Here is a 57,671-nt window from a genome sequence, read left to right on the forward strand (position 1 = left end):
CATCACGGCAAGGAATAATATAAATTTTTGAGAACTCTACAGCACCAAGCTCACAAATCTGTTGATGTGCATAGCGAAAATGTTGCTGTGGATTAAAATTACTCGCCAGAGCTAGGGCGAAAATCGTTTCGGTGGCGTTCAATACGAATTCCTACAGAATTAGCTTCTGCAATAATGGCAGGCTTACGAATAATAATTTTAATCGATTCTATCGTAGGATAGGTAGTAAAAAGCGCATTCAGTACCAATTTTGCCGCATGTTCGATCAATTTTGGTTGGGCTTTTTGAATCACTTCAGCAGATATGCTGCAAATTTCAGCGTAGTTCAAGGTATCTTCTAACTCGTCTGAACTTGCTGCGGCTTCTAAACTGGTACGAATAGTCAGATCTAACATCAAAGGCTGAATAATTTGTCGCTCCCAGTTGAAACAACCGACAACGGTATTGACCTTAAGACCTTCAATGACAATCGCATCCATGATTTAACCCTTAAATTGCAGACCATCCATGACCGAATGCTTCGCACATCTGCCATGAATGGATTAATCGAAATTTGAATCTTAATGTTTCAACATCAAACTTGGATCGGTAGTTTGCACCATTTGCAAACGCTGGTCTGCATAAATATCGGTATACGGCGCTAGGACGCGCATAAATCGATCGAAATACAACATTTGTTTAAACAGCAATGCGAAATCACGCGGGAAGCGAATACCATGACGCTCACCTACAGCCACCATATCCATCATGATGTCATTTAAATCTGCTGGATTAGAGCTTAAGATTTCTTGCGGATCCGCCAACAACACACCACTAAATAAGCGCTCTAAATCTGCCGCCAACACTTGGGTATCGATGGCGACATCAGTCATGCCCATCTTCAGCATATTTTCAGCCATAAGCTTGTAGTCAGTTCGCTGTAATGCATCCATAAATGCCATACAAGCTGTCCAGACTTCAGGTTTTAATTGACCCACAATACCGAAGTCAATAAAACCAATACGCCCATCTTCCAGCAGCATTAAATTGCCTGCATGTAAATCTGCATGGAAGCTGTTACACATCATTAGACTGCCAAACCATGTATTCATTGCGGTAATGAGCACTTGGGAAGGATCTTTGGCGTATTTTTTGACCACTTCAAAGTCAGTCAAAGACACACCAAATAAACGCTGCATGGTCAAGACACGGCGAGTTGAATACTGGTGATAAACCTTTGGAGCAGTCGCGGCTTTGTTATTTGTGACATTCAGATAATTGACGAAATCATCAATATTTTGCGCTTCTTCGATAAAATCGACTTCACGCACCATCCGAGTTTTAATTTCATCAACAATATCCGCCAATGAAGCAAACTTTACCTTAGGTACCGCTTTTTCTAGAATTTTGGTTGCCCAATGCAACACATTCAAATCTGTGTAGAGAATGGTTTCTACGCCAGGTTTTTGAATTTTGAGAACCACATCTTCGCCTGTGACCAGTTTGGCTGCATGTACTTGCGCAATAGAAGCGGATGCGAGTGGCTTTTCATCAATTGACGCAAAAATTTTATCTAGGTTACGCCCAGCAAATTCAGATGCCAAAACCTGTTGCACATAGCTAAAAGGTAGTGACGGCGTTTGATCTAAACAGCCTTGAAATTCTTCAACAAATTCTCGCGGAAATAATGAAGGTGTGCTGGCAATAAACTGACCTAACTTGATATAAGTTGAACCTAAATCTTCAAAGGTTTCACGCATTAACTTGGCATTACTCGGCTTTTCAGTCGCGTATTTAAAGCCTGCTTTAGCCGCTACAACTGCGGTTTCCCCCATACGGGCAACGGAACGCAGTCCATCGAGCCAGATATTATTTTTCATCATATTTAAATGTGGTTAAAAGTGCATAACGCAGAGTTTAGCAAATATTTAAGTGTTTAAGGATGATCTTGCCTGACAGTCTGGACAATTTAAGTCTTTCTCAAATGCCAAAATACGTTGTTTCATACTCAAGCCATCCCATAACATCAGTTTTTGCAGGAGTGGCATACGATTTAAACCAAGATACAACAATGCATGGTGTGCTTGTAAACTTGCCATAACATTCGGTGTAGTCGAAAGCACTCCAGAATCTGCACAACGTAGGCTCTCATTGGCATGTTGTTCTTTAGGAAATAGGCAGTTATAGCACGCTGAATCGCCCTCAACCATAAACAGTTGACCTTGAAACCCGATGGCTGATGCACTGATTAAGGCAATATTCTGCTGTCTACAAATCTGGTTCACTAAATAGCGCGTACTAAAGTTATCACATCCATCCAGCACCAAGTCTTGCGAGCTGATCAAGGTCATGGCATTGTTTTGATCTAATTTGGAAACATGATACTCAACTCGAATATGCGGATTAATCTCAGCTAGGAGCTTGGCCAGAATTTCAGCCTTATAAAAACCAATATCCGTCTGTGTAAAGGCAATCTGTCGCTGCAAATTACTGATCTCGATATGATCTGGATCAATCAAGGTGATTTTACCGACACCAGCACGTGCCAATAACTCAGCTGTGGTACACCCAATTCCCCCACACCCCACAATCAGCACATTAGCAAGTTTCAGTTTTTCTTGTGCATCTAAATCCCAGCCATCTAATAAAATCTGACGGCTATATAAATGCATTTCCTCATCTGTTAATTCCAGATCATGTTCAGAGATCAAGTTCACTCTACTTCCACTGTGTATTGTTTGAGACTCTTGCACATTATAAAGGATAAGCATGCTAAAGCTGTTAGGTTTTAGATCACTTAGTTTCGCCTAAAATGATAGGGACATCATCATTTAGATAGAATATGAACAGTTGTAAAACGAAAGCTCGGGACGAATCTGCTTAAATCAGGTATGCTGAATTAAAATCCAATAATGTATAAACTTCGTACTTCATGAAATTATATTATTCTGCTTTTGTTGCCTGCACTTTAGCCGCTGCATCTGTCTATATTTATGCTGCGCAACAAGATTCAACTTCCTTTAATGTGAGCATTACCATTAAAGAGATGTGTAATGTCAGCACCATGCAAGGTTCAGACCTTGATTTTGGCACAGTCAATCGCGCCTCCAAAACCAACTTGCAGAACAGTCAGCTTGCTGTCACCTGCACCCAAGGGACACCGTATAATATTGCGCTACAAAGTCAGCGAAAAATGATTGCTGTGGACTCTAATAGCGCCAGTATTCCCTACAGCCTTTATCAGGATGCCAATCGTACAACCTCTTGGGGAACGGATAGTCTAAATGGTTATTACGGTACGGGCACTGGACGTGTTCAATCGGTACCCGTCTGGGGTGCCGTAGAGCGTGCAGATACAGATGTTCCCGCAGGTGTTTATAGTGACAAAGTCACTGCCGTTATTACTTATTAATAGGTTAATGTCACCGTAATGGTATCTTGATATTCCCCCGGTGGGATCACAGTTGCACTTTGTGGGACTTTGCCATAAATCTGGATCATTTGGGTGCCATTTGTACCTGTACCCTGCGACGGATTGGTGTTGCTCCAAGTTTGGTTATAGCTGGCATCTTGATACAACTCATATCCGATATAGTCAGTACCATTTCGCATTCTGCGTGTGGTGCCATCATAATTTAAACCTTGATCCAACCCGACTTTCCACGAAGTATTTAAAGGACAAGATAATCCAATTGTCGTAGAACTGGTAACAGCCTTAGATAAGTCATTGATTTGACCAAAATTCATATCTGATGTCGAAACAAGACTACAGCTATTCTCGTAATTACTCACTACTCTGAAACTATTTGTCGCTGGATTACTTTGAGAATAAGCGAGTACATCTTCTTCGGTTGGTTTTTTTTCATCATCGAAAGCATAAAGTAAAACAATTTGTGTATTACCACGATTATCAAAAAAACCTGCTGTTACATTCTGGGCTGCATAGACCAAGCCATAAATGGGAAGGTTAAAGGTTTTTTTATTTTCTTTGGCTTCAATTGTGGCATAGGTACACTTTAACGAAGATATATCTGCCTTCGTATCAATTCGCTGAGTCAAAGCGGGATCGTAAAATAAATTATAAGATAAGTAGCTTGGAGGCCAAGTTGATTCGTTAATCATCCGTCGGCGATTATTTACATCTCCCAAACTTCCTGTTGTCACATAAGGACACAGGGCTACATTCGCTGTTTGCTTGATGCCGCTTAAATGACACGTAACCTGCCAATTAATATAACTTGTTTTACCCTTAGTCGAGACTGAACCAAAATTCAAATCTGGACCCGATAAAGCACAGCTCCCATTTTTCAATGCGTGAGCTGCCTGACTCCCAAATAAGGCACTAAAAATGATGATTTGCGCTGCCATAAAATACAGCACCACTAAATACATAGATTTTTTTTTCAAACATATGACTAACGACACTGCACACTCCCCAAATCAAGAAAACCGTATTGATGACTAAAATCTGGCAATACTAGCTTACAAACAACACCTTCATGTTCAACAAAAAGCTGCTGCGTTAATGGATTTTCAATATAGATCATGCCATCACGACCGACGATGGTATGTTCTGTAGAGCTGATATCGGGTGTAGTCTCTTGCACCCAAACACGACTGCCCATTTTTAATGGAACACCTTGTGCATCTGTCGCACTCAATTGAACAGAACGCATTTTATAAATTGGAAAATGCAGTGACACCCCACTAGCACTATAGGGCACAGCATCTATACGTGTGGTTTCAATTTTATATTCTAAAGGTAAATCCAAAGTATCAATTGAAATATCATTATGTTGATATGGATTCAACGCATCGATCAGCAGCAAGCCTTTACGATTAGTTTTACCGACTACTCGATTTTCTAAACGAACTGGAATATCCGATACTCCTTGCGTTGAAACCACGGCAAAGGAGTTTAGGGACTGTTTCATTGGAAAAACAGAGTTTTCCATCACCACTAAACTGCCACGTGCTGAACCAACCACGGTAGTGTAGTCTTCCGCATTAATCTTCGCATTTTGTAAACCGACATCCCATTCCCCGATTTGGGTTTCACGCTGAATCTGACCTTGTACGCTATAGTTCTGGTTATCGCTATATTCAAGATTGGTTTGCCAACCCCAGTCATCTTCATTTTGCTTGGCTGTTTTACGCATGTTGGCTGAAATTTTATTGCTGTCTGTGTCTTGTTGAGCACTGACAGTGGCATTGGTCTGACGATCCAACGGGATATTTAAAGACAGAAAGAAGGTATTTTCTTGATCATTTAAATTACGGGTCATATTAAAGGTTAAGTACTGACGTGAAGGAAAATAATAAGACCAGTTAAAGACTAGATATTCATTCTCGCTGCTCTGATATTTTTGTGCCACATAACTGCCACCAAATTGACCAAAATCGGTATTAATCCCTAAAAAAACATGGTCCGACTGTTTAATATAGTCATAACCCAACGCACTCGCCAAATCCCCAAAATTGCCCTCTGTTTGCTGATGATGCAAGGAAAGATTGAGATAAGGATTATTCCACTCATAACCGAGCGCATAAGATTGCCCAGTTTTTTGATTCAACTCACTATAACTATAAGAGCCGTTTAGAACTCCCCAAGTCTTAGGTAGGCGATGCACAGCTCCTAATCCTGTGAGTGCAACATCTTTTGAATACTCAATATGACTTTCTAAAGTAGTGTCATTACTTAGACCATGCCTCAACGTTGCATTCGCTACAGGATCATCGCCATAACTGAATGATTTGACTGCATAATCGAGTTTATTTACCCCAAGATTCAGTTCCCAATCTGACAAACCTTTTTGCAGTAATTGAGTGGTTCCAAACAGCGAGAAATTTACGACCCGCTGCTGCCCATTTAAATCGGTAATTAATAACTGCGCATTACCTGCACCCGTGATTGAGGGCGATGCTTGGATATCAAATTGTCCAGGTAAAACTTCACTGGTGCTTTGTTGAATGCCATTAATGAGTAAATCTACCGTCGAAGGTACAAGTACCGAACCTTTAAAGGACTCCAGCGGCGAAGTCACTTGATAAGGCTGTAAGTTAAAATTTCTGGCGATTTTTATGCCTGAAATACGCGTTGAGCGCGTCCAATCTAAAGCACGCGACTGGCTATCGCCCACGGTCAAAGTAATGGCTTGGTCAGTAAAATCTTTTTGCCAATAGGTATCTAGAATTTGGCTAGAAAATTCATCCGTGCTTTGGGTTTTAGTGAACGCATGATTGGCAGAGATACTGAAAATATTGCCTGTACCCATGCCAAAAAATCGCAACTCATTCCATGCACTGAGTGACCATGCATCCTCTGTTGCTTGGGAATACACATCATAATTGAATAAAGCACCTGGCTTAACCTGATCAGGATTTACTTTTGCAGGCGGGATTTGTACATATCCAAAAGATGTATGTCCTTGTAAGGCATCTACAGGAACTGACAAGTCTATATGTTGCTCTGCCGCATTAAAGTTAAAGCTGAGTCCTTTTATCTGCGATAACGGAATAAAACCTGCTTGATTTGGCGCATCAGTAGCATCAACTTTGAGTTGTAATTCTTGTAATGTTTCTCGGGAAATTAACAAATCCTGTGGCGTTTGAATGAAATAGCCATAGACCGAGCTTGAGGCTTGATTCACGACCACACTTAAAAAGAGTTCTTGGTGCTCAACAGTATCCGAGCTCGGCATGACTGCATCACTGGCAAGCGCTAGCTGAGTATGTAAAGCATAGGTACTCAGTAGCAACTTAAAACAGATGCCACGATAAACAGAAGTGCTCATGGCAACTTATTGAATAGACAATGTCTGTGCTAGACCATCTGAATTGATGCGCGCCTCGAACTGTCCTTTAGGCTGCATTTGTGCATTTGCAGGAACATGCCATTGCATGGTTTGACCATTCAGCACATAACCTACCAGTCCATTAATTAATGGGATCTTTTCACCATTCGGATTGACGTAGGTCAATTCACTTAATCGAATGTGACGACTTCCATTATTCTTCACAAACAATTGCTGATTTTGATAATGGAATGACACTTGTGCCAATGAAGTCAAACCATTCTTAGCAGGCGTGATTTCATTTGCTTGCACAAATACGGGAATTGAATATTGCAACAGCAACTGTAAACCCGTTTGTTGGTTGGCTTGATTGGATTTAGGCAGTTCATCCACCAGTAAACGATAAGTTTGCTCTGTTCCTGCATTTTGCATATTCATGCGCAACACACGAATCAACTGACGATCACCAGCTTTGATTTCTGTTATGGATGGACTTGCAACCAAATCTCGGGATGGATTCAGTTGTTCTTTGCCTTCAACTTGAGTCCAATTTAACACTCGAGTTTGGGCACGGATCGGCTCATCACTGGTATTGGTTAACCAAATTTCTTTGGCTTTTTCACCCGTAGCGAAAGTGAGAGAAATTGGGGAAACCTGTAAGCTCGCGGCAGAAAGGTTAAATGAGCAAAGTGACACAATAGCTGCACAAATAGTTGGAATAAATTTGCTCATACATTGCATCACTCTGTCTCTTTAACAAACTTAGTAAGTTACTGTTGCAGTAACTGTATCTACATAGTTACCCGCTTCAACATTGGTATTACCATCTAATTTTGCATAAACAGGAATGGCTTGATCTTTACCATTACCAGTTTTTTTAAGCAAATTGGTATCATTCCATTCTGCAGTACGAGCAGCATCTCGATATAGTTTATATGGAACTTTACTTGTAGAAGAGAGATTCGTATTGCTCATCGCACCTGAACCAGCAAGTGCAATTTGATATGGGGTATTTTTAGTACAAGTCACATTCAATTGACCTTTAGCAGTGCTGCCAGCTTTGGTCGAACGATCGACTGCATTGAACTCCACATCTGATGTTGAAGTAAACTCACAAGACTCAAGTACTGTAATTTTAACTTTAAAGTCAGCAGAAATAGGTGTGTTAGCAGCATGGCTAGCAACAGAAGTAAGTGCAGAAGTAGCAATAATCGCAGAAAGAATGATTTTTTTCATAAACAACCCCAAAAAAGTGACTTATGACACATTTATATATCGAATGTGTCGCATTATATCGCTCAAAGTTCCGCTGTAAAGGCTTTTTACAAAAAATTAAATCACATGAAAAATAGAATTTTTGGGGTAAAATATTTCTACCCCCAATAAAAAAACACCCCGAAGGGTGTAAGAGCAAAACTTAGTTTAAACAGGCTTAACCCGCTTTCTGAATTTTCTGCAAAGCAATTTCCTGTTGTTTTAAAAGATTACGTTGAATTTTCCCGCTTGAAGTTTTCGGTAAACAATCCACAAATTCAATCTCTTTTGGATAAGCATGTTTCGAAAGTCTAGAACGGACATATTGCTGAAGTTTCTGATTCAGATTTTCATTCGCCTGATATTGTGGCTTCAACACCACAAAAGCTTTTACGATCTCTGTACGCTCTGGATCAGGCTTACCAATCACCGCAGACTCCAGTACTTCTTCACACTCCAACAATGTACTTTCCACATCAAAAGGTCCGACACGATAGCCTGACGTTGTAATGACATCGTCTGCACGTCCTACAAAGTCTATACCGCCCAACTCATTGAGCTGAACCGTATCACCCGTTAAATAATACTGCCCGACAAATGATTTACGGTTATGTCCTTCGTAACCTTTAAACCAGAACAACGGCGACTGTGAACAGTCAATCGCTAAGGTTCCGACTTCTCCTGTTGCTACTTCCTGATGTTGTTCATTCAGGACTGCGAAGCGATGCCCAGGGATAGCAAAGCCCGCAGAACCGACTTTTTTAGGGTGCTCCAATGCATGATGATTGGCTATCACCATCCCTAATTCTGTTTGACCATATTGGTCGTAAATATTAACGTCTAAATCGTGATTAAACCAATGAATCACTTCAGGTGTTAAGGGTTCACCCGCACTACTCACAGCACGCAAATGCTGTTTAATCGATGCATCAAATTTTTCTTTAAAGCCAAAGAACATGCGAAAAGCGGTTGGCGAACCTGTCAGATTTGAAACTTTATGTTTTTTAATGACTGCAATGGCTTGGTCTACATTAAATGCACGCTCATCCATGATGATGCTATGACCTAAACTGAGAGGACCTGTAATACCATAATACAAACCATACGCCCAACCAGGGTCGGCAAGATTCCAGAAAGAATCTTCATCACGCAAATCGACTGCATGCGTCATATAACCTTTAAAAGCCAAGATCGCACGTAATGGCACAGGTACAGACTTGGCTAGCCCTGTTGTACCTGAAGTAAACATCATCAAAAAGTCATCATCAAAATCACGCAGTACTGGCGCACATTCCGTTTGGTGTTCATCAAGTTCTTGCCAAAAGTCTGGATCTGTTTTTACACAGCTTTCACCAGAATGCACGGTCAGGATGTGCGAGATTTGAATTTGATTCAGCTTCACGCGTTGCTCTGCATTGGTCACAATCAATTGCGTATTTGCAACTTGAATACGATGCTCTATCGCTTTCGATTCAAATGCGGTAAACAGTGGCTGATAGATTGCACCGATCCGCCAAGTGGCGAGAACAGTAATCAGTAATTCAGGTGTCCGTGGTAATAAACCTGCGACACAATCACCCTCCTTGATACCGAGCTGTATAAAATAGTTTGCCAATTTCCCAGAAGCTTCAGCCAGTTGCTCAAAGCTCCAGCACTGCGACTCACCGTGCTTACCTTCCCAGAATAAAGCGGTCTTGTTTTGCCCCAAATAACGTTCGCAACATTCAACATAAGCATTTATGGCTTGAGGCGTACCCACCAAATGATTCTGGATCGCTTGTTCAACATCAAATTCTTGATTGGCTTCTACTAATGTCTTCATGACAACAACCTCTTTCCCTTGTGCAAAGCATCACGCCTTGTTCTTCATCTTTATTGTTTTCCACAATCAATTCTATGATTGGGTGATCTGTACTTAGATAATCATGTCTTGATGGCTACGACAATTTCCAAATCCATCAATCATCTTGCTGTTTTATGCACATTGAGAGCATGCCGTCTCAATGTGCTTATTATTAAGCTTGGGTAATTTCTCGTGCGATCAGCAGTCTTTGAATATCAGAGGCACCCTCATAAATCTGACTGACCCGCACATCACGGTAAATCCGCTCTACAGGAAAATCATTGACGTAACCATAGCCGCCATAAATCTGTATGGCATCTGAACAGACGCGTTCCGCCATGGTTGATGCAAACAATTTCGCCATGGAGGCTTCTTTCAAGCAAGGCTGTCCTGCATCTTTAAGACTTGCGGCATGAAAAATTAGTTGTCGTGCTGCCTCAATTTGCGTGGCCATGTCAGCTAATCGAAATGCGACTGCTTGATGCTGTACCAACTCCACCCCAAAGGTTTTGCGTTCATTGGCATATTCAATGGCAGCATCTAAAGCTGCACGCGCCATACCCACCGATTGCGCAGCAATCCCAATACGACCTGATTCCAAATTGGATAATGCAATCTTGTAGCCTTGCCCTTCTTCACCCAAAATATTTTCAGCAGGAATTCGGCAATTCTCAAACACGATGGTGGCCGTGTCCGAGCAGTTCTGCCCCATTTTTTCCTCAATCCGTGACACGATATAACCCAGCGTATCTGTAGGTACTAGGAAACAAGAAATGCCTTTTTTACCTGCGGATTTATCCGTCACGGCAAAGACGATGGCTAACTGTGCATGCTTGCCCGTGGTAATAAATTGCTTGGTGCCATTGAGTACCCATGTATCCCCGTCACGCTCTGCTCGACATTGTAGCGCTCCTGCATCTGAACCTGCTTGCGGTTCAGTCAAACAGAAACACCCTAACCACTCTCCTGTTGCCAGTTTCGCCAGATATTTTTGCTTTTGCTGTTCTGTACCATATTTATAGGTAATACCGCAGGGCAATGAATTTTGAACACTGACGATGGTCGAGATTGCACCATCTCCCGCGGCAATTTCTTCTAGCGCTAAAACCAAGGAAACATAATCGAGTCCTGCACCTCCCCATTCCAATGGAATGGTCATACCCAAGGCACCCAGCTCACCCAATTGCTTTAATTCTTCGGCAGGAAATTGTCCAGTCTTGTCCCGTTCAGCAGCCGTCGGTTTCAGTTGTGACTGCGAAAAATCGCGCAACATGTCCTGAATCATTTTTTGTTCATCATTTAAAATCATCTAGATCCTCTTACTTATTCTTTGCTTTTCGATCTGCACTTCCAAATTGTGCAATTGCATCATCAATTACAATATTTAGTTTTATTTTGGCGCCATACGAATTGCACCATCTAAACGAATCACTTCACCATTTAGATAAGTATTTTCAATGATGTGTCCAACTAGACTTGCAAATTCTTCAGGCTTGGCTAAACGCGGTGGGAACGGCACCATTTGCCCCAAAGCATCCTGTACATTTTGCGGCATGCCTTTAAGCATGGGTGTTTCCATAATACCCGGTGCAATGGTCATCACGCGAATCGCATTGCGCGCCAGTTCACGCGCTAGGGGTAAGGTCATCGCCACAATCGCACCTTTTGAAGCCGAATACGCTGCTTGTCCAATCTGACCATCATAGGCAGCCACCGAAGCGGTATTGATAATCACCCCACGCTCTTCTTCATCTTGTTGCAATTCATATTTCGCCATCAATTCGGCAGCGAAACGAATCATGTTAAAACTGCCTGTGACATTCACATCCAAGACTTTCTGGAACATGGCAAGATCATGCAAACCTTCACGACCGAGAACTTTGGCAGATGGTGCAATCCCTGCACAATTCACCAAACCATTCAGTTGACCAAAATCCTGCTCAACATTTAAAAAGAAAGACTTGACTGCTTGTTCATTGGTTACATCTAAGGGATAAAATTTCGAGTTATCTCCCAAATGCTGCTTTAAGGCGTAACCCAGTTCCTGATTCATATCGACAAAAGCAACTTTAGCACCCACATGCACTAAAAATTTAACGGTTGCTGCACCTAAACCTGACGCACCACCTGTAACGACAAATACTTTATTCTGAAGTTTCATTTTCCCTGTCCTATCTTTTTGAAAGTTCATACTCGACTTTAGCTGCAGAGTAAACAGTGTCAAGCTTGAGTACAATTTCCAAATATTGCATTCTTTATGATGGATTTGGACAGTGGAATGTCATGAAATTTGGGTTTATACATGCACGAACAACAATTAACGTATGACAAAGGCAGTATTTCGATGAATTTGGTGCAGGAAGCAATCCTTTCTGCTCATCATCAAGGACTCAACATTCAGGAAATTCTGCACAGCGCAGGTATTCCAGCAGAATTTATGCAATCCAATAAAGCCCGCGTATCCATTTCTCAATACGCCCAGCTCTGGATTGAACTTGCCAATCGCATGAATGATGAATTCTTCGGGATGGATCAGCATGCGTTACGGCGTGGTAGTTATCAATTTATTTCCAAAGCCGTCATTCAAGCTGAAACCTTAGAAAAAGCACTGAAAGATATTTTGAAATTCTTTAACCTAATTCTGGATGATTTCCAAAGTGAGTTAGTCCTAGAACAAAATATCGCGCGAATTATCATTCACGACAAGAAGCAACCTAAGCGCATGTTTAGTTATGCAACTTACCTGATGTTGATCCATACCTTAATGTGTTGGTTAGCCAGCCAACGTATTCCTTTAAATCAAATCCAGCTCAAATGTGAAAAACCCATTGCAGATGAAGATTACCGTATTCGCTTCTGTTCCAATATTTCCTATCTTGCTTCACAAAACAGTGTTGAGTTTGATCGTGACTTTTTAAACATTAAAATTAAGCAGGATAAAAAATCATGGTATGAGTTTATTTCACAAACGCCGCATAACCTTCTGGTTCGTTTCAAAAATCCGAATGCACTCAGTACGCAGGTGCGCAAATATTTATTACAAGTTCCACCTGCCGAATGGATCGAACTGAATGTATTGGCACAGCAACTCAATATGTCGGAAGCCACGGTTAGACGTCGCCTTAATAGTGAAGGTTGTAACTACCAACAGTTAAAAAATGATATTCGACGTGATACCGCCATTGAACTCTTGAGCAGAACTGACAAAGCCCTGCATGAAATTAGTGATGAACTGAATTTCCATGACCCAAGTGCTTTCCACCGCGCCTTTAAAAAATGGACAGGCGTCAGTCCAGGCGCTTATCGGCAATCCAAAGAATAAAAGCTCTGGCAAAAGATTGACGTTCATCCAGGCGTAAAAATTACTCATCAGTCATCCATTTTATTTGTATTGAACTGCTTTTTAGTTTATTTTTCACTCAATTTTAAAGCATTGCTTAATGCTTATTTCGGCTGTACTCCTCCTGTTTTATCACCTTAACTTAAAGGCATACGATATGTTTAAGATGATTGATGTACTAGATCAAACTCTGGTGCAGAATTTTACCCATTCTCTAAACTCCCCAACTGAATTAGATGATTTATTTCGTCAAAGCCTGTTAGATCTTTCTGAAATTGAGCTACAAAATGTGGTTGCTCATTTCTTTGCACAAGATAATGCACTCGCCAAAGCCAAAGCGCTTGAGCTAAGTGATGAAGCGATTCAAAACCTACAAACAGGTGAAAACCTGACTCAAGGTACTGCACTGACGCATACTTCAAAAATTGTGGCATTGTGCTTGGCAGAAGAAATTGATGCATTGTCTCAAGTTCAGATTTCTGAAATTTCTACAGACTATTTCGTGTAATCGAAGCAATTTTTTCCTTACCCGATCAAGAAAAGACGACACAACTGTCGTCTTTTCTTTTTAAATGACTGTACTGTTACTTGCGCTTCATGGTTTGTCTATGGAACACTGTGAATGTTCTTTAGATGGTGTAGATCGATGATTGTTCGGGATAAAAATAATAGTTTCAAATTACTTTTTGCTTGGTCTGGCACAATTTTACCTAAAGTACTCCCTGCACTATTCATTGTTGTCTTTATTTCAGCCGTTCTGGTTTATCTTTCTTCCCATCAATTTTTTAACATTCCTGCGGTACCAGCCATTGGTTTTACCATTTTTGGTATCATCCTTTCGATCTTTTTAAGTTTCCGAAACAATGCCTGTTATGACCGCTGGTGGGAAGGTCGAAAACTCTGGGGTGCGCTTATTGCCAATTCACGACATATCTCGCGTGATTCACATGTTCTCAATTCTGAACACCGCGACATACTCATGTACCGTGTCATGCTGTTTACCCATTTACTGCGTGACCGTTTAAGAGCGCAACCACAATCTTTCGAGTTTTATCACGATAAAGTTGGGTTTAGCAGCTTGCAACTACAACAACTTTCTAAAAAAATTAATGCCGCTCAGTTTGTACTGGAAGCCATTCAAAAGGATTTGGTACAGGCTTTACGTCACGGAGAAATTTCCGACATTATTTATCATAGTTTAAACCAGCACATTGTCGAACTAGGCAATATTCAGGCAGGCTGTGATCGTATTTTAAGTACACCCTTACCTTTTTCTTATTCGGTGCTGTTACACCGTACAGTTTATTGCTTCTGTTTTATTTTACCCTTTAGTCTTGAAGCAAGTTTAGGGATTTGGACCCCGATCTTGGTCGGCTTAATTGCCTACTTATTTTTGGGTTTGGATGCTTTAAGCTCCCAAATTGAAGAACCTTTTGGGCTGCAAGACAATGATTTACCCCTCAATTCGATTGTACGATTAATTGAGCGAGAAATGTCTGAGTCGCTTGATATCGAATTGCCTCCTGCCATTCAAGCTATTCAGAATAATTTAACTTAGTTGTTGTAGATTTTAGACAATTCAGCACTCTTTAACATCGACCTTATCTTGAATAAAAAAGCACAACCTTTTGGATGTGCTTTTTCATTTAATGAGTATCTCGCTAGATAATTATGGTAGTTGCCCTAAAGTCACACGGTCATTACCACCGTAGTCTTTAACAGTTTTTACTTCGATAAAACCTGCGGACTTAAAGATATTCCGTACGGACTCACCTTGATCATAGCCATGTTCAAGTACAATCCAACCTTGCGCGGCTAACCACTTTTTACCCTGCTGAACAATATGTTCGATATCAGCCAAACCTTGTTTGTCTGCGACTAAAGCCCGTTCAGGCTCAGAAGCCAAATGCAACATATGCTCATCAGTCGCATCAATATAAGGTGGATTCGACACAATCACATCAAAATATTGACGATTCAGCGCAGCAAACCAACTACCCAAAAAGAACTTCACCTGTGTCAGATCATGCTTTTCTGCATTATGCAAAGCAACTTCTAAAGTTGGTTCATAGATATCTGTTGCAACAACTGACCAGTTTGGACGCTCACTCGCCAATGATAAGGCGATTGCACCCGTACCTGTGCCTAAATCCACAACACGCGTATCTTCAGGCAAATCAAGGCGCAAAACAGTTTCAACTAGCACTTCGGTATCAGGACGTGGCACTAAAGTATCTTTAGTTACAGTCAGATCTAGTGTCCAGAAAGGTTGCGAGCCCGTGACATAAGCCAAAGGTTCACCTGCTGCAATACGCGCCAAACCATCTACATAAGCCTGTTCTTGCTCTGCTGTAAGTTCTTGTGCAGATTTAAGTGATAAATCAAAAGCATCAATTTTTAGAATATGCTCAAGTAACCAAGCATTTTCTTGACGCTCATAACTTTCCACTTCTCCACGTAAGGCTAAAGCCTGCGCAATATTCATTAGCCACCATTTTGCTGAGCAAGCATTGCCAATTGATCCGCTTGATATTCGCGATGTAAGCTATCCAGCAATTCATTCAAATCACCTTCCATCACTGAATCCAACTTATACAACGTTAAGTTAATGCGATGGTCAGTCATACGACCTTGCGGATAGTTATACGTACGAATACGTTCAGAGCGGTCACCTGAACCAACCAAATCACGACGCATTTCTGAAGTCGCCGCATCAGCCGCTGCACGCTTTGCATTTTCTAAGCGAGAAGCCAATAATGCCATCGCTTTGGCTTTATTCTTATGCTGCGAACGTTCTTCCTGACATTCCACGACTGTGCCTGTTGGAATATGAGTAATACGCACGGCTGAATCTGTTTTATTGACGTGCTGACCACCCGCACCTGATGCACGGTAAGTATCAATACGTAAATCGGATGGGTTAATGTCTACCGTGGTGTCTACATCAATTTCAGGCAAAATCGCGACTGTACATGCTGAGGTATGAACTCGACCTTGAGACTCCGTTGCAGGAACACGTTGTACACGATGTGCGCCACTTTCAAACTTTAAGCGACCATATACGCCTTCACCATTCACTAAGCAGATAACTTCTTTATAGCCGCCATGCTCACCTTCATTTTCAGAAAGCACTTCAATACGCCAACCACGAGATTCAGCATATTTACTATACATACGGAATAAATCGCCTGAGAAAATCGCAGCTTCATCACCCCCTGTCCCTGCACGAATTTCTAGATAGGCGGAGTTGGCATCATTTGGGTCTTTTGGAATCATCAGGATATTTAAATCAGCTTCAAGCTGTTCAATAATCGCTTTATTTTCCTTGATTTCTTCCTGAGCCATTTCTTTAAAGTCTGGATCAGACAACATTGTTTCAGCAGTTTCAATGTCTTTTTCTGCTTGTCTGTACTTAGACCAAACTTCAGTAATTTCCGTTAAATCATTATGTTCGCGCGATAATTGACGAAAACGCTTATTATCTGAAATAACTTCAGCGTCTGCTAATAATGCTGTTAATTCTTCGTGACGGTCAGAAAGTTGATCCAATCGCAAACGTAACGATTCTTTCATTGTTTAATCGATCTCAATAGCCAAAGCAGCCCAAATCAAGCTGCACAATTTCAAAATTGCGCATAGTTTACCGATTCTGCCCTTTAATTGACATATTTATATGTGGTGAAATCGGGTTTCTATTTTTTATGAAGATTGAATTTAAAAGGCACTTAATTCAGCACAATCAATTGATTTAAATTTAATCAATCAGCATAAAACAAGCCATAAAATAGACGATTTTAATCAAACTTATACAAAGCACTCACTTAACAGTACAACATTAAGCCCCGCTCTCCATATTTGCACAGATGCCTTTTGTTACATTTGCCGCATCAAAAATATATTACGTCCGTAGTTTGGACATGGAGAACACCATGAAACTGAATGTTGTTTTATTAAGTACTGCATTGGCAGCTTCTTCACTCATGACAATCAACGCTCATGCAGACAGCACAACGCGTGTTGCCGCAGCAAGTGCACTCGGTAGCGTAGCTGGCACAGCAGTTGGTAAAAGCATGGGTGGCAATACAGGTGCAACCATTGGTGCTGCACTCGGTGGCGCTGGTGGTGCTGCTGTAGCAAGTGACCGTCGTAACCGTACTGAATCTGCAATTGGTGGTGCAATCGGTGGTGGTACAGGCTATACCGTTGGTAAAAGCATGGGCGGCACCAGCGGTGGTTATGTCGGCTCAGCTTTAGGTGCTGCAGGTGGTGCTGCGTTAGGTAATAAGATTTCGAAAGATAAGGCTGAAGAAAAAGCGAAATCATCACGTAAATACAAAAAACGTCACCGCCACTACCGTTAATTTTATTACGCCATAGCCAACAAGCACCTTCGGGTGCTTGTTTTGCGCCAATACTCAAGTTTTTGATTTTTGAAATGACAGACTCAGCAGAAGTGTAATTGTGAATATGTTGTGTAGAGAACTCACAGAGTCATGACAAAACCCTCATTCACACATACAAAGCCCTTCATTTTAAACCATCAGCATTGTTTTAAATTGGACTTAAGCGTAAAGCACTATTAAAAATGGAGTTTGTAATGAAACTTAATCACTTAATCTATGCCTCTTTAATTGCAACCACCATGATTGGTACTGCTCATGCCGACAATGGTACTCGTGTTGCAGCGACGTCTGCATTAGGCAGTGTTGCAGGCACAGCGATTGGCAAGCAGCTCGGTGGTACAACTGGTGCAACCATTGGTGCTGCACTCGGTGGTGCAGGTGGCGCTGCAGTAGCAAGTGATCGTCGCAACCGTACTTCTGCTGCCATCGGTGGTGGACTAGGTGGTGCGGGTGGTTATACCGTCGGTAAAAATGTCGCTGGTACCAATGGTGGCTATGTGGGTGCTGCATTAGGGGCTGCGGGTGGTTCTGCCTTGGGCCGTAAAGTATCGGAAGATCGTCGTGATGATGACCGTTACGACAATCGTGGCTACCGTTCAGACCGTAATTACCGCTATAACAATGATCGCTACTATCGCCATGACAATGGTCGCCATTTGGGTCATTACAAGAAAAAACGTTGGGATGACTAATCCTTAGCGCTATATATAAAGCATCTTCGGATGCTTTTCTTTTGGCGCAAATCTTCATATCGAAAACAAACGATATACAAAGCTACACTTATATCGTACTATTTCGATATGAAATTCTCGAGTCTGGATATGCAAACACTTCAAAACACCAAATTTTCAATTCTAGAACTTGCGCCCGTCCGCGATGATAAGTCGATTGCCTTTTCTTTACATCATGCACTAGAACTGGCACAACATGCTGAAAAACTGGGTTTTGAACGTTTCTGGTTGGCAGAACATCATAATATGGATGGTATTGCCAGCTCAGCAACAGCAGTATTACTGGGCTATATTCTTGCCAATACCCAATCCCTAAAAGTTGGTTCTGGCGGCATTATGTTGCCTAACCATGCGCCGCTTGTGGTAGCTGAGCAATTTGGCACTTTAGCGACCTTGTACCCAAATCGGATTGAACTCGGCTTAGGGCGTGCACCTGGTACAGACCAAGTCACCATGCGGGCGTTACGTCGCGGACGTCAAGAAACTGAAGACCAATTCCCACAAGATGTCGCGGAAATTTTGCAATACTTCAATGACCCTACAGATAATCAGAAAATCGTTGCCACGCCTGGTCAATCTACCCATGTACCAGTTTGGTTATTGGGTTCTAGTCTGTTCAGTGCTCAATTAGCCGCACGTTTGGGACTTCCCTACTCTTTTGCCTCGCACTTTGCACCTCGAATGCTCGGGCAAGCCATTCAACTCTACCGCGATAACTTTCAGCCTTCTGCATATCTGGATCAGCCATATGTGTCGATGGGTGTGCCAACTGTAATTGCAGAGACTGATGATGAAGCGCAATATCTGGCAACGAGCGCGTTTCAACGTGTACTGGCATTAATGCGTGGTCACAGTCTTAAACTCAAACCTCCTGTACAAAGCATGCAGGACTTATGGTCACCTGTTGAAAAAATGTCGGTGAATAATTTCTTTGCCTTGGCACAAATTGGATCTGTACAAACCGTGAAAGAAGGTCTTGAAGATTTACTCAAAACCTATGAAGTAGATGAGTTTATTTTCACTTGTGATATTTACGATACTGAAAAGCGTTTACAGAACTTTAGCTATCTGATGGAGCTTAAAAATAGCTAACAGTAATTTACTCGTCTTTTGTTTAACTCAAGCCCAAGCATAACTCTTGGGCTTTTTTGATTCAGTATGTCTGAGAAAGAAAATGACTCCCGAGTAGCTGAATCAGCTTTACCCCGTGCATGAATTGCTGTTCAATTTCAATCAATAAAAAACCTGACAATAAAAATGATGAAGGAATAATCATGCAACAGCAAAGCAAACTCAATATTTCCAGTCATATCTTCCAACATCGCCCCCAAGATTTTGCAGCTTTTACAGGGCAATTATTTAGCTCTATACAATTCAGCTTTGAGCATATTCAGGACAAACACATTGCAATTATTGGGATGGACCAGAAAATTGTCACTTCTCTGGAAAAACTGAGAAAAATGGCGAAATCTATTCAAGTTTTTCAAATTCAACCTGCGTTTATCCTGCCACAGAGTGAAATTAAATATAGTCGTGCAGTACAACATCCACTATTAATGAAAAATAAACGTCTGCTCAACACTCGTATTAAAAGCATCTTGGCACTAAGATTCTTAGACAATCAAATTCAGGACCACTGGCTCAAACGACAATTAACACCCAATCTTGCGCAGGAAAACAAAGTATTTCTAAAATCAGATGATTACTATCATGCTTTGCAACAAACGAATTGCCAATTAATCACATGGCCAATCAAGAGAATTACTACTGATACTATCGAATGTGTGGATGGATCGATCTTCCCTGTAGACATGATCATCACAACAACAATGCACGCAACTTAATAAAAACTTTCCACTATTATTCATTATTTATAGTCAGAATACTGAGCATTAAAAAACCCAATCGAATTGCAGATTGGGTTTTTTAAGTTTGAACATTTAAGTCATTTATACTTTATGGCTTAGCCAATGCGACGTTTTAAACCTGTCATTTGTAAAACACGAGTTGAAATCTCTTCAATCGACATTTCTGACACATTCAGATATTTAATCCCTTCTGAGATATAAATGCCTTCAATCGCACGCAGTTCCATTTGACACTGACTGAAACTTGCATAACGACTATTGGCTTTACGTTCAGAACGAATCGCGACTAGACGTTCTGCATCAATCATCAAACCGAACAATTTATGCTTATGCGCTTTTAGCACGGAAGGAAGACGATTGTCATCTAAATCTTCTTCAGTCAATGGATAGTTCGCAACACGAATTCCAAATTGTAATGACAAATAAATTGACGTTGGCGTCTTTCCAGAACGCGATACACCAATCAAGATTAAATCTGCTTTGTCATAATGTCGGGTACGCGCACCATCGTCATTGTCCAGTGCAAAATGAACTGCATCAATACGCGCTTTATAAGATTCAGAATCGGTTACCGCATGCGTCTGACCGACAAGGGTTGTTGGCGGTGTGCCCAGCTCTTCTGACAGCTTACTAATCAACCCCTCAAACACATCCAAGTTCACCGCATTGGCTGTATTAATGATGTCACGCACGTAAGGATCGACCAATGTATCAAACACCAATGGCTGTTGACCATCGCGTTCAGCTCGTTGATTAATTTCAGAAACTACATTCATTGCAGCTTCTTCAGAAGAAATATACGGGATAATATGAATGTCAAAATCTACATTTGGAAACTGTGCCAACAAAGAGTGTCCAAGCGTTTCTGCGGTAATTGCAGTTCCATCCGAGATAAAAAACACACTTCGCTTTATTTGTTTACCTTCTGACATTAAAATTCCCCTCAAATATTTGTCTAAGTACTATATAATCATTATAGTAAACTGATCTTACATGACTGTCGCTTAGTAAAATTAAAAAGCTGAGCAGATTTGTCTTAAATTCATGCCAAGATAGTGATTAATACTGCAAAAGTGGAGTAACAACTTTGGAAGCGCGCGTAATTGGTCTAGAAAAATTAGGGAAACACGACGTAGAGCTCGTGGGTGGTAAAAACTCATCTCTTGGCGAGATGATTAGCCACCTAGCAAATGCAGGTGTATCAGTACCTGGGGGCTTTGCTACTACAGCTGCTGCGTATCGTGAATTTCTCGAGCAAAGTGGACTCAACGCTAAAATTAACGCGGAACTTGCAGCATTAAATGTTGATGATGTAATTGCACTTGCTGAAACTGGTGCAAAAATCCGTAAATGGATTGTAGATACCCCGCTCACAGCGGAATTAGAAAAGGAAGTTCGCGACGCTTTCGCTACTCTTTCAAACGGCAACCCTGATATCGCGGTTGCCGTTCGCTCATCTGCGACAGCAGAAGATTTACCAGATGCTTCATTTGCAGGCCAACAAGAAACCTTCTTGAACATTCGTGGTATCGACAACGTTCTGATCGCAATCAAAGAAGTATTTGCTTCACTTTATAATGACCGCGCTATTGCTTACCGTGTTCACCAAAACTTCGCTCACGACATCGTTGCCCTCTCTGCAGGTATCCAACGTATGGTTCGTTCTGAAACTGGTGCTGCTGGTGTAATGTTTACACTTGATACAGAATCTGGCTTCCGTGACGCTGTATTTATTACTGCGTCTTATGGTTTGGGTGAAATGGTCGTACAAGGTGCAGTAAACCCTGACGAATTCTATATTTCTAAGCCATTACTTAAAGCAGGAAAACACGCGATCTTGCGTCGTAACCTTGGCTCTAAACACCAAAAAATGATTTATGGTGAAGAAGGTGCTGCGGGTAAATCTGTTGTCGTGGTTGATGTTGAAAAAACTGAACGCCAACAATTTGCACTGAATGACCATGAGCTTCAAGAACTTGCTAAACAAGCATTGATTATTGAAGAACATTATCAAGCGCCTATGGACATTGAATGGGCGAAAGATGGTGATGACGGTTTAATTTACATCGTGCAAGCCCGTCCAGAAACTGTAAAAAGCCGTGAAAATGTCGGCACCATGGAACGCTACCTGCTTAAACAAAAAGGTACCGTGGTTTGTGAAGGTCGTTCAATTGGTCAACGTATCGGTTCTGGTAAAGTGCGTATTGTCACTTCCATTAAAGAAATGGACAAAGTTCAAGAAGGTGACGTACTTGTTTCTGACATGACTGACCCAGACTGGGAACCAGTCATGAAACGTGCTGCGGCAATTGTGACGAACCGTGGTGGTCGTACATGTCACGCTGCAATTATCGCACGTGAACTTGGTGTTCCAGCAATTGTAGGCTGTGGTAACGCAACTGAAGTTTTAACTGATGGTCAAGAAGTAACAGTTTCTTGTGCTGAAGGTGATACAGGCTTCATCTATGAAGGTGCGTTAGATTTCGAAATTCAACGCAACTCCATTAATTCAATGCCAAAACTTCCGTTCAAAATCATGATGAACGTAGGTAACCCTGACCGCGCATTTGACTTTGCTCAAATTCCAAACGAAGGTATTGGTCTTGCTCGTCTAGAATTCATCATCAACCGTATGATTGGTGTGCATCCTAAAGCACTGTTAAACATTGACAGCTTACCGCGTGAAACACGTGCTGCTGTTCTTGCTCGTACTTCTGGCTACGCTTCTCCTATCGAGTTCTACGTTGAAAAGTTAGTAGAAGGAATTTCAACACTTGCTGCTGCATTTGCTGACAAACCAGTCATTGTGCGTATGTCTGACTTCAAATCAAACGAATATGCAAACTTGATTGGCGGTAAACTTTACGAGCCAGAAGAAGAAAACCCGATGTTAGGTTTCCGTGGTGCAAGCCGCTACGTTTCTGAAAACTTCCGTGACTGCTTTGAATTAGAATGCCGCGCATTGAAAAAAGTTCGTGATGAAATGGGCTTAACCAATGTTCAAATCATGATTCCTTTTGTACGTACAGTACATGAAGCAAAACGCGTAATTGAACTATTAGGACAAAATGGTCTTAAACGTGGTGAGAACGGTCTTAAAGTCATCATGATGTGTGAATTACCAACCAATGCATTATTGGCTGAACAATTCCTTGAGCATTTTGATGGCTTCTCAATCGGTTCAAATGACTTAACTCAGTTGACGCTTGGTCTTGACCGTGACTCAGGTATTGTTTCTCACCTATTTGACGAACGTGATGCAGCAGTAAAAGCATTACTTTCAATGGCTATTCATGCATGCCGTAAAGCTGGCAAATATGTCGGTATTTGTGGTCAAGGTCCTTCTGACCATCCAGACCTCGCAAAATGGTTGATGGAACAAGGAATTGAGTCAGTTTCCCTGAATCCAGACTCAGTTTTAGACACTTGGTTCTTCCTTGCAGAAGAAAAAGCTCAACAAGCTTAAAAAAACATGTTAAAAAAAGACCCATTAGTGGGTCTTTTTTTCTCTTTTCATTTTTGAGATTTTATTTTTATGCAAATTTACTTGGCACGTAATAATCAACAAGCTGGTCCATATACTTTAGAACAGTTGAATCAAATGCTTGCCAGCCAACAAGTACTCCTTACTGATTTGGCTTGGCATGAAGGTATGACCGAATGGAAAGCTTTAGGTGAATTAACCCAAGGGAAACTTGTTTATACACCAACAGGTTATGTACCACTCGTACATGCACCTCTACAAAATCCGACCATTAGCCAAATTAAAGTTGAAAACAAAACTCAGACTCAAGAGCTTGCTTCAATTAATATTCGTGCTTTAGCCAAAATTATTGATCTATTGCTTTGGCTCCCTGCTGCTGCCATTCCTTCTTTCTTCTTGAATGCCGATCAGGTCAATGAACTATCCAGTATTCAACAAAAGATGCAAAGCGCAGATACATCGACTCAAGCCATGCACCTTCAGCAACAGCTTTTCGCACTCATTCCAGTTGAAGCTTGGCAAACCATGTTTGCATACATCATTATTATGCTTGCAATTCAGGCATTCTTTTTAGCCAAGTCAGGTCAGAGTATTGGTAAAAAATTGACCCGCATTAAAATTGTAGATGCAGAAAATGGTGAAAAAGTAAATTTAACTCGAATTTTCCTGCTTCGCAGTATCGTATTTATCATCCTAAACATGTTGTTTATGCCATTTATCACCATTGCTGATTATTTATTCGCTTTAGGAAAAAATAGACAGACATTGCACGATAAACTAGCAAAAACCATAGTGATAAAACAATAACTGACCAGAAAACCAAGGGATGACATGTTCATCCCTTTTTTAATTCATTAGATTGATATTTCAATAAAAAAAATTAACCAAGCGCTAATTCCGACCCCAAAAATCAGGTTTTATAACAGTCATTTAAAGCGACTTTATATATAGCTTAGTTGAGCGATATCAGGCATAATGCCCTACAACGTAGCGGTGCCACATGATTGAGAAGTTTTTTTAAGCAAAAAATCAAAATTCTCAATCATGCGACACTTTAATCGCTATCCCATATTATTTAGGGAATGGGACTCTTCACCGAGGTTGTAAAATGAGACAAACGATTTTAGCTGTATTGTCTTTATCAACGATTGCTGCGCTCTTAACTGGGTGCGGTGGTGATATGGTACTTCTAAACTCTAAAGGTCCAGTTGCTCAAGGTCAAAGTGACTTGATGATGACTGCGATCTATTTAATGCTATTGGTGGTAATTCCATCAATCTTAATGGCATTATGGTTTGGTTGGAAATATCGCTCGTCTAATAAAGATGCAGACTATAAACCTACTTGGGCACACTCAACTGCTATTGAAATTGTAGTTTGGGGTGTTCCAGTTATTATTATTGGTATTTTAGCTTGGTTAACTTGGTGGGGTTCACACAAGTATGACCCATACCGTCCGATCGATTCAGATAAAGCTCCTTTAACTGTTCAGGTTATTGCTGAACAATTCAAATGGGTATTTATCTATCCTGAACAAGAAATTGCGACAGTTAACGAAATTCGCTTCCCAGAGAAAACTCCTGTGAGCTTGCGTTTAACGTCTAACTTCACAATGAACTCGTTCTTCATTCCTGCACTTTCTGGCCAGATTTATACTATGGCTGGTATGCAAACACACCTGCACTTGTTAGCAAATGAAACTAGCCCAGCTGAAGGCTACCGCGGTTTCTCTTCTAACTACTCAGGTTACGGCTTCTCGCAAATGCGTTTCCGTGCGCATTCGGTGACTGAAGCTCAGTTTGCTGAATGGGTAGCAGCGGTGAAAGCAGGCAACGGTACTTCAATTAACCCTGAAGCAATTCAGAAAGGTATTTTAGACCAAGCTGAATTCGCAACCTTGCGTGATGGCAACCGTTCGCATCATCAGATCGAAGTTCTTATCGCTAAAGCGACTACTCCTGAAGAAAAGGCTGCTGCTGAAGCAATGAAGCCTTATCCAACTAAGCCACATCCAGTGACTTACTACTCTTCTGTTGAGAAAGGCTTATTTGAATCAGTGATCAACAAATACATGAGTAACTATCACGGTGCTGATCATTCAGCTACTGCGGGTGCTCACGGGGCTGCTGCTGATGCACATGCCGCAGTTGAACCTGCTTCATCGGCTGTAGGGGAATAAGACATGAGCTTCTTAGGTAAGTTAGGTCCAGACTCGATTCCACATGATCCTATCGTGTTGGTAACGGTTGCATTAATGGTTTTAGGTGGTATTGCTGCAGTTGCAGGTATTACCTACTTCAAAAAATGGAACTACTTGTGGACTGAATGGTTCACATCTGTAGACCATAAAAAAATTGGTATCATGTATATTTTGGTATCTGTAGTCATGTTACTTCGTGGCTTCGCAGATGCGATCATGATGCGTTTACAACTTTTCCTCGCTCGTGGTGGCGGTGAAGGTTATTTACACCCAGAACACTATGACCAGATCTTCACCGCTCACGGTGTAATCATGATCTTCTTCGTAGCGATGGGTCTTGTTGTAGGCTTAATGAACATCTCTGTACCTTTACAGATTGGTGCTCGTGACGTTGCCTTCCCATTATTAAACTCTGTAAGTTTCTGGTTGTTTGCTGGTGCTGCAGGCTTAATGATGGTTTCACTTGCTTTAGGTGAATTCGCTGCTACTGGTTGGATGGCTTACCCTCCTCTTTCTGGCATTGAATACTCTCCTGGTGTTGGTGTTGACTACTATATCTGGGCGCTACAGGTTTCTGGTCTAGGTACGCTTTTAACTGGTGTTAACTTCTTTGTTACCATCATCAAGATGCGTGCACCTGGCATGAAACTTATGGATATGCCAATTTTCACTTGGACTGCACTTTGTACAGCAGTTCTGATTATTGCTGCATTCCCAGTGTTAACTGCAACAATTGCAATGTTATCTCTAGATCGTTACTTCGGTTTCCACTTCTTTACCAATGAGCTTGGCGGTAGCCCAATGCTTTACGTAAACTTGATTTGGACTTGGGGTCACCCAGAAGTATATATCTTGGTATTACCAGCATTTGGTATTTACTCAGAAGTTGTATCAACTTTTGCTCGCAAAACGTTGTTCGGCTACAAATCAATGGTGTATGCAACAGTCGCAATTACAGTATTGTCATTCGTTGTATGGCTTCACCACTTCTTTACCATGGGTGCAGGTGCCAACGTTAACGCGTTCTTCGGTATCATGACTATGGTTATTGCGATCCCGACTGGTGTGAAAATCTTCTCTTGGTTATTCACCATGTACAAAGGTCGCATTACGTACACAACTCCAATGCTATGGACACTTGGCTTCCTTGTGACTTTCGGTATCGGTGGTTTGACTGGTGTATTAATGGCTGTTCCACCTGCGGACTTCCTAGTACACAACTCTTTATTCCTTATCGCTCACTTCCATAACGTAATTATTGGTGGTGTTGTATTCGCAATGTTTGCGGGTATCATTTTCTACTGGCCAAAAATGTTTGGTTGGAAGCTTAATGAAGCTTGGGGTAAAGCAGCATTCTGGTTCTGGTTCTTCGGTTTCTACTTTGCATTCATGCCACTTTATATCCTTGGTTTCATGGGTATGACTCGTCGTTTGAATACATATGACAACCCTGAATGGGATCCGTACATCACAATCGCATTGTTTGGTGCTGTATTAATTGCGATCGGTATTGCATGTTTCTTAATGCAAATCATCGTTGGTTTCTTACAACGCCACGACAACATGGACCTTACAGGCGATCCATGGGATGGTCGTGTACTTGAATGGTCTACGTCTTCACCTGCTCCGTTCTATAACTTTGCTCACCTTCCAAAAATCAGCGGTATCGATACTTTCTGGAATGACAAAGAGAATGGTGTTGCTTATGCACGTCCAGCGTCTTATGAAGATATTCATATGCCGACAAACCGTGCTGCTGGTTTTGTAATCGCAATGTTCATCACAGTTATGGGCTTCGGTTTAATCTGGCACATTTGGTGGTTAGTTGTCGTTACCTTTGTTGCTGCAATCATCAGCTTCATCGTAAGCTCTTTCACTAAGAAAGTTGATTACTATGTTCCTGCTGCTGAAGTTGAGCGCATTGAAAACGAACGCTATGCGATTCTTGAAAAACACTTGAAGAAGGACTAAGACAATGGCTGAAGTACTTCATCACGACAACCACGGACACGATGAGCATCATCACCACGATGATACTGACATCACTGTCTTTGGTTTCTGGTCATACTTGATGAGTGACTTGATCCTATTCGGTACACTCTTCATTGCTTTCGTTGTATTAAGTGGTCACGTTCCACCGGGCACACCAAGTGCAAAAGATCTTTTCGGTGAGTCTTTAGGTTTCGTATTAGTTGAAACCTTTGCTCTCTTAATTTCTTCTGTAACATTTGGTTTTGCTGTACTTGCATCTTACAAAAAGAATGTTAGCCAAGTTTTAATGTGGTTAGCTATTACTTGGGTATTTGGTGCATCGTTCATTGGCATGGAACTGTACGAGTTTAATCATCTTGTACACGCTGGTCATGGTCCAAGCACAAGTGCGTTCTTATCTGCGTTCTTTACTTTGGTTGGTACGCACGGTATTCACGTAACTTCTGGTTTGGTATGGATGATCGTGTTAATGGTTCAAATCAAGAAATATGGTTTGACATTACCGAATACACGTCGTCTTGCTTGCTTGAGCTTGTTCTGGCACTTCCTTGACATCGTATGGATCTGTGTATTCAGCGTAGTTTACTTGAGGGGAGTTCTCTAATGGGTCATGATAATCATGCATCTGATGCAGCTCACGGTACCGTGAAGCAATATACCATCGGTTTTATTGTCTCTGTGTTGTTAACCATTGTTCCATTCTATATGGCAATGAACCCAGAGAACTTTGGCCGTGGTGCAACGCTTGCAGTAATTGGTATTACTGCTGTTGCTCAGGTTCTTGTACAGTTGATTTTCTTCTTGCACATGAACTCTTCTGCAGAGCAACGTTGGAACGTAATTGCATTCATTTATACAATTCTTACAATTGCCGTTCTTTTGATCGGTTCTGTTTGGGTTATGAATTACCTCCACTTCAACATGATGCTCTAAACTGGTTGTCATGTTGAAAAAGTATTTATTCCTGACTAAGCCAGGAATTCTCTTTGGTAACTTCGTTACCACTTTGGGCGGCTTCTTTTTAGCCGCCCAAGGTTCTGTAGATTTCCTTTTACTTCTGATTACCCTTCTGGCTACAACCTTGGTTGTTGCATCAGGATGTGTAGTAAACAATGTCATCGATCAAGACATTGACCAGAAGATGCAACGTACTCAAAACCGTGCACTTGTTAAAAAAACCATTAGTCCAACTGTTGCACTGATCTTTGCAACTGTCTTGGGTCTTTTAGGTTTTGGCATGTTATGGTTTTTTGTCAACGCTTATGCTTTTGGTTTTGCTGTTCTTGGTTTTGTTGTTTATGTTGGGTTTTATAGTCTTTGGAGCAAACGTACCACCATTCACCAAACCGTGATTGGCAGTATTTCAGGAGCAAGCCCTCCTGTGATTGGGTACACGGCTGTTTCTAACGAATTCGATGTAGCTGCATTACTAATTTTCTTAGCATATGCACTATGGCAAATGCCTCATTCTTGGGGAATTGCGATTTATCGTTTCGATGACTATAAAAATGCAGGTATTCCAATTTTACCTGTTGCACGTTCAATTTTACGTACCAAGGTCGAAAGCCTGATTTACGTGATCTTGTTTGCAGCAGTACTCAACGGTTTATATTGTTTTGGTTACACAAACTTATTCTTCCTAATTACTTTTAATGGTTTATGTGCCTATTGGGTATATTTATCAATTATTGGTTTTAAAGCTGAAAATGATCAAGTTTGGGCTAAACGTTATTTCTTATATTCTGTAATTCTGATTACAGCATTAAGTTTTAGCTTCAGTTTTAGCTATGTAAGCCCTGCCCCACATTTACCCCTGTTTTAAAAGATAGAGACCTCCTCTCTATCTTTTAGAGCTGGTCTAAATCTCTTTCCTTCATATAATTACTATTTGTAAGCTTCTATCTCCTCCGCATTTAGATAAATCCCCTATTTTCTTTTTCAAAACATAAATTTAATATTGCTTGAATTTTATTGTTAAACCTTCTAAAATTCACCCCTCGCATCTAATGCGACACAACCTTGGTTGTGACTCCTTGCTTCTAATAATTACGTTAGGGGCTGTATAATCCGTAAGGAGCTGACAATGCGTCACTACGAAATCGTACTTCTGGTACACCCAGATCAAAGCGATCAAGTTGTGGGTATGGTAGAACGTTACCTAACTCACATCAAAGAAGCTGAAGGTCAAATCCACCGTCTTGAAGACTGGGGTCGTCGTCAATTGGCTTACCCAATCAACAAGATCCACAAAGCTCACTACATTCTTATGAATGTTGAGTGTGGTCAAACTACTCTTGATGAGTTAGAAGAATTGTTCCGTTACAACGACGCGATCCTTCGTAACTTAATCATCCGTCGTGAAAACGCAATCACTGAAGAGTCTTTGTTGGCTAAGAGTGCTGAAGAAAAGCGTGCGCGTAAAGCACAACGTGAAGAAGCACAACTTGCTGCTCAAGACTCTGCTGAAGCATAAGGAGAACATCAATGGCACGTTTTTACCGTCGTCGCAAGTTCTGCCGCTTTACAGCTGAGAACGTTACGTACATCGACTACAAAGATATCGACACTTTAAAACAGTACATCACTGAAAACGGCAAGATTGTTCCTAGCCGTATTACAGGTACTAAAGCTCGTTACCAACGTCAATTAGCGCTTGCTATTAAACAAGCTCGCTACTTGTCTTTGATCCCTTACACTGACAATCATAAGTGAGGTTGAGCTGTGGATATTATCTTATTACAACGCATTAAAAACCTTGGTAAATTAGGCGACAAAGTATCAGTTAAAGCTGGTTATGGTCGTAACTTCTTGATCCCTCAAGGTAAAGCTGTAGCTGCAACTGAAGCAAACACTGCTGCTTTTGAAGCTCGTCGTGCTGAACTTGAGAAACAAGAAGCTGAAGTATTAGGTGCTGCTACTGCACGTGCTGATCAATTGAACGAAGTTAACATCGTTATCACTGCTAAAGCTGGTGACGAAGGTAAACTTTTCGGTTCTATCGGTACTCGTGACATCGCTGACGCTTTAACGAATGCTGGTCTTGTTGTTGACCGTGCAGAAGTTCGTTTACCAAACGGTGCACTTCGTCACACTGGCGAATTCAACATCGCAATCCAATTGCATCATGATGTTGTTGCTGAAGTTCTCGTTACTATCGTATCTGAGTAATTTCTTGCAAGAAAAAGGGCATGCTCACGCATGCTCTTTTTTTATCTCTAAATTTTCTATCTCGTAAAATTCAAGCTCAAAATGGGCTTAAATTTTGATACTATTCTATATCAGAGTGCGTATTATGGATGAAATCATCATGATGCTATGCACTGCTCTCTGCATTATTCATTCATGCTTTTATCTTTAGGTTTTTGATATATGTCTCAGGCGAATGCCACTGCTACAGCAAACTCAACCAAAGCAGACAACAAAATCAATGAGTCGAATCAACTCAAAGAGTTTCGTACACCACCACATAATTTAGCCCTTGAACAGGCCGTACTTGCTGCGCTGATGACTGTTGCTGAGTCATTCGAACAAGTAAGTGATGTTCTAAATGAACAAGATTTTTATGCGACACGTCATAAGTATATTTACCGTGCCATCGAAAAGCTCGCCCAAGATAACTCCCCTTATGATGCCGTCTTGGTTAACGACTGGCTGATCAAGCAAAATCTACTAGAAGCCATTGGTGGTGAAGAATATTTAATGCAGCTGATGGCGGATTCACCATCAAGTTTCTATAACCTAGAAACCTATGCCAATAAAATTAAAGAATTCTCGACTTTACGTAATATGATCAAGGTCAGTTCTGAAATTTTACAGAATGCTTATGACACCAAAGGTCGTAGCGTGAGTGAGATTCTAGACTTGGCTGAAACCAACATTTTCTCGATTGCCGAACAGCACAATAACAATAAGAAAAATGCAGGTCCTAAAGCCATTAATACTGTTGTTGCGGATGTTTTCGATAAATTAAACGAACTTTCGCAGTTAGATGGCAACATTACAGGTTTAACCACAGGCTTTCTTGAGTTAGACAATAAAACTTCAGGTATGCAAGCTGGAGATATGATTATTGTCGCGGCACGTCCATCCATGGGTAAAACCACGTTTGCCATGAACTTGGTGGAAAGTGTGTTGTTTAACTGTGACTTGCCTGCACTTGTATTCTCCATGGAGATGCCAGCAGATTCGATCGCCATGCGTTTAATTTCTGCCTACGGTAAAGTGCATCAAGGACATTTACGTTCGGGGAAACTGGATGGTGATGAATGGTCTAAAGTCACAGGTACCATTCTACAACTTCAAGAAAAGCACCTGTATATTGATGATTCTTCAGCCCTACCGCCAACAGAAGTTCGTGCACGTGCGCGCCGAATTGCCAAACAGCATGGTGGTAAGCTGGGCTGTATCATGGTCGACTATTTACAGTTGATGAAAGTACCTGGTATGGGCGATAACCGTGTCGGTGAGATTGGTGAAATTTCACGAAGCTTAAAAGCGTTGGCAAAAGAAATGCAGTGCCCTGTGATTGCCTTATCTCAGCTTAACCGCTCGCTCGAAAACCGACCAAACAAGCGTCCTGTAATGTCTGACTTACGTGAATCGGGTGCGATCGAGCAGGATGCCGACTTAATTATGTTTATTTACCGAGATGAGGTATATAACAAAGAATCCAAAGAAGCGGGTACTGCTGAAATTATCATTGGTAAACAGCGTAACGGTCCTATTGGTACTGTTCGACTGGCTTTTGAAGGTCAATATACGCGTTTTAGTAACTTATCCCCTGAGTTTTATGCTCAGTACGATGATGAAGAATAAGAAAATGGGCTTTATGCCCATTTTTTTCATTTAAAGATCTTAAATTTCCAATAAGAACGAAAATATACGCGCTTTAATCGAACAATCCCTGCAAGCCTCACATTTATATGGAATAAAGCCATGAAATTAGATGGGTATTTGTATTTTATAGGTCTACAATAACGGGCGTATTTTGTGGTTTTGCTTCATAAACAGCACAAAATCATCATCTTCTCATTCTATGACTTGAAATAAAGCAATCGTTTTAATCTAGCCATTCCCTGTTCCCAAGGAGTAATTCGGGTGCGCCAAGCTACAGTTTGTATTGATCATTCAGCACTTCAATATAATTTAAACCGTGTGAAACAACTTGCCCCAACAGCAAAAATCGTCAGTATGGTCAAAGCCAATGCCTACGGACACGGTGTCAAAGACTGTCTCGCAGCCTTAAAAGAAACAGATGCCTTTGGTGTCGCTTGTTTACAAGAAGCCCTTGAAATTCGTGCTTTAGGCTACCAACAACCAATCACCTTGATTGAAGGTATTTTTACGGCAGATGAAATGCAGGCTGTGATTGAGCACAAATTAGAATGTATTGTGCATCATCAACAACAAGTCGATTGGTTACTCGAACACAAAGAACAGTACAACGCACTTGGGCTGAAAGTCTGGGTTAAACTCAACAGTGGTATGAACCGCTTAGGTTTTAAAGTCACTGAAATTATTGATGTTCTTCATTTACTCAAAGCTGAAGGTTTTAGCTGTGTATTGGCTATGCATTTCGCCAATGCTGATGCTGATCACCCTTTAAACGAACAACAGATCCAACAATTTTTGCAGGTCAAAGAAAGTTGCTCCCCTATTCTCGCATCTTGCTGTAATTCTGCTGCCATCTATCGTTGGCCTGAACTGCATTTCGATTATGTACGTCCAGGCATTATGTTGTATGGCGCTACGCCTTTTTCAGATCGTGATGTTCACGCTTTAGATTTACAACCCGTGATGACCTTTAGTGCGGAAGTAATTGCACTCAACCACATTCAAGCGGGTGAACAAGTCGGCTATGGTTCAACCTTTACAGCACAACAGAATATGGATTTAGCCATTGTTTCAATTGGCTATGGGGATGGTTATCCACGTGCTTACATCAAACAAAACTATGTTGTGATTCATGGCAAGACCGTGCCTGTGGTTGGTCGCGTGGCAATGGACATGATTGCCATTGATGTGACAGGACTCAACATTAGCATTGGTACACCAGTTGAACTATGGGGCAAACAACGCTTAGTAGATGATGTTGCAGATGCCAATGGCACTATTGGCTATGAACTTCTATGCCGCTTAAGCCAACGACCACTGCGCACGCTTAAATAGAAGCTTATGACACATTAGATCTAGATACTGCTATCTTATGAGAACAAGCAGTATCTATGTTCTAGTTATAAGATATTCAGCCTTTATAAAGGTTGTTCTGGAAGATGATAAAGTAATTCGAGAAAATTCTGGAGTGACTGCTGCTGCAGCAAGAGAGGATTAAACTGCTGTAATCCGAGTTGTTCGAAATACTGATAAATTTCAGAATGCCGACCAATATATTTCATACTCCAATCTTGAAAATGTGCATCTGAATCCGTTTCTCGCGTCGACAATATATTGACTGCATGATGACGCTGGTCAAATCTGATTTTATCCAACAAGCCCAATACAGTATCCTGCTCACCTTCTAAACACTGAAAAAAGACACCATCTGCATAGCACAGCACCCCTTTAATCTGATGGCGCACATTAAAATCTCGCGCTTCTGACAAAATATCGCGTAAATCTTGCAATAAGTGTTCTGCATTGGATTTTGCCTGACTCGCATAGCAGAGTTGATACATAATCTTTCATCCTGAGCTTGTTGTTATTGGTATGTTGTACTGATAAAAGAATAGCGCGATTAATCGCGCTATTCATAGAAGATTCTAAGTAAAAATCTTATTTAAAATAGTCTTCGGAAGGATTAGGCAGTTCTTGTAAGCCATTACGTAAGGTATCTGACCATTGCTTACTGATCCGCTGGAAATAAGGGTCTTCGTCTGTAATACGTTTACCATCAGGGATGTGCAAGCTGTTCTTGGTATAGATTAACGCATCTAAAGGCATTCCCACTGAAACATTTGAACGTAAAGTCGAATCAAATGAAATTAAGCTACAACGCAATGCCTCGCTTAATGGCATGTCATAGGTCAATGCGCGGTCAAGAATCGGCTTGCCATACTTGCTTTCACCAATCTGGAAATAAGGCGTATCACTGGTTGCACAGATAAAATTACCCTGCGGGTAAATATTATACAGTTGCATTTCATTCTCACCAATTTGCCCACCGACCAATAAGCTACAATAGTAATTACTTTGCTCATGGGTATTTTCAGTGACATCCGAGATCACTTTCTGCAAAGTATGCCCAACCAATTCTGCAACTTCAAACATGGAATCGACACTGAGTAAATTCGGTTCACGCTTTAAATCAATCTGATTCTGCAAATAGCCAATGACAGCTTGTGTTGTGGCTAAATTCCCCGATGTTTGAATGGTAATGAAACGTTCGCCCTCGATCCCGAAAGTATACAATTTTCGAAATACAGAAATATGATCCACGCCTGCATTGGTTCGCGTGTCACTAATAAAGACAAGTCCATCCTTTAATCGTAGCGCACAACAATAAGTCATCTCTTCCCCTTAATACACTCACATTAACATGCAAGTACCTGAACAATTGAGTGCATTGATTCAATACCACCCTTTTCGCGCACTCCACGAATTGGGGCAACATCCCAGTAATCACGCCCCACTGCAACATAGACATGCGCTTCAGGGCTGAAAAGCTGGTTACTGGTATCAAAACAATACCATGTGTTATCTAGAAATACCTCAGCCCAAGCGTGACTGGCAAGGTGTGATGTATTTGGCACAAATAAATAACCCGAAACATAGCGCGCTGGCAAGCCCAAAGCCTTGCACATGGCAATAAATACATGACTATGGTCCTGACAAACTCCTTGACGATCTTGAAATGCGTCAATGGATGAGGTTTTGACTGAGGTTTGATTCGGTAAATACGGAATATGCTGCAAAATCGCTTCTGAAAGTTTCATCAAATTGAGACGGTTAATTTCAGGCACTAAACGATGTGCAAACTCCTTCATTTCAGCATTACACAACGTGGTCGGCGTTGGTTGCAAAAAAAGATAAGGATTCAGATGATCCGTCATGTTTAAAGCAAAAGGCTTAGGAGACAATTCAATAATGCCCTGCGCCATAATGGTCATCTGCTCATAGGCAAAACGTTGTGAGCTGGTAATCCAGATATTTTTAAAGGCATCCTGCTTCACACAACGCTCACCCGGCACACTGACATCCCAGTAATGCACTTTTTGATGTGTATTATTAAAAGGTGTCATTTTAATATACTGAATGCTATTACACGCTTGTTCAGTATATTGATAATGCGTTTGATGATTAATCATGAGTTTCATGCATTCACCTCAAACAGATATTGCACCTGATCACTAAAATTATAGAAACTCATTTGATCTGGCTGAGTTTTGAGTTGTTGCCAAGCCTCATCTAAACTCTCCCATCCCATCTGTTCTAGAACTTCAATAAATCCAGCGATATGCTGTAAGGTTTGGGTCTGATCCTGCTTTAAACGTAGCTGGCGATCCAATTGTTCTAGCGTTTGCCCCAAAGAGAAAAACAAGAAGATTTCCTCAGGTTCAGCTTCAAGTACTTCTCGACAATCTGCAATTACATCACAAATGCAGGTGGAGTTTTCACAGGCATTGCGAATGTATTGGTTCAATTCAGCATAGGTTTTCGCTGAAAATACCCCTCTTAACTCCTGAATATTGTCTTTTGCATATTGAAACTGCTGGATAAAGGAATAAGGCTGTTCAGGATCTAACACCAATTCATTTAGTGAACTGGCATCAAACGCGGGTAAACAAAAAGCATGCGCAAAGGTCACTGCCTTTTGGTCATCTGTAAATGGAAATTGGGTACATAAATATTCAATACGGGTTAAATAGCGACCTAACCAAAAAATATGTTGTGCATTGGTATTCAGTAAAATCATGAAATTGCTCCTCAATCTTTGTGGTTATTGTTTATGAATGGAGATGGTCTACAACCCAAGTGTCTTTAATTCCACCACCCTGTGAGGAATTCACGACCAAAGAGCCTTCCTGCATCGCCATACGGGTTAAACCACCAGGCACAATTTCTGTGCGGTAAGGTGAACTCAGCACGAATGGACGTAAATCGATATGACGCTCTGAAAGACCAGTATCTGTCAGCATTGGACAGACGGATAAATCCAAAGTTGGCTGTGCGATATATAGATGTGGTGTCGCTAAAATTTTATCTTTGAACGTTGCAATTTGTTGTGCAGAAGCATGTGGTCCGATCAGCATGCCGTAACCACCTGAACCTTGAGCTTCTTTAACAACCAGTTGAGATAGATTATCCAACACATATTCAAGATCATGACTTTCACGACATTGATAGGTAGGAACATTCTTTAAAACTGGCTGTTCGCCCAAATAAAATTGAATCATTTTATCGACATAAGGATAAATGGATTTGTCATCCGCCACACCTGTACCCGGAGCATTTGCGATGACCACATTTTTTTGCAAATAGGCAGACATTAAGCCCGCAACCCCTAGCGTACTATCCGGCATAAAACACAATGGATCGAGATAATCATCATCAATACGACGATAAATTACATCAACCTGTTGTTTGCCCCGCACGGTTTTGACATAAACCTTATCGTTTTCGACGTAAAGATCACGCGATGTTACTAAAGGCACACCCATTTCCCTTGCCAAGAAGGAGTGTTCATAATAAGCACTGTTGAAACGACCTGGCGTTAAAATGACAATAAAGGGGTTATCGACTAAGGCATTTTCAGCCAAGATGTCTTTAAGCAATAATGGGTAATGTTCAATGCCTTGTAAGTTATTTTGCTGACAAAGTTCTGGCATTAATTTTTGACTGATTTTACGACTTTCAAGCATGTATGACACGCCTGATGGTGTTCTTAAATTATCTTCCAATACATAGAACTCACCATGACGATCACGGACAATATCAATCCCGCTAATTTGGCTATAGATTTTGCCTTTTAAACTGTGATTGCACATGTGCGGTTGATAGGCTTCATGTTTCAGTACCTGTAATTCAGGTACGATGCCAGCCTTGAGAATATCTTGTTGATGATAAATATCATGTAGAAAAAGGTTTAAGGCTTTGGCACGTTGCCCACAACCGAGTGATATTTTGTTCCACTGTTTCCTTGCGATCACACGTGGAATCACATCATAAGGAATGGTTCGCTCAGTCCCCTCTGCTTCGCCATATACGGTAAAAGTAATGCCCTCATATAAAAAATGTTCTTTAGCACGCTGATTTAAAGCTTGTAAATCATCTAATGTATATTGTGAAAGCCATTGTTCTATTTTTGCGCATGCAGTTTCAGAAACTGTATGATCATCTAACATTTCATTAAAAAAAACGGAATTGGTTCTCTCAAAAAGTAACTGTGTTTTCTCCTGTTGTTTTGCTATACCCTCCACTTTTCCTGTCAATTGCTTAGTATCCACATCTCGTGATAAACCGTTTATCTCTGCAATCTCATTCTCTTTAAGCATATGACCCTCTTTATATTTATAGCACTACATTTTTATATCTAGCAATAAGGATGCCATTCCTTGCATCTCCTTTGCTGTAACGCTATTTATTCATGTATTCCTGCTGCACTCAATGTCATTTCTGCTTGATGTTGTGTCTAAAATTATTGGACTTTCTTTGCCCTATTGTTTGAGAAATACTTGCCAAGCGGGTCGGGTTTTTTTATTGTGTTGGACATAGTCTTGTAAATTCCAACTGATCTATTTTTTAATTATGTCTGCACAAGAAAAAGAAACTTCGAATAGTCTTTATCGACAATGGCAAATCCTGTCTCGCCTTTCTACGGGTAAATGGATGGGTACGCGAGAATTACAAGAACTCTTACAAAGAGAAGGCATTGATATCAGTTTGCGCACCATTCAGCGTGATTTAAATCAAATTTCGCAGCGATTTCCTATCGAAAGTAACAAAACTGTACCGCAAGGCTGGCGTTGGCGCTCTGATGCACCCATTCAAAGTTTGCCGCATATGACCAGTTCACAAGCGGTTACCTTTATGATGGTCGAAGAACATTTAAAGCACCTGTTACCGCCAAGTTTGCTCGAAGAAATGAACCCTTGGTTTGATTTGGCTCGACGCAGTTTATCGACCCAAAACAACGTACGTCAGTGGATTAATCGGGTTCGTATTGTGCCAGCCAATCAACCATTAATTCCGCCTGTCGTAGATCGTGCAGCTCAACAAGCGATTTATGAAGGCTTATTACAAGACAAACAATTAGAGTGTATTTATCAGAAACGACCACAGGCGGAAGAAAGCGTTTATACGCTTAATCCATTGGCTTTGGTGCAAAAAGGTGCAACGATTTATTTAATCTGCACTCGTTTTGATAAAACTGACATTCAGACCTTTGCCCTGCACCGTTTTAAATCAGCCAAAGTGCTCGAATCACGCGCACTGCATCCAGTAAACTTCGATATTGATGCATATATTGAATCTGGCGCACTCGGTTTTAGAGTGGATTACACCAAACCGACCGATAATGTTGCATTAAAACTTACGATTCCAGAATGTGAAGCGCACTATTTCGAAGAAAGCCAACTGAGCAAAGATCAAGTGGTGACGCCTTTAGCAGACAATCTTGTTCAAATTTCAGCTACTGTGCCTTTCACCTCACAACTGACTTGGTGGTTACGCAGCTTTGGTAATAAGATTCAGAAAATTGAACCGGAAGAAGTCGAACGCGCTGTACAACAGCGTGACTGAAATAGCTGTTTCATACATTAAATAGCAAAAAAAAGTCCCAACAATTGGGACTTTATAATTTTATTGTCTTTGTCTGTTTGAATTTATCATGTTGCGTGTTGATGGATTTAGACCTTATGCCTTTGCACCCCATTTCATATGATCTAAGTGTTTTGCACATTGCACTGCACATGGGAGGGTTCAGCAAGCGAGTTCTCCACGGTTGTAACGGATCGATTTAATGGTCATAGCTTAATGCTCCAAGTTGATTTCAGTTCAATCAATATACTCAATCTTTCACTTCAGCTGAAATAAGCAATTGTTCCAACCAAATCATATTTTTGACTTAAATGAATTTCTGCAAAGCACCTGCAACATGACTTGATAAAGACTAAAACCTTCTAAGCCATTAAAGATTTTATTTAGGAATAGGTATTGATCTGCTTTTCAATCCAAAGCTCTAGCCCTTGCATAGTCTTAAAATCATCGACTGCTCTGACCGCACAACTTGGGTGTCGCTCCAATAACATTTTGCTTAATGCAGTGCCCGGTCCAATCTCGAGGACGATATCAGGTTGATTTTCTTGAATGGCGGTTAAGCAAGAATCCCAATCTATGGCATGGTTCATTTGCTCAATGAGCGCATCGACCGCTTCACTGGATTTAAAGTATTTTTGTCCACCTGAACCACTAATCATTGGAATACTTAGGCGATTCAACGTCTGTTGCTGCAAAACTTGCTGATACGGGGCTACAGCGCTATTCATTAAGGGGGTGTGAGAAGGAATCGTAACATTCAGTCGTTTCACCGAACGTACGCCCTGCTGTTCAAGTTGTAGCGTCAATTGTTTTAGGTTTTCATCATCACCACCGACAATAAAACTGCTGTCACTGATTTTGATTGAAACCTCGGTAGCTGTCTTTGTTAAAAGTGGTTCAAGGGCTTTCAAGTTAATTCCTTGCACTGACATTAAGCCACTTGAACTTTGTGCAGCAGCCGTCATCAATAATGCACGTTGCTGTGCCAGATATAGCCCCTGCTCAAAACTAATGTCTGTTGAACAACTTAGGGCACTAAGTTCTCCCAGTGAATAACCTGAAAAGCTGATAATTTCATCTAATAGCGGTTTTAACTTTTGCCAACGACACCATTGCAGTGCAAAAATAAAAGGCTGGGCAAAATCATTCGGATATAAATCCGCTTCGCTTAAATCTGGATCAAATAATTTCGGTAAATACTGTTGCAGTTGCTGAGTAACATTTAACTCGAGGGCTAAGTCTTTGAGTTGCTGTACATGAGATAAATTCTGTAAACCTTGCCCACTAAATATAATTGCGAAATTCATGTTCCACCTTCAGCAAAAATAAAGTCACGCCTAATAGGTCGGCACTACCACCTGGGCTTAGACGATGTTGCACAAAATAATCTTCAATTTTCTGCACATCTTCGACCCAGTGTTGTTGTAATACACCACCACGCGCCAAAAACTGTTTTGCCATGTCTTGCACAATATATAAAGCGGATAAACCACCACGCCAAACGATATTAGTGTCTTGCAGATGTGCCATTAAAGCAAACAAAGTTTGAATCGAGGCTTTGTTTTGATCCGCAGTTCTGTCATAGATGGCTGAATAATGTGGAAGCGCGACATCCATAACAGTTTTAAAACCAGAAGCCACCTCTTCAATTGCCCCCGTAATGCCATATTGACTGCGCATACGCTGCCCATGACTATTCGGGTTGCGTTCTAAATGATGCAGTAATTCGTCTTGCCATGTTTGCTTGAGCATTTTACTAACGGCATCTGCATGTATAGGCGTATCGGCGGCGAGACATTTTCCTACGGCTGCACTGGCGAAACCTAAATTAAAAATCGCCCCTTTATGGGTATTCACCTGCTTGGTGGCTGCCATCATATCCTGTTCAGCTTGAATCCCGCATTGTCGAATGCTGTCAAAACTGATTTCATGATAGCCATTTAAACATTGTTCTTGAAAATAATAAGTTAGGGACTGGATGCTACGCTCAAACAAGGCAAAATCCATATCTTGATGGCTACCTTGCGTGGTTGGGCAAACCAAACCGGGTTTATGCGCCAAACTTACTTCATCATAAAGCGCTGTTCGCGCCAGAAGATCTAAGCGCATCGCATGCTGCGAAATATCTAAGAATAGATGGTCATGCTTCTGTACAGTTTGCATCTTCAAGATTCCATTCTAATAGTTGTTCTAATTTCAGCATGTCCACACGCTGCAAACCTTTGCCGATAATGCTCTGCTTAACGTCAGGATAAATCATCAGCAATTCATTAAATGAAACATGCCAGACTGGATGGATTTTAAGTTCACCATCTAAACGGACTGCACTTAAAGTTTGTGTTTTTTGAATCAGTTGTAAAATGTCTGCTAATCTTGACATGTCTTGCGGATATAAAACCAAATCTAAATCCGAGGTAGCACGTACATAGGCTTCTTGGGTCAGATATTCGTAGGCATAGGAGCCATAAACATAAACTTCACAGTTGAGTGTGATTAAAGCTTTAGCAAAATCATGCAGTGCTGCATCTTGAAAAGTCCGAGGACGTTCAATTAATAAGGTATGTAAGGAAAGTGGTCGGGTAATGAGCTGAATTTCATCCGCTTCGACCAAGCAAGCCACACGATATTTACACCCATCAACCAAGCAATTGATCGCCAGCTTAACCTGAGTTACATCGTCATTGTCCTGCCGACAAATGGTCATCGGCACGGACTGTTGCAGCAACTGGTACACTTTTTGTCTAGCAGGTTCAGGTAAGGAACTATCCAAAAAATGTAGGTCTGCTGCGGGATGCAAATAAGCCAAGTCATGACGATCCATATACTTCCTCCTTAAGCGTTGGCAACTTTCTCGATCACTGGGTTACACAACTGACGACCTTGGCGTTGCTGACCGACAACACGGCGCTGGTCAGTAATATAACTTTCGAGCTGTTGCTGCTGATTTAACAGGGCTTGGCTAATCCAGTCGGACTCTAAATCAGGCCAAATGGCATTAATCGCGCCCATTTTGTAGAAATTCTCCACACCCGGTGCAAAGATGGCTGAACTTTGTGACAGGTCTTTCAATTTCTCCACAGGGATTTTAGTGACACGCGCCATCGCATTCAGATCCATCACTTTGACTTGTGAATCACTGAGTGCATAGACTTCATTTGCCATTAATCCATAAGACAGGAATCCACCACTGACTGCTTGTCCAAAAATAATGGCTAAATTGGCATGTCCACTACGACGCAGCAAATCTACACAAGATGCCAAATGCGCAAAGGTACGGTTTAAGCACAACAGTTCATCGGCACGTGACAGGTCTTGTCCTTGGGTATCGACAATAAACACCACTGGGGTTTTGTTTTGCTGTTGGATCAATTGCAGAATTTCGCCTGCAAGCTCAATCGCAATTTCCTGATTAATTGGTGCAGCATTGACCGTACCTAAAATGCGTACAGGACCCGCTTCTGTTTCAGCATTGCCTTTAATCACATAACCATTAATCTGGTAGTCCAACTGCTTTGGAAATAATTGTTTTAAGAGTAATTCTGTATTCATCTGCTTATCCTTGCTTTAACAACTTCACTTCATGCGCAGAGAGCATCGGGATTTGTTCTGGATGAGCAATGCCCATTTCATGCCAGATTTGCAATCCATCATTTTTGCCAAACCAGCGCTGCTGTTGCTGTTCCAGTTGTTGTTGCTGTTGTAGCAATTGTTCCAAATCCAGACGTGGAGCAACTTGATTCAATTGTGCCGAAATGGCATCGCGGATATCGGTTATGTCATCTTCAACCAAAACTTGGGCATGATTGAGCAAGTAACGATGCTTACCGCCAGTCACGCGCCAGACTAAAGCACGGTCTTTCGAGTCAAATTCCTCAACACCTTTGACCGTTTCAATCACTTCTGGACCCGATAAAGCCAAACGCCCTTCTTCAGTCATAATGATGGTACTGCTTAAGCAAGCACTGATACCCATGCCACCAAATGCGCCACAGGTCCCGCCAATTACCGTGATAATTGGAATACCTGCATGTCGTACTTGCAGCATGGCACGCATAATTTCTGAAATTGCAATCAGACCCGCATTGGCTTCATGTAAACGCACACCACCTGAATCTACAAAGAACACTACGGCTTGCGATTGATCCTGAATGGCTTTATGTAACAGCCCGACAATCTTTGCCCCGTGGATTTCCCCCACGGCACCGCCCATGAACTGTCCTTCTTGGGCAATAATATGGATTGCGGTTTGATTGATGGCTGCTGTCCCAATAATCACGCCATCATCAAAACTGCCTGGAATATCCAAAGCAGACAAGTGCGGGCTAACTTCAATTTCGGTCGGCTTCAAAATTTCTTTAAAGCTGTTTTCATCGACCACAGCTTGAATACGTGCACGTGCCGTTTTTTCATAGAAACTGTTTTTCAACATCACTAAATCCATGTTTTATTCTCCCTTAAACATAGAAATGGCTTGGCTTAGGCGCAAATTCACCACTGCAGGAGTCGCCCCCATATCATTCAACTGAAGTTTCAGCCCTGCCACCGCATGACGCTGTGCAAATTCATTTAAAACGGATTGCCATACATGCTGGAAACCTACCGCAGATGTAGTCACTTCCACTTGGCATACATCGGCTTGATCATGCTGTGAAACCAGAACCTCTAAGTTTCCAGAACCGACCACACCACAAATCACAGGAGCTTTTTCTAGCGTTAACGGCACTGACTGTATTTCGAATTTTAACTTTTCCATGTAAATCACCAATTTCTGAAGCGACTTGGAGGACTGTATAAACCGCCCGACCATTTAACTAAATCTTTGACCGATTTGGCTGCAAGCAAATCACGACTCACCTGAGTCGGGTCAATGCCTAAATCTTCTGGACGTTGAATAATGCCGCGTTGGCGTAATTCTTCGACTTTGGCTGCATCACGCTTCAAGCCAACTGGGGTATAACCAGCTACACCACGAATGGCTTGCTCACGTTCTTCATCGGTACGGCAAAGCAGTAAATTGGCAATGCCTTCTTCCGTCACAATATGGGTGACATCTTCGCCATAAATCATGATTGGCGGCAGATCACTGTCCATTTTGTCTTGGAGTTGCCAAGCATCTAGCTCTTCGACAAATACTGGGTGCATGTGTTCACGGTAAGTTTCCACCGTTTGTACCACCAATTTCCGTCCTTTAATCAGCTTACCATCCGTCGCTTCACGACCTGCTTTGGTATAAGCATAGCTGGCATGACGGCGACCATGCGGGTCTGACCCCATATTTGGCGCTCCACCAAAACCAGAAATACGATCGACCGTTGCGGTTGAACTGTTACCTTGCAAATCAATCTGTAAAGTCGAACCAATAAACAAGTCACACGCATAGAGACCTGCAGTTTGGCTAAAGGCACGATTCGAACGCATGCTGCCATCACTGCCTGTAAAGAACACATCTGGACGTTCTTTAATATAGTCTTCCATCCCCACTTCCGAACCGAAGCTATGTACAGAATCGACAAAGCCACTTTCAATCGCTGGAATCAGGGTTGGATGCGGGTTCAATGCCCAATTGGTACAAATCTGCCCCTTTAGCCCTAAGGATGCCGCATAGGTTGGGAGCAATAATTCAATGGCTGCGGTGTCAAAACCAATCCCATGATTTAAGCGCTGAACTTGATACGGCGCATAAATGCCTTTAATGACCATCATCGCCATTAAAATCTGCACTTCAGTAATTTGTGCTGGATCACGGGTAAATAACGGTTCTATATAGTTGTGCTTGGGACTTTCGATATAAAAGTCAACCCAATCCGCAGGTACATCCACGCGTGGCAGCTTATCGACAATTTCATTGACCTGCGCAATCACAATGCCGCTCTTGAAGGCTGTCGCTTCAACAATCGCAGGCGTATCTTCCGTATTGGCACCCGTATATAAATTGCCTTCACGGTCTGCCGCATGTGCAGTAATCAAACATACATTTGGTGTCAGGTCGATAAAGTAGCGACCATACAACTCTAAGTAAGTATGAATGGAGCCAATACTAATTTTTTGCTGCTGAACCAACTGTGCCAAGCGTAAACTTTGTGGACCTGCAAAAGAGAAATCTACTTTAGAGGCAATACCTTTCTCAAATACATCAATATGACTTGGCAATGCCAAAACAGATTGCACAATGTGTAAGTCATTCACCGCATCTGGATTACATTGACTTAAGCATTTTGAAAGGAAATCGGCTTGTTTCTGGTTATTGCCTTCTAAACAGACGCGATCGCCACTGGCTATGACCGTTTCTAAAAGTTCAATTGCACGCGCATGTTCAACTTGTTTGCTAAAACCTTTTTGTTGTGCAAGATCAAGCTTCTGTTGTCTGCGTGTGCGCTGCTTATCCCATAAGCGCTTCTTAACCATTTGGTTCATGTTGACACCTTTATACTTTGATTAACCGAAAATGGCATTGACCGTAAGGAAAAATACCGATGGTCCAAGTAAACAACCCAAACCTGTGTAGAATGTAGCGACAAGTGCACCATAAGGAACTAGACGCACATCTGTACCTGCTAAACCTGCTGCTGTACCACTGGTTGTACCCGCCAAGCCACCAAAAACCATGGCAGAACGCGGACTTTTCAAATACATGAATTTTGCAAGTAAAGGTGTTCCCACCATAAAGAACACGGCTTTAATTAAACCAATGGCAATTGAGAGTGCAATCACTTCTGAAGTTGCACCAATTGCAGTACCCGTCACTGGACCCACAATATAGGTCATTGCGCCCGCACCAATTGTGGTCATTGAAACTGGGTCTCTATAACCCATGACCCAAGCCACCATTGCACCAACTACAAATGGAATGACGCAGCCTAAAAGCAATGCAATCATGCCGACCTTGCCAGCTTTTTTGACTTCTTTGACATCGACTTCAAATGCCGTAGAAGCAATTGCTAAGTCACGCAGCATGGCACCACCGAGCAAAGCAAAACCGCCAAAAATTTCGATATCTGAAATACCCTTTTCACCTTGGGTATATACACCTGCAAAGTAAGCCAATACTAAACCCATGGTGATTGCAAATGCTGAACTTTGTAATTTACCTTTAGTAAGATATTTAGACAGCAGATGGGAGATATACATCATCAAGCCTGTAACGGCTAAGGCTGTGACTAATGCATTCTTTGTTAAAACCGTGACTATTTCTTCCATTACGTTTCTTCCTTGTAACCCGACTAACCGTTTTTTATTCTGTGTACTTGAAACTCTTACAGTTAAACTGCCTTTTCTGCAGTTTCTACTGTCCATTCATAAGATTCATAATCACCGCTAGATTTGTTTAACCAGCGAATCACTAGAACCGTTGCAATGAGAGATGCTACAGATACGATCAGTCCTAACATTCCACCAGATAATGCGGCAACCACGTTTTGACCTGCTGACATAGCGACTACGATTGGAATGTACATCCCTGACCAGTACAACACACCGAACTGTGTGGTTTGTGGCAGATGACCACGTTTTGCTAAAAGCTCCTTTGAGATAATGAGTAAAATCATGGCAATTGCGACACCACCAACATTGGCTTTAACGCCAAGTGCCATACCTAGAATATTGCCTAGATAAACACCGAGTAGATGGCAGACTGCCAGTATGGCTGTTCCGTAAATAATCATCGCTGAATCCTCCCTGGATCATGCTGTACTTCTAATAATTTGGTATAGTTATAGCCTATCTGTATTCAGTGTACAATGCTTTGTACTCAAATAAACATAAATTGTATACAATTTTTTGGTGATGTATGAACTCTATTGCGGAACTCCCTCTTTCTATTCAAATTAGTAAAAAACTAGAGGACGATATTATTTATGGTTTCTACTTACCGGGAACCAAACTGGATGAACAAGAGCTGTGCGAACGCTATGGTGCTTCTCGCACGCCAATTCGTGAGGCATTAAAACTGTTGGCTGCTGAAGGTTTAGTTGAAATTCGCCCCCGTCGTGGTGCGATTATTCCAACCATTAACCCACTGACTTTATGTGAAATGTTTGAAGTGATGGCTGAACTGGAAGCCATGTGTGGGCGTTTGGCGGCGCGACGCATTCAGCCTGAAGAAAAACTCGAATTACAACGCTTGCATCAGTTGTGTCAGGACTATTTGAATCAGAATGATTCAGAAAATTACTATGAAGCGAATCGACTCTTTCACTTTGCCATTTACCAAGCCAGTCACAATGCTTTCTTAATCGAGCAAGCCTGTACGCTACATAAGCGTCTACATCCGTATCGTCGTTTGCAACTGCGTGTGAATAACCGTATGAACAATTCATTCACGGAACATAACGACATTCTGGAAGCCATTTTTGCGGGCAATGAGCAACAAGCTGAGGCTTTACTGAAAGCACATGTGGTGATTCAAGGACAGAAATTCACTGACTTTATTTCGACCATTGAAAGTCTACAGCCTAAATCTTAACAAGGTCGCATATCTAGGGATTCGGGATAATGTCTGTAACTTTCTTAATAAAAATCATGAAAGCCTTTTCAGCGCATGAAAAAGCATAGTATTGATTTTACCGTTTTTGAGTATCAATCTTTCCAATTTGTATTGCATCTTAGCGTAGATGCAATACGCCTCCATCCAGTGCTCATCCAACCTGAATTTCTTGCGTAGTTGAGATATTACCGATTAAAAATAGAGTCGATTTAAACAGTATAAAAATTCAATGATTTCCTTATAAATCACAGCCAAAATACCCGTTAATTTAAAAAAACAAATACACAAGATATTGTTTTTATTAAATAAAAATAAAATTAAATACAGATACAAAATCAGTTCTTGATTGATCTTCCTTTATTCTTATTTAAGATGTTACTCTCAAATTCAGTTGATGATTTTTACACGCCCGAAATCCTCATATCTATAATTTGATGGCGTTTAATCAATGCAGATGCTCCCAATTTTAAATGTCGAAGATTTATTCGATCTATTTTTCAGATAAATTACATAAAAATAAACGGTTTTACCAAGTTTCTATAATTCAGTAGCTTAACTCTCACAGGAAAGGAAAACTATCGTCGAGAGATTTAATATGTTTAAACGTTCATTACTTGTTGCCATGCTCGCAGCAGTAACTACCAGTAACTATGCAGCTCCACTAACTAAAGACAACGGCGCACCAGTTGGCGATAATCAAAACTCAATTACCACGGGTGAACATGGTTCTACCCTACTTCAAGACGTCCAATTGGTACAAAAACTGCAACGCTTTGGACGCGAACGTATTCCTGAACGCGTCGTGCATGCCCGTGGTACAGGTGCTTATGGTGAGTTCGTAACCACCAAAGATTTATCTGACCTGACCGTTGCCTCTTTATTCAAAGCGGGCACGAAAACACCAGTCTTTTTACGCTTCTCTACCGTGATTCATTCTAAAGGTTCACCAGAAACCTTACGTGACCCGCATGGTTTTGCCATTAAATTCTATACTCAAGAAGGCAATTGGGACTTGGTAGGCAACCAAACCCCTGTATTCTTTATTCGCGATGCGATTAAATTCCCAGACTTCATTCATGCCATGAAACCATCGCCGATTGACAACGTTCAAGACCCGAACCGCATTTTCGACTTTTTACAAAGTCAGCCTTGGGCAGTCAATATGTTGACCTATGTCTACACCAATAACGGTGTTCCAACCAGTTATCGTGAGCAAGATGGTTTTGGCGTGCACGCATTCAAACTGTATAACGATAAAGGTGAATACAAGTACGTGAAGTTTAACTTCCGTTCTAAGCAAGGCGTCAAAGGTCTTAACCTTGAACAAATTCAAGCAATGCAGGCCAAAGACTTCAACCACTTGACCAATGATTTGTACAAGAACATTAATGCGGGCAACTTCCCGAAATGGGATTTGTATATTCAGGTGCTTGATCCTAAAGATCTGAATAAGTTTGATTTTAACCCATTAGATGCCACCAAGATCTGGCCGACCAATTTGGTTCCTGAAATGAAAGTAGGCACTTTGACTTTAAACCGCATGCCGAAGAATTTCTTTAATGAAACCGAACAATCGGCATTTGCACCAGGCAACATCGTGCCGGGCATTGAGCCTTCTGAAGACCGCTTGTTGCAAGGTCGTGTGTTCTCTTATTCAGATACGCAAATGTATCGCTTAGGCGCAAATCATCAGCAGATTCCAGTGAACCGCCCTGTCGTTCAGGTCAACAATAACAATCAGGATGGCGCCATGAACATCTCTGAGCGTGAGTCGAATGTGAACTACGAACCGAGTCGTATGGAGCCTAAGCCTGCGACAGCCAACGCCAAGGCAGTTATGACGCCATTAAATGGCACGGTCATGCAACAAGCCATTCAAAAAGAACAGCCGTTTAAACAAGCGGGTGAATTGTACCGCTCTTATTCAGCTACCGAGAAAAAAGACTTAATTCGTAATTTGGCTGCGGACTTGGGTGCAGTCAAAGATGCCGAAACCAAACACATCATGCTGTCGTATTTCTACAAAGCTGATGTGGACTACGGTACGCGTTTGACTCAAGCCGTGAAAGGCGATTTGGCAATCGTGAAAGCCAAAGCCGCGCAGTTGAAAGACTAATTTCAACCATCCACCAGATGTGTGACTAGGGAAAATTGGACGTCACCACCGAGAAGCCCTGTAAAACTCTACACCTTTCCTGCAACCCTAGGGTGAGTTTTACAGGCACTATTTTTATTGTCGGTTAGGAGTCTTGAACATGAGAACATTATTCAATATGAGCATGTGGGCTTGCTTAAGCATCAGCAGTATCACCTTGCTGACCCTTGGCATTGAAAGTGTCAATGCTCAAGAACCCACAGCAGCACCAATCACGCAAACAGATTCTGCTCAGCAGGAATTGATTGATCTGTATTTTGCTGCTGCTAAATCTGGGAATAGCGAAGTCATTCAAGAATTTCTGAGCCATGGCTTTCCTGTAGATGTTAAAAACCAAGCAGGATTTACTGCCCTAATGATGGCGGCCTATTATGGTCATGCCGAAGTCATTGACACTTTATTGGCGCATCAATCCAATCCTTGCCTACGCGACAGCAAAGGACATACCGCACTCATGGGTGCGATTGTAAAAGGTGAATGGGGCATTGCCAAACAACTCAGTAAAGTCGATTGTGACCAAGCAGCCAAGCGAGAAGGTGCTTTAACTACCGAAGAATTTGCCAAAGTCTTTGGTCAGCAAGATAAACTCAAACAGTTGTTACAATCCCCTTAATCCATAACTTACGAAAATTAGGCACCCTATTACTACAGTACTATTTATGAAACCGTAGTGATTTTAGGGTGATTCAACTCTGCAAAACGCTGAATTTTATCAATGTCTTTTTGAATTGAATTCGATACCACATTCGGAAGTACCTGATTCACTTTAACAAAGATTTTTTCAGGATAGCCCACTTGATAGTACAACTTGTCGTTTTGAATAAATTGATACAGCTCCTCAGCCACAAAAGCAGGACTGTCCATTTTCACACCCAGTTTGGCATTCATTTCAACCACTACGGGACTGTTCATGGCCGTGTCGGTTGCACGTGGCGAGAAGTATTTAAACTGAATCTTTGAATTGGAATATTCACGTGCCAAAGCTTCGGTTGCACCGCGTAAGGCAAACTTACTGGCACAGTAACTGACATAACCGGGGTAACCAATGCTGCCAAAAGTCGAACCCATATTAATGATTTGGCTCGGTGCCGTTTTCGACATCAATGGAATAATCTGCTGAATCAATTGCAATGGATAGACCACGTTAATCAGCATCATCTGTTCAATGGCTTCACTAGATTGATGACTGAACAAGGAAAAATCATTCACCCCTGCATTGTTAATATAATAATTGATGCAAATATTTTGCTGCGTCAATGCTTGGATAAATTGCTCACGACTCTCTGCATCGCTCAAATCACAGCACAGGCTTTGCAGTTGCAACTGCGGAAACTGTCGTTTCAGCTCAGCCTGCATGCTTTGTAATGCTTCGGCATTACGTGCCACCAGTACCACATTCACATTGTTTTTACATAAGTTTTCAACAATGGCTTTACCTATACCACCTGTTGCCCCAACAATCACTGCGGTTAAATTTGACATAATTCTATTCCCTCTCATTTTATTCAGACTTCGCGCTTAAAATGTTTGGTTCAATCCTAAACCCATACTGATATAGAGTTTACGCTGCTCAAGTGGCACTAAAATTTCACGTCGACCATGCATCAAGCGTTTGTTGTCGATAATCGCCACATCGCCATCTTGCCAGTCAATTTCCTGTGTATGCTGTTCACAAAGTTCCACCAGTTCTGCAATCAGTTCCTGACTGATCTCGCGACCATCCGCAAAAGTAAATTTGGGTTTTTGATAATTGTAGGATGGTCCCAAAATGGTATTGGCAAATGCAGGTACGCCTTTCAAATTATCATGGCGAATCATATTCATTTGCAGATGATATTCCACCCCGCCCTCATGTGCTGGAATTATGGCTTGTCCCGGAATCATCTGAATAAACTTGTTCAAATCTTCCCAAGTCACGTTATCCGCTTCGGCAATATTCAAAGCCGTTGCCACATATTTCTGCCAAATCTGTTTCGGCAAATAGCGGCTAATGGTCATCGGTGCTGCAAACTTTTGTTTTAACTGCTCAGATAAGCTGTTATATACCGCATGCCCATCACACACAGTCGTTTGTGAACCTTGCGATGCGCTGACTTCACTAAAAAAGGCAATCATGTCGGGCGGCAAAGGCGTGGTGCCATTTTCAATATGCAGTCCCACAGCCTGAGTGCCTGCATCCACTTTTTGAGATTGTTGCGTGATGTTTTCACGGGCAGGGTCATAGGTCAGCTTTTGGCATAAAGCTGTCATCAACTCACTAAAACGCTGCACGTCATAATCTTGATGTCTGAGTAGAATCCAGCCTTGTTCACGCAAGCTATGCTTGATTTCTGCATGACTTGAAGCTGGGTAACTACGACTCTGCTCAAGGTCAAATACGGATTGTTCAATATTCATATCTTTACTCACTATCTAGTGAAATTTTATGCTTTGAAATTAAGTCTTCAGGTCTTGTTACGACTATCGATTGCGTAGCTGAACGGTAGCTTAATGAAGCGATAAATACAGCCCAAATTGCTTTTTAATTTCGTTGCGTCTCAATTTTCCATTATCTGTTAGCATCTGATTATTCAGTGAAAATGGCTCGGTGGATCGATACCACTGCTTAATTTGGGCATAGTCAGGCATGCGATCATTGGCTTTTTGTACCGCTTGCTGCAACATGCCATCCGACACAGTGCCTTTGGCATAAATCACGGCAGAAAGATAAGGCTGTGCTTCACCAAAAATCGCAATCTGGTTGATTTCTGGCTCACTAGAACCATTGGATTCCACCCATTCTGGGGAGATATTGCGCCCAAAACTGCTGACAATAATTTGCTTAATCCGCCCTGTAATAAACAGATACCCTTCTTCATCAAAGAAGCCTGCATCACCTGTATGAATCAGCGGATCAACAACCTCTTCGTTGAGATAGCCTTGCATGGCATTGCCACGAACAACCACTTCACCATTGTCTGCAATTTGCACATCGACATGGGCCAAAGGCTTGCCCACGCTGCCAATTTTTCTGGCATTCGGCAAATTCAGACTGACCACAGAAGCGCATTCTGACAGCCCATAACCTTCATAAACAGGTAAGTTCAACTGTTGCGACTGCAACAGCAAATCGGTCGAGACCTTGCCACCACCGACGGCAATAAATTTCAAACTTGCAAAAGCCTGTGCACCATGCTGCTGAATATATTCCACCATTGCCTTGAGCATTTGTGGCAATAAGATCACGCTCTGAATCTGATACTGCTGCACAGTGGCTGCAAAGTTTTCCACCTTAAACTCATGATTCGATACCAGTCCAAACTGGCTGACATTGCCAACCACAATTGAACGTCCCATATTCAAGGCAACATAACTACCTGCAATATTTTCCAGCAAGGTTGCAAACGGAATTAGACATAAATGGCGTCCCAACTGGCTCGATTGTAAGGCTGTACTCAGAGATTCAGTAATCGACTGGATGGTTTCTTCCGCTAGGCACACGCCTTTCGGTGTGCCCGTACTGCCTGAGGTATAGGTAATCTTTGCAGGAACGACGGAATCTGTAAGCGCGGATGCAGCAGCATTATTTAAACGAATAAAAGTGCCTACAGCCTGTGCGGCAGCCAACAACTGCTGAATACGACCTTGCTCACTCAAGTTATGCAGCCATGTATTGTTTTTTGCAACACCATCAAGGTGATAGGCTGAAATAGTCAAATTGACATCTGCCATAAAAATCGTATCGACCGCGCTGTCTTGGAGTAGATGTAAAATCTGTTGCGCACTAAAAAACAACGGAATCGGGATCACGGTAATCCCAACCTTTTTAGCGGCCAAATCAATCAGCACCCAATCAATACTGTTCATGCCCCAGATCGCAAGTTTCTGCGTCTGTAACTGAACAAGTTCCTTGCTCAGCAGTTCTACCGCATGGTCCAGCTCTGCATAGGTCACGCTGCGCGCTTCGGTGACAATCGCTTCACGTTTAGGGCTTTGTTTCGCGTATGCGGCAATAACATCAAAAAGTTGATTCATACCCTTCACCCACTGATTGCAGAATGATTAATCTTAAAATCATAATGTTGTTGAGTCACAGCCAAAGCATCCGCAACATTAATCGCCAAGACCAAAGGTTTTTGCTGGTAGTAATTTCCCCATTGTTTTTGGGCTTCACCCAATACTTCAGGGTTCGCTTTCTCTAGAATTTGAAAATGCAGACCCATTTGCTGTAACACATAGCGCACGGCAATTGTCCCCGTACACACCGCCCACTCCACTTCCGCTACGGTCAGGTAAAACACCAAAAATGCCACAATCATTTTGGCGTATTCCATGTTCTGTGATGCCAAATTGCCAATTTCGACAATCTTGTCGCGTGAAACATCACGTTGAATCATTTTCTTCAAAGTTTGTTCAATTGGCTGTACCAGATATTGTTCCAAAAATGCCTGATGCGATTTCAACTGCTCAATGCCAATTGCCACTTGGGTTTGATGCTTAAATTCCCCCACAAATAAAGTGGACGAGAAATGTGACAAGGTGGCTTTATGTATTTCCTGATACTTGGTACTGATGAAGCTTTCCACCTGTTTGCGCTCGGCTTGATTTTCTTGCACAGCATGTATGTGCAGCATCATATTTTTTTGATGTGACACAACTCGATAGGTTTTCTGGTCGTGTAATTCATTCAAATATTCTAGTTTTAATACAGAATTTTCATAAATTTTATGATTTTTATAATAATTCAGACCACCATATGTAGTTGAAAAATTTTTCCCAAAGATGAATGTCGTCATAGTCATCTCGCCATAAATTGATTCATTTAAAAATAAGTTTTGAAACTTAAAAAATACTTAAATCTTCATGACAATTTCGTGACAACACCAGTCACACTATTAAATTATAATTCTTATTATCAATAGCTTATAGAAATTACTCCAACTTGAATCACAGTTAAGATACAAAACAATATATTAAAACATAAGATATAAGAATCTAACTGAAAATTGTTATCTTTTACACTATTTATTCTGCAATTCGACCAATACTTAAATATAGATAAATGTAATACAGGATAGATAAAACACACTCACTTAAAATAATCATATTTTATAAAAATATATAAATTTAAAACCTTGAATCATGCTAATTTTTATTCACATAAATGATATGGATCGAAATGGCGATCCAGCTTTTCCAATTCCAAAACACTGAAAAGGCACTGAAAAAATGATCCATAAAAATATATAGACCCACAACGGATCATCTCGTTATGGGTCTATGAATGGCGTTGATTAAGCTTGCGCTAATGCAATGGCTAAATCACCTGTACCTTTTAATTCCGAGACCTGCCCATCCAAAGGCTGGCTAAACTGAATGCGCTTAATCTTCGAAGCATTTTCTTCATTGAAGATTGGAATTTGGCTCATGGCAAATTCAGACAATGCCGTAATGGTTAAGGACGGATTGACCCCCAAATTACCCGGCACAATTGAACCATCAATGACACGTAGATTTTTATAGCCGAAGACTTGCCCCGTAAAATCAACGACACCATTAGATTTGTCACTGCCCATTGGCACCCCACTCATAATATGCGCTGTGGTTGGCGTACCCAATATAATTTCGGTGAGTGCCGAACCCGGTTCTCCCCCCAACTTTTCTGCAATCAATTTGGTGGCTTTTTCAGCCGCAGGAAATGAAACCGTGAGCGGTGTATCCTCAGGTTTTTGTACCGCAGTAATGCTGTTTTTAAACAAGCGATACCACTTACGACGCCATTCCAAATGAATGAACGCCTCCGACTTTTGCATCACCAATAAAATAATCGAGTTTTTGGCTTTACCCTTATAGCGTAGGACTTTATAAGTTTTCCATGGATGTAGCAGAGTATTGAACACAAACTTCATAAAACGAATGAAGCCTTGTCCTGTCACCATTGGCACATAAGGAATGTAAATCCAAGATGCATCTGCCCCTTCAGGGAAACGCGTGACTTCAATGTTGGTATCGGCATCCACGGAAATAAAGGAACTGATTGCCACACCATCATCCAGTCTTTCACGCGTGTTGTTGGCTGTGGTGAGGGTTTCAGAATTGGTGCGAATCTCTTGCCCTAAGAGTTTCGAGATATTCGGTAAAGTCTTGTGTCGATCTCGCATTTTAAGCAGCATGGGTACAGTACCCATGACTCCCGCAGACAACACCACCCCTCGGCTGCGCAAACTATACTGACGCACTTGTTTGCCTACGGTTTCTTTCACAATAATTTCATACCCTGCACTGCCATCTTCATTCAGCGGGGTAATTTTTATCACTTCAGAACTTGGTCGAATCTCCACTCCATTGCGCTCGGCAAAATACAGATAGTTCTTCATCAGGGTATTTTTGGAGTTATTGCGGCAACCTAACATGCAGGCTCCGCAATAATTGCAGGTTTTGCGCTCTGGTCCATCACCATTAAAATATGGGTCTTGCACCGCCTTGTTTTGCTGACCATCGACTTGCGGGAAAAACACCCCTGTCGTGACTGTTTTAAAAGAATTGGCATAACCCATCTCGCCTGCGACCGCTTTTAAGATATGGTCAGCCACATTGGTATAGGTATTATTGGCGGTTCCCAACATACGCTGTGCCAAACCATAAAATGGCTTTAGGATTTCTTTCCAGTCTTTACGAATCTTGCTCCATGCCTCGGACTCAAAAACCGCATCGGGTGGAATTAAATGTACATTGGCATAAATTTGCGACCCGCCACCTACACCAACCCCATGCAAAATGGTGGTCTTGCTGGTAAAGGTAAATTGCATGGTGCCTTTGAATCCGAGTTCAGGCATCCATAAATAATTTTTGGTATCTAAATTGGTGGTTGGAAAATCTTTGTCTTCACGGCGTAAGCCTTTCTCCAAGATCAAGACTTTATAGCCTTTTTCACTTAGGCGTAACGCACTGACCGATCCACCAAACCCTGAACCAATCACAATCTGATCAAAGTCAAAATGTTGATTACTCATTCTATTAACTCCTTTAATAGCTCTTTTTTCCTTTTTTAAACATGACTTTCCCCTGAGCTTCAAAAATGAGGTTTGAAGCTCGCAGTCAGGTTTAAGTGTTTAACCTAAAATTTAAGATTTCATACGAATTAAAAAATTCAGTACCCAAGTCGCAAACTTGCCATACGGTGGTGCCAGAAATTTCAAACTCGAAAAACCTGCTTGATAAAACACTGGACGCATTTTCGAGAAGGTCAGAAAACCTTCATAACCATGATAATGTCCCATGCCACTGGCACCCACGCCACCAAAGGGTAAGTCATGTTGTCCCACGTGGAATAACGCATCATTCACCGAGACCCCACCCGACATGACACGGCTGATGTAGAACTCAACCAATTTTTTTTTGTGACTAAATGGA

Annotated in this window: 58 protein-coding genes (2 of these 58 cut by a window edge); 24 read left to right on the plus strand and 34 right to left on the minus strand. The window is 41.5% G+C overall.

The window, feature by feature from the left end; all coding sequences use genetic code 11:
• From GWK51_RS12630 to GWK51_RS12645, 4 genes are all read right to left on the minus strand, one after another.
• Positions 1-142 carry the 5' portion of a 2-amino-4-hydroxy-6-hydroxymethyldihydropteridine diphosphokinase gene (locus GWK51_RS12630; RefSeq protein ID WP_161933982.1) on the minus strand. It extends 362 nt beyond the left edge of the window, so 142 of the gene's 504 nt are visible here — the first part of the coding sequence; the start codon lies at positions 140-142; its stop codon lies off the left edge, out of view.
• Positions 99-479 carry a dihydroneopterin aldolase gene (gene folB, locus GWK51_RS12635; protein WP_161933983.1) on the minus strand — a complete coding sequence of 127 codons (381 nt, stop codon included), beginning with the start codon at positions 477-479 and terminating at the stop codon, positions 99-101. Before folB ends, GWK51_RS12630 begins: the two co-directional genes overlap by 44 nt.
• Positions 480-560: 81 nt before the next feature.
• Positions 561-1,859, minus strand: coding sequence for an ABC1 kinase family protein (locus GWK51_RS12640; protein WP_161934037.1), 1,299 nt, complete (start codon positions 1,857-1,859; stop codon positions 561-563).
• Between the two features lie 48 nt (positions 1,860-1,907).
• Positions 1,908-2,651: a HesA/MoeB/ThiF family protein gene (locus tag GWK51_RS12645; RefSeq protein ID WP_235941149.1), complete on the minus strand. Its 744-nt coding sequence runs from the start codon at positions 2,649-2,651 to the stop codon at positions 1,908-1,910.
• 260 nt (positions 2,652-2,911) lie between these two features.
• Here GWK51_RS12645 and GWK51_RS12650 point away from each other — a divergent pair, with 260 nt between their 5' ends.
• Positions 2,912-3,391: a Csu type fimbrial protein gene (locus GWK51_RS12650; RefSeq protein ID WP_161933985.1), complete on the plus strand. Its 480-nt coding sequence runs from the start codon at positions 2,912-2,914 to the stop codon at positions 3,389-3,391.
• Here GWK51_RS12650 and GWK51_RS12655 read toward each other — a convergent pair.
• The 7 genes from GWK51_RS12655 to GWK51_RS12685 all read right to left on the minus strand — a co-directional run bounded on the left by GWK51_RS12655 (position 3,388) and on the right by GWK51_RS12685 (position 12,031).
• Positions 3,388-4,347: a Csu type fimbrial protein gene (locus tag GWK51_RS12655; RefSeq protein WP_161933986.1), complete on the minus strand. Its 960-nt coding sequence runs from the start codon at positions 4,345-4,347 to the stop codon at positions 3,388-3,390. The two genes, GWK51_RS12650 and GWK51_RS12655, sit on opposite strands and share 4 nt — an antisense overlap.
• 47 nt (positions 4,348-4,394) lie before the next feature.
• Positions 4,395-6,773, minus strand: coding sequence for a fimbria/pilus outer membrane usher protein (locus tag GWK51_RS12660; protein WP_161933987.1), 2,379 nt, complete (start codon positions 6,771-6,773; stop codon positions 4,395-4,397).
• Positions 6,774-6,779: 6 nt separating this feature from the next.
• Positions 6,780-7,505 (minus strand): fimbrial biogenesis chaperone, encoded by a 726-nt coding sequence (locus GWK51_RS12665; RefSeq protein WP_161933988.1) that lies wholly within the window; start codon positions 7,503-7,505, stop codon positions 6,780-6,782.
• Positions 7,506-7,535: 30 nt separating this feature from the next.
• Complete coding sequence (locus tag GWK51_RS12670; protein ID WP_235941147.1) at positions 7,536-8,009, minus strand: Csu type fimbrial protein; 474 nt, start codon at positions 8,007-8,009, stop codon at positions 7,536-7,538.
• A gap of 196 nt (positions 8,010-8,205) precedes the next feature.
• Complete coding sequence (locus GWK51_RS12675) at positions 8,206-9,849, minus strand: AMP-binding protein (RefSeq protein WP_161933990.1); 1,644 nt, start codon at positions 9,847-9,849, stop codon at positions 8,206-8,208.
• 193 nt (positions 9,850-10,042) lie between these two features.
• Positions 10,043-11,179, minus strand: coding sequence for an acyl-CoA dehydrogenase (locus GWK51_RS12680; protein WP_161933991.1), 1,137 nt, complete (start codon positions 11,177-11,179; stop codon positions 10,043-10,045).
• An 81-nt stretch (positions 11,180-11,260) separates the two neighbouring features.
• Positions 11,261-12,031, minus strand: a complete 771-nt coding sequence (locus GWK51_RS12685) for a 3-hydroxyacyl-CoA dehydrogenase (RefSeq protein WP_161933992.1) — start codon at positions 12,029-12,031, stop codon at positions 11,261-11,263.
• A gap of 141 nt (positions 12,032-12,172) precedes the next feature.
• Between GWK51_RS12685 and GWK51_RS12690 the strand changes: the two genes are divergently transcribed.
• The 3 genes from GWK51_RS12690 (at position 12,173) to GWK51_RS12700 (ending at position 14,768) form a co-directional block, all read left to right on the plus strand.
• On the plus strand, positions 12,173-13,192 hold the full coding sequence (locus GWK51_RS12690) for an AraC family transcriptional regulator (RefSeq protein ID WP_161933993.1): 1,020 nt from the start codon (positions 12,173-12,175) through the stop codon (positions 13,190-13,192).
• Between the two features lie 175 nt (positions 13,193-13,367).
• Positions 13,368-13,718, plus strand: a complete 351-nt coding sequence (locus tag GWK51_RS12695; protein ID WP_161933994.1) for a hypothetical protein — start codon at positions 13,368-13,370, stop codon at positions 13,716-13,718.
• Between the two features lie 138 nt (positions 13,719-13,856).
• The gene (locus GWK51_RS12700; RefSeq protein WP_161933995.1) at positions 13,857-14,768 is read left to right on the plus strand and encodes a bestrophin family protein; all 912 of its coding nucleotides are present in this window, start codon (positions 13,857-13,859) and stop codon (positions 14,766-14,768) included.
• Positions 14,769-14,879: 111 nt separating this feature from the next.
• Here GWK51_RS12700 and prmC read toward each other — a convergent pair whose 3' ends face one another.
• Together prmC and prfA are read right to left on the minus strand one after the other, a co-directional pair.
• Positions 14,880-15,695, minus strand: coding sequence for a peptide chain release factor N(5)-glutamine methyltransferase (gene prmC / locus GWK51_RS12705; RefSeq protein ID WP_100241752.1), 816 nt, complete (start codon positions 15,693-15,695; stop codon positions 14,880-14,882).
• Positions 15,695-16,783: a peptide chain release factor 1 gene (prfA, locus tag GWK51_RS12710; protein ID WP_142768581.1), complete on the minus strand. Its 1,089-nt coding sequence runs from the start codon at positions 16,781-16,783 to the stop codon at positions 15,695-15,697. The genes prmC and prfA overlap by 1 nt, the downstream gene beginning before the upstream one ends.
• Positions 16,784-17,139: 356 nt before the next feature.
• On the opposite strand from prfA, the gene GWK51_RS12715 reads away from it, so the two are divergent.
• The 4 genes from GWK51_RS12715 (at position 17,140) to GWK51_RS12730 (ending at position 20,188) form a co-directional block, all read left to right on the plus strand.
• Complete coding sequence (locus GWK51_RS12715) at positions 17,140-17,571, plus strand: glycine zipper domain-containing protein (protein ID WP_142768580.1); 432 nt, start codon at positions 17,140-17,142, stop codon at positions 17,569-17,571.
• A gap of 236 nt (positions 17,572-17,807) precedes the next feature.
• Positions 17,808-18,305: a hypothetical protein gene (locus GWK51_RS12720; RefSeq protein ID WP_142768579.1), complete on the plus strand. Its 498-nt coding sequence runs from the start codon at positions 17,808-17,810 to the stop codon at positions 18,303-18,305.
• A gap of 129 nt (positions 18,306-18,434) precedes the next feature.
• Entirely contained in the window at positions 18,435-19,436 is a 1,002-nt protein-coding gene (locus GWK51_RS12725) for an LLM class flavin-dependent oxidoreductase (protein WP_161933996.1), read from the plus strand.
• Positions 19,437-19,618: 182 nt separating this feature from the next.
• Positions 19,619-20,188: an NAD(P)/FAD-dependent oxidoreductase gene (locus tag GWK51_RS12730; protein WP_161933997.1), complete on the plus strand. Its 570-nt coding sequence runs from the start codon at positions 19,619-19,621 to the stop codon at positions 20,186-20,188.
• A gap of 119 nt (positions 20,189-20,307) precedes the next feature.
• Here the strand turns inward: GWK51_RS12730 and ppsR are convergent, their stop codons facing one another.
• On the minus strand, positions 20,308-21,144 hold the full coding sequence (gene ppsR / locus GWK51_RS12735; RefSeq protein WP_100241757.1) for a posphoenolpyruvate synthetase regulatory kinase/phosphorylase PpsR: 837 nt from the start codon (positions 21,142-21,144) through the stop codon (positions 20,308-20,310).
• Positions 21,145-21,299: 155 nt separating this feature from the next.
• Between ppsR and ppsA the strand changes: the two genes are divergently transcribed.
• From ppsA to alr, 12 genes are all read left to right on the plus strand, one after another.
• Positions 21,300-23,678 (plus strand): phosphoenolpyruvate synthase, encoded by a 2,379-nt coding sequence (gene ppsA, locus GWK51_RS12740; protein ID WP_100241758.1) that lies wholly within the window; start codon positions 21,300-21,302, stop codon positions 23,676-23,678.
• A 69-nt stretch (positions 23,679-23,747) separates the two neighbouring features.
• Positions 23,748-24,503 carry an RDD family protein gene (locus GWK51_RS12745; protein ID WP_161933998.1) on the plus strand — a complete coding sequence of 252 codons (756 nt, stop codon included), beginning with the start codon at positions 23,748-23,750 and terminating at the stop codon, positions 24,501-24,503.
• A 301-nt stretch (positions 24,504-24,804) separates the two neighbouring features.
• A complete protein-coding gene (gene cyoA / locus GWK51_RS12750; protein WP_142768574.1) occupies positions 24,805-25,875 on the plus strand; it encodes a ubiquinol oxidase subunit II in 1,071 nt (356 codons plus the stop codon).
• Positions 25,876-25,878: 3 nt separating this feature from the next.
• Positions 25,879-27,867, plus strand: a complete 1,989-nt coding sequence (gene cyoB, locus GWK51_RS12755) for a cytochrome o ubiquinol oxidase subunit I (RefSeq protein WP_100241761.1) — start codon at positions 25,879-25,881, stop codon at positions 27,865-27,867.
• 4 nt (positions 27,868-27,871) lie between these two features.
• Positions 27,872-28,492, plus strand: a complete 621-nt coding sequence (cyoC, locus tag GWK51_RS12760) for a cytochrome o ubiquinol oxidase subunit III (RefSeq protein ID WP_100241762.1) — start codon at positions 27,872-27,874, stop codon at positions 28,490-28,492.
• Positions 28,492-28,821: a cytochrome o ubiquinol oxidase subunit IV gene (cyoD, locus tag GWK51_RS12765; RefSeq protein WP_100241763.1), complete on the plus strand. Its 330-nt coding sequence runs from the start codon at positions 28,492-28,494 to the stop codon at positions 28,819-28,821. Before cyoC ends, cyoD begins: the two co-directional genes overlap by 1 nt.
• Positions 28,822-28,831: 10 nt before the next feature.
• Positions 28,832-29,710, plus strand: a complete 879-nt coding sequence (gene cyoE, locus GWK51_RS12770) for a heme o synthase (protein WP_161933999.1) — start codon at positions 28,832-28,834, stop codon at positions 29,708-29,710.
• A 261-nt stretch (positions 29,711-29,971) separates the two neighbouring features.
• On the plus strand, positions 29,972-30,361 hold the full coding sequence (gene rpsF / locus GWK51_RS12775) for a 30S ribosomal protein S6 (protein WP_116759542.1): 390 nt from the start codon (positions 29,972-29,974) through the stop codon (positions 30,359-30,361).
• Positions 30,362-30,372: 11 nt separating this feature from the next.
• Positions 30,373-30,600, plus strand: coding sequence for a 30S ribosomal protein S18 (gene rpsR, locus GWK51_RS12780; RefSeq protein WP_004278792.1), 228 nt, complete (start codon positions 30,373-30,375; stop codon positions 30,598-30,600).
• 9 nt (positions 30,601-30,609) lie between these two features.
• Positions 30,610-31,056: a 50S ribosomal protein L9 gene (gene rplI / locus GWK51_RS12785; protein ID WP_016166409.1), complete on the plus strand. Its 447-nt coding sequence runs from the start codon at positions 30,610-30,612 to the stop codon at positions 31,054-31,056.
• A 201-nt stretch (positions 31,057-31,257) separates the two neighbouring features.
• Positions 31,258-32,703: a replicative DNA helicase gene (gene dnaB / locus GWK51_RS12790; protein ID WP_142768572.1), complete on the plus strand. Its 1,446-nt coding sequence runs from the start codon at positions 31,258-31,260 to the stop codon at positions 32,701-32,703.
• Between the two features lie 282 nt (positions 32,704-32,985).
• Positions 32,986-34,056 carry an alanine racemase gene (alr, locus tag GWK51_RS12795; protein WP_161934000.1) on the plus strand — a complete coding sequence of 357 codons (1,071 nt, stop codon included), beginning with the start codon at positions 32,986-32,988 and terminating at the stop codon, positions 34,054-34,056.
• An 83-nt stretch (positions 34,057-34,139) separates the two neighbouring features.
• Here alr and GWK51_RS12800 read toward each other — a convergent pair whose 3' ends face one another.
• From GWK51_RS12800 to GWK51_RS12820, 5 genes are all read right to left on the minus strand, one after another.
• Positions 34,140-34,562, minus strand: a complete 423-nt coding sequence (locus GWK51_RS12800) for a BLUF domain-containing protein (RefSeq protein ID WP_216071769.1) — start codon at positions 34,560-34,562, stop codon at positions 34,140-34,142.
• A gap of 97 nt (positions 34,563-34,659) precedes the next feature.
• On the minus strand, positions 34,660-35,394 hold the full coding sequence (locus GWK51_RS12805) for a proteasome-type protease (protein WP_100241768.1): 735 nt from the start codon (positions 35,392-35,394) through the stop codon (positions 34,660-34,662).
• A gap of 23 nt (positions 35,395-35,417) precedes the next feature.
• The gene (locus GWK51_RS12810) at positions 35,418-36,200 is read right to left on the minus strand and encodes a transglutaminase family protein (protein ID WP_161934001.1); all 783 of its coding nucleotides are present in this window, start codon (positions 36,198-36,200) and stop codon (positions 35,418-35,420) included.
• On the minus strand, positions 36,197-36,799 hold the full coding sequence (locus tag GWK51_RS12815; protein ID WP_100241770.1) for an alpha-E domain-containing protein: 603 nt from the start codon (positions 36,797-36,799) through the stop codon (positions 36,197-36,199). The genes GWK51_RS12810 and GWK51_RS12815 overlap by 4 nt, the downstream gene beginning before the upstream one ends.
• Positions 36,800-36,830: 31 nt before the next feature.
• Positions 36,831-38,378 (minus strand): circularly permuted type 2 ATP-grasp protein, encoded by a 1,548-nt coding sequence (locus GWK51_RS12820; protein ID WP_161934002.1) that lies wholly within the window; start codon positions 38,376-38,378, stop codon positions 36,831-36,833.
• 253 nt (positions 38,379-38,631) lie between these two features.
• Between GWK51_RS12820 and GWK51_RS12825 the strand changes: the two genes are divergently transcribed.
• Positions 38,632-39,624 carry a helix-turn-helix transcriptional regulator gene (locus GWK51_RS12825; RefSeq protein WP_100241772.1) on the plus strand — a complete coding sequence of 331 codons (993 nt, stop codon included), beginning with the start codon at positions 38,632-38,634 and terminating at the stop codon, positions 39,622-39,624.
• A 401-nt stretch (positions 39,625-40,025) separates the two neighbouring features.
• Here the strand turns inward: GWK51_RS12825 and GWK51_RS12830 are convergent, their stop codons facing one another.
• The 9 genes from GWK51_RS12830 to madL form a co-directional block, all read right to left on the minus strand.
• Positions 40,026-40,949 carry an acyltransferase domain-containing protein gene (locus GWK51_RS12830; protein ID WP_161934003.1) on the minus strand — a complete coding sequence of 308 codons (924 nt, stop codon included), beginning with the start codon at positions 40,947-40,949 and terminating at the stop codon, positions 40,026-40,028.
• Positions 40,927-41,805 (minus strand): triphosphoribosyl-dephospho-CoA synthase MdcB, encoded by an 879-nt coding sequence (mdcB, locus tag GWK51_RS12835; protein ID WP_161934004.1) that lies wholly within the window; start codon positions 41,803-41,805, stop codon positions 40,927-40,929. Before mdcB ends, GWK51_RS12830 begins: the two co-directional genes overlap by 23 nt.
• Positions 41,783-42,463 (minus strand): malonate decarboxylase holo-[acyl-carrier-protein] synthase, encoded by a 681-nt coding sequence (mdcG, locus tag GWK51_RS12840; protein ID WP_161934005.1) that lies wholly within the window; start codon positions 42,461-42,463, stop codon positions 41,783-41,785. Before mdcG ends, mdcB begins: the two co-directional genes overlap by 23 nt.
• A gap of 11 nt (positions 42,464-42,474) precedes the next feature.
• Positions 42,475-43,191 carry a biotin-independent malonate decarboxylase subunit gamma gene (mdcE, locus tag GWK51_RS12845; protein WP_100241776.1) on the minus strand — a complete coding sequence of 239 codons (717 nt, stop codon included), beginning with the start codon at positions 43,189-43,191 and terminating at the stop codon, positions 42,475-42,477.
• A 4-nt stretch (positions 43,192-43,195) separates the two neighbouring features.
• Positions 43,196-44,083 carry a biotin-independent malonate decarboxylase subunit beta gene (locus tag GWK51_RS12850; protein ID WP_161934006.1) on the minus strand — a complete coding sequence of 296 codons (888 nt, stop codon included), beginning with the start codon at positions 44,081-44,083 and terminating at the stop codon, positions 43,196-43,198.
• 3 nt (positions 44,084-44,086) lie between these two features.
• Entirely contained in the window at positions 44,087-44,395 is a 309-nt protein-coding gene (gene mdcC / locus GWK51_RS12855) for a malonate decarboxylase acyl carrier protein (protein WP_100241778.1), read from the minus strand.
• 5 nt (positions 44,396-44,400) lie between these two features.
• The gene (mdcA, locus tag GWK51_RS12860; protein ID WP_161934007.1) at positions 44,401-46,056 is read right to left on the minus strand and encodes a malonate decarboxylase subunit alpha; all 1,656 of its coding nucleotides are present in this window, start codon (positions 46,054-46,056) and stop codon (positions 44,401-44,403) included.
• A 21-nt stretch (positions 46,057-46,077) separates the two neighbouring features.
• Positions 46,078-46,839 (minus strand): malonate transporter subunit MadM, encoded by a 762-nt coding sequence (gene madM / locus GWK51_RS12865; protein WP_161934008.1) that lies wholly within the window; start codon positions 46,837-46,839, stop codon positions 46,078-46,080.
• Positions 46,840-46,901: 62 nt separating this feature from the next.
• Positions 46,902-47,303: a malonate transporter subunit MadL gene (madL, locus tag GWK51_RS12870; protein WP_161934009.1), complete on the minus strand. Its 402-nt coding sequence runs from the start codon at positions 47,301-47,303 to the stop codon at positions 46,902-46,904.
• 125 nt (positions 47,304-47,428) lie between these two features.
• Here madL and GWK51_RS12875 point away from each other — a divergent pair, with 125 nt between their 5' ends.
• From GWK51_RS12875 to GWK51_RS12885, 3 genes are all read left to right on the plus strand, one after another.
• Complete coding sequence (locus GWK51_RS12875; RefSeq protein WP_161934010.1) at positions 47,429-48,103, plus strand: GntR family transcriptional regulator; 675 nt, start codon at positions 47,429-47,431, stop codon at positions 48,101-48,103.
• A gap of 616 nt (positions 48,104-48,719) precedes the next feature.
• Positions 48,720-50,240 carry a catalase gene (locus GWK51_RS12880; protein WP_161934011.1) on the plus strand — a complete coding sequence of 507 codons (1,521 nt, stop codon included), beginning with the start codon at positions 48,720-48,722 and terminating at the stop codon, positions 50,238-50,240.
• Positions 50,241-50,379: 139 nt separating this feature from the next.
• Entirely contained in the window at positions 50,380-50,892 is a 513-nt protein-coding gene (locus GWK51_RS12885) for an ankyrin repeat domain-containing protein (protein WP_161934012.1), read from the plus strand.
• Positions 50,893-50,936: 44 nt separating this feature from the next.
• On the opposite strand, the gene GWK51_RS12890 is transcribed toward GWK51_RS12885, so the two are convergent.
• The 6 genes from GWK51_RS12890 to GWK51_RS12915 form a co-directional block, all read right to left on the minus strand.
• Entirely contained in the window at positions 50,937-51,761 is an 825-nt protein-coding gene (locus GWK51_RS12890) for an SDR family oxidoreductase (RefSeq protein ID WP_161934013.1), read from the minus strand.
• 36 nt (positions 51,762-51,797) lie between these two features.
• A complete protein-coding gene (locus tag GWK51_RS12895) occupies positions 51,798-52,676 on the minus strand; it encodes a TauD/TfdA family dioxygenase (RefSeq protein ID WP_161934014.1) in 879 nt (292 codons plus the stop codon).
• Positions 52,677-52,766: 90 nt separating this feature from the next.
• Positions 52,767-54,293, minus strand: coding sequence for an AMP-binding protein (locus tag GWK51_RS12900; protein ID WP_161934015.1), 1,527 nt, complete (start codon positions 54,291-54,293; stop codon positions 52,767-52,769).
• A 5-nt stretch (positions 54,294-54,298) separates the two neighbouring features.
• Positions 54,299-54,895, minus strand: coding sequence for a thermostable hemolysin (locus GWK51_RS12905; protein WP_235941148.1), 597 nt, complete (start codon positions 54,893-54,895; stop codon positions 54,299-54,301).
• A 657-nt stretch (positions 54,896-55,552) separates the two neighbouring features.
• Positions 55,553-57,271 (minus strand): GMC oxidoreductase, encoded by a 1,719-nt coding sequence (locus tag GWK51_RS12910; protein ID WP_161934016.1) that lies wholly within the window; start codon positions 57,269-57,271, stop codon positions 55,553-55,555.
• A gap of 111 nt (positions 57,272-57,382) precedes the next feature.
• A protein-coding gene (locus GWK51_RS12915; protein ID WP_161934017.1) for a coniferyl aldehyde dehydrogenase crosses the window boundary here: on the minus strand, positions 57,383-57,671 show its 3' end. The gene runs 1,157 nt beyond the window's last position; the window shows 289 of its 1,446 coding nt (coding positions 1,158-1,446); its start codon lies beyond the right edge, outside the window — the gene reads right to left on this strand; the stop codon is at positions 57,383-57,385.

The sequence above is a fragment of the Acinetobacter kanungonis genome (assembly GCF_009939195.1).
Lineage (GTDB): Bacteria > Pseudomonadota > Gammaproteobacteria > Pseudomonadales > Moraxellaceae > Acinetobacter > Acinetobacter kanungonis.

Coding starts and splice junctions, on each gene's coding strand:
- folB (WP_161933983.1), bottom strand. CDS start 479: ATGGATGCGATTGTCATTGAAGGTCTTAAGGTCAATACCGTTGTCGGT.
- GWK51_RS12640 (WP_161934037.1), bottom strand. CDS start 1,859: ATGAAAAATAATATCTGGCTCGATGGACTGCGTTCCGTTGCCCGTATG.
- GWK51_RS12645 (WP_235941149.1), bottom strand. CDS start 2,651: ATGCATTTATATAGCCGTCAGATTTTATTAGATGGCTGGGATTTAGAT.
- GWK51_RS12650 (WP_161933985.1), top strand. CDS start 2,912: ATGAAATTATATTATTCTGCTTTTGTTGCCTGCACTTTAGCCGCTGCA.
- GWK51_RS12655 (WP_161933986.1), bottom strand. CDS start 4,347: ATGGCAGCGCAAATCATCATTTTTAGTGCCTTATTTGGGAGTCAGGCA.
- GWK51_RS12660 (WP_161933987.1), bottom strand. CDS start 6,773: ATGAGCACTTCTGTTTATCGTGGCATCTGTTTTAAGTTGCTACTGAGT.
- GWK51_RS12665 (WP_161933988.1), bottom strand. CDS start 7,505: ATGAGCAAATTTATTCCAACTATTTGTGCAGCTATTGTGTCACTTTGC.
- GWK51_RS12670 (WP_235941147.1), bottom strand. CDS start 8,009: ATGAAAAAAATCATTCTTTCTGCGATTATTGCTACTTCTGCACTTACT.
- GWK51_RS12675 (WP_161933990.1), bottom strand. CDS start 9,849: ATGAAGACATTAGTAGAAGCCAATCAAGAATTTGATGTTGAACAAGCG.
- GWK51_RS12680 (WP_161933991.1), bottom strand. CDS start 11,179: ATGATTTTAAATGATGAACAAAAAATGATTCAGGACATGTTGCGCGAT.
- GWK51_RS12685 (WP_161933992.1), bottom strand. CDS start 12,031: ATGAAACTTCAGAATAAAGTATTTGTCGTTACAGGTGGTGCGTCAGGT.
- GWK51_RS12690 (WP_161933993.1), top strand. CDS start 12,173: ATGCACGAACAACAATTAACGTATGACAAAGGCAGTATTTCGATGAAT.
- GWK51_RS12695 (WP_161933994.1), top strand. CDS start 13,368: ATGTTTAAGATGATTGATGTACTAGATCAAACTCTGGTGCAGAATTTT.
- GWK51_RS12700 (WP_161933995.1), top strand. CDS start 13,857: ATGATTGTTCGGGATAAAAATAATAGTTTCAAATTACTTTTTGCTTGG.
- prmC (WP_100241752.1), bottom strand. CDS start 15,695: ATGAATATTGCGCAGGCTTTAGCCTTACGTGGAGAAGTGGAAAGTTAT.
- prfA (WP_142768581.1), bottom strand. CDS start 16,783: ATGAAAGAATCGTTACGTTTGCGATTGGATCAACTTTCTGACCGTCAC.
- GWK51_RS12715 (WP_142768580.1), top strand. CDS start 17,140: ATGAAACTGAATGTTGTTTTATTAAGTACTGCATTGGCAGCTTCTTCA.
- GWK51_RS12720 (WP_142768579.1), top strand. CDS start 17,808: ATGAAACTTAATCACTTAATCTATGCCTCTTTAATTGCAACCACCATG.
- GWK51_RS12725 (WP_161933996.1), top strand. CDS start 18,435: ATGCAAACACTTCAAAACACCAAATTTTCAATTCTAGAACTTGCGCCC.
- GWK51_RS12730 (WP_161933997.1), top strand. CDS start 19,619: ATGCAACAGCAAAGCAAACTCAATATTTCCAGTCATATCTTCCAACAT.
- ppsR (WP_100241757.1), bottom strand. CDS start 21,144: ATGTCAGAAGGTAAACAAATAAAGCGAAGTGTGTTTTTTATCTCGGAT.
- GWK51_RS12745 (WP_161933998.1), top strand. CDS start 23,748: ATGCAAATTTACTTGGCACGTAATAATCAACAAGCTGGTCCATATACT.
- cyoA (WP_142768574.1), top strand. CDS start 24,805: ATGAGACAAACGATTTTAGCTGTATTGTCTTTATCAACGATTGCTGCG.
- cyoB (WP_100241761.1), top strand. CDS start 25,879: ATGAGCTTCTTAGGTAAGTTAGGTCCAGACTCGATTCCACATGATCCT.
- cyoC (WP_100241762.1), top strand. CDS start 27,872: ATGGCTGAAGTACTTCATCACGACAACCACGGACACGATGAGCATCAT.
- cyoD (WP_100241763.1), top strand. CDS start 28,492: ATGGGTCATGATAATCATGCATCTGATGCAGCTCACGGTACCGTGAAG.
- cyoE (WP_161933999.1), top strand. CDS start 28,832: ATGTTGAAAAAGTATTTATTCCTGACTAAGCCAGGAATTCTCTTTGGT.
- rpsF (WP_116759542.1), top strand. CDS start 29,972: ATGCGTCACTACGAAATCGTACTTCTGGTACACCCAGATCAAAGCGAT.
- rpsR (WP_004278792.1), top strand. CDS start 30,373: ATGGCACGTTTTTACCGTCGTCGCAAGTTCTGCCGCTTTACAGCTGAG.
- dnaB (WP_142768572.1), top strand. CDS start 31,258: ATGTCTCAGGCGAATGCCACTGCTACAGCAAACTCAACCAAAGCAGAC.
- GWK51_RS12800 (WP_216071769.1), bottom strand. CDS start 34,562: ATGTATCAACTCTGCTATGCGAGTCAGGCAAAATCCAATGCAGAACAC.
- GWK51_RS12805 (WP_100241768.1), bottom strand. CDS start 35,394: ATGACTTATTGTTGTGCGCTACGATTAAAGGATGGACTTGTCTTTATT.
- GWK51_RS12810 (WP_161934001.1), bottom strand. CDS start 36,200: ATGAAACTCATGATTAATCATCAAACGCATTATCAATATACTGAACAA.
- GWK51_RS12815 (WP_100241770.1), bottom strand. CDS start 36,799: ATGATTTTACTGAATACCAATGCACAACATATTTTTTGGTTAGGTCGC.
- GWK51_RS12820 (WP_161934002.1), bottom strand. CDS start 38,378: ATGCTTAAAGAGAATGAGATTGCAGAGATAAACGGTTTATCACGAGAT.
- GWK51_RS12825 (WP_100241772.1), top strand. CDS start 38,632: ATGTCTGCACAAGAAAAAGAAACTTCGAATAGTCTTTATCGACAATGG.
- GWK51_RS12830 (WP_161934003.1), bottom strand. CDS start 40,949: ATGAATTTCGCAATTATATTTAGTGGGCAAGGTTTACAGAATTTATCT.
- mdcB (WP_161934004.1), bottom strand. CDS start 41,805: ATGCAAACTGTACAGAAGCATGACCATCTATTCTTAGATATTTCGCAG.
- mdcG (WP_161934005.1), bottom strand. CDS start 42,463: ATGGATCGTCATGACTTGGCTTATTTGCATCCCGCAGCAGACCTACAT.
- mdcE (WP_100241776.1), bottom strand. CDS start 43,191: ATGAATACAGAATTACTCTTAAAACAATTATTTCCAAAGCAGTTGGAC.
- GWK51_RS12850 (WP_161934006.1), bottom strand. CDS start 44,083: ATGGATTTAGTGATGTTGAAAAACAGTTTCTATGAAAAAACGGCACGT.
- mdcC (WP_100241778.1), bottom strand. CDS start 44,395: ATGGAAAAGTTAAAATTCGAAATACAGTCAGTGCCGTTAACGCTAGAA.
- mdcA (WP_161934007.1), bottom strand. CDS start 46,056: ATGAACCAAATGGTTAAGAAGCGCTTATGGGATAAGCAGCGCACACGC.
- madM (WP_161934008.1), bottom strand. CDS start 46,839: ATGGAAGAAATAGTCACGGTTTTAACAAAGAATGCATTAGTCACAGCC.
- madL (WP_161934009.1), bottom strand. CDS start 47,303: ATGATTATTTACGGAACAGCCATACTGGCAGTCTGCCATCTACTCGGT.
- GWK51_RS12875 (WP_161934010.1), top strand. CDS start 47,429: ATGAACTCTATTGCGGAACTCCCTCTTTCTATTCAAATTAGTAAAAAA.
- GWK51_RS12880 (WP_161934011.1), top strand. CDS start 48,720: ATGTTTAAACGTTCATTACTTGTTGCCATGCTCGCAGCAGTAACTACC.
- GWK51_RS12885 (WP_161934012.1), top strand. CDS start 50,380: ATGAGAACATTATTCAATATGAGCATGTGGGCTTGCTTAAGCATCAGC.
- GWK51_RS12890 (WP_161934013.1), bottom strand. CDS start 51,761: ATGTCAAATTTAACCGCAGTGATTGTTGGGGCAACAGGTGGTATAGGT.
- GWK51_RS12895 (WP_161934014.1), bottom strand. CDS start 52,676: ATGAATATTGAACAATCCGTATTTGACCTTGAGCAGAGTCGTAGTTAC.
- GWK51_RS12900 (WP_161934015.1), bottom strand. CDS start 54,293: ATGAATCAACTTTTTGATGTTATTGCCGCATACGCGAAACAAAGCCCT.
- GWK51_RS12905 (WP_235941148.1), bottom strand. CDS start 54,895: ATGATGCTGCACATACATGCTGTGCAAGAAAATCAAGCCGAGCGCAAA.
- GWK51_RS12910 (WP_161934016.1), bottom strand. CDS start 57,271: ATGAGTAATCAACATTTTGACTTTGATCAGATTGTGATTGGTTCAGGG.